Genomic DNA, 51,960 nt, shown 5'->3' on the forward strand with positions numbered 1-51,960 from the left:
AAGGGCAAGCTGCGCCTGCAGATCACCGATCCCGAAGGCGGCATCTACGAAGAGCTCGTGCCGAAGGAAAAGAACATCCTGGTGCACGAAGGCCAGGTGGTGAACAAGGGCGAGTCGGTGGTCGACGGTCCGGCGGACCCGCAGGACATCCTGCGCCTGCTGGGTTCGGAAGAACTGGCGCGCTACATCGTGGACGAAGTGCAGGACGTGTACCGCCTGCAGGGCGTGAAGATCAACGACAAGCACATCGAGGTGATCGTTCGCCAGATGCTGCGTCGCGTCGTGGTCGACAACATCGGCGACACCGGCTACATCTCCGGCGAACAGGTCGAACGCAGCGAAATGCTCAACACCAACGACGCCCTGCGCGCCGAAGGCAAGATCCCCGCGACGTTCACCAACCTGCTGCTGGGTATCACGAAGGCATCGCTGTCGACCGACTCGTTCATCTCCGCCGCATCGTTCCAGGAAACGACGCGCGTGCTGACCGAAGCGGCGATCATGGGCAAGCGCGACGAGCTGCGCGGCCTGAAGGAAAACGTGATCGTGGGTCGCCTGATCCCGGCCGGCACCGGCATGGCCTACCACCAGGCCCGCCGCGCCAAGGACCAGATGGACGAGGCCGAGCGCCGCGCCATCGCCGAGTCCGAAGCGGCTGAACTGGCCGGCAGCGGCACGGAAGAGGCGACGACCGCCACGGTCGACGCCAGCGAAGGCCCCGCCACCGAGTAAACGGCGGCTTCCTCCCCGGCCATGAACGGCCCCCTGCGCCCTCCTGCCCCTTTGCGGCCGGGGGGCGTTTTTTCATTCGAACGGCCTGGGTGCGGCATGCCGCCCGAGGTCCCTTCTTCTGGTGCGAGAACGTGCTGAGTCGTCTTCCGCCGCTGCTGCCCTACTGGATCGGCGCGGCCATCCTGCTGTTCTGGTTCGTCGGCGCCTACAACCGGCTGGTGCGCCTGCGCTCGGCCGCCCTGCAGGCCTATGCCACGCTCGACGCGGCCCTGCTGCGCCAGCTCGACTTCGTGCAGGCGCATGTCCAGGCGCAGGCGAAGGAGGGCGAGGGCGCTGTTTCGCCCGCCGTCGCGTCGCTGCGCGCGAGCACGCAGCAGCTGACGACCTTGCTGGCCGCCACCCGGCTGCGCCCGCTCGATCCGGCCGCCATGGCGGCGCTCGACACGGCGCTGTACGTGATGCTGACCGGCTGGCAGCGGCTCTATCCCGATGCGGTCAACAGCTTCGAGGTCGACGGCACGCTGTCCTCGCGGCGGCAGCCGCTGGCCGACACGCCACCCGCACCGGAGGCCGGTGCCGGCGTGATGGCGCAGGCCGTGGCCTGGCCCGAACCCTCGGCCACGGCCGAGATCGCGCGCCACCAGTTCAACCTCGCCGTGCAGCACTACAACAGCGCCGTCGGGCAGTTCCCGGCGCTGATCGTGGCCTGGGTCATGCAGCTGCGCCGGGCGGCCCCCATGAAGTAAGCCCCGTTGCCCGGGCCTTCCCGCCACACGCGTTGCCGCCCCGCGGCATTCCTTCTTCCGCCATTGTTACCATCCACCGCTTGTCAGACCTCTCCGAACCCTCCCTCTCGCCGCCGCTCTGGCGGCAACTCCAGCTCACCGCCCAGGCGCTGGCGGCCATTCGCGCCGGCACCTCGGGCTCGGTCGCCTTCGAGCTGGTCGAACCGGCGCTGCGGCCGGGCGTGCAGTCGCTGGGCTTCCAGGTGCTGCGCCGGCTGGGCCGCGCCGAGGCCCTGCGCCGCCACCTGGCCAAGCGCACGCCGCCGCCGCCGGCCGACGCGCTGCTGTGCACCGCGCTCGCGCTGGCCTGGGACCCGGCGTCCTCGCCCTACGAACCCTTCACCCTGGTCGACCAGGCGGTCGAGGCCGCCAAGCGCAACCCCACGACGCGCGCCCAGGCCAGCTTCATCAATGCCTGCCTGCGCCGCTTTCTGCGCGAGCGCGACGAACTGGTCGCCGCCACCGAACACGAGCCGGTGGCGCAGTGGAACCATCCGCGCTGGTGGATCGAGCGCCTCAAGCGCGACCATCCGCGCGACTGGCAACGCGTGCTCGCGGCCGACAACCAGCAGGCGCCGATGACGCTGCGGGTCAATCGCCAGAGGACCTCGGTGGCCTCGTACCTGCTCGCCCTGCGCCACGACGGCCAGCAGGGCTGGCCGGTCGGTGACGACGGCGTGCAGCTGGCCCAGCCGCGGCCGGTGCTGCAGCTGCCCGGCTTCGCCGCCGGCGAGGTCTCGGTGCAGGATGCCGCGGCCCAGCTGGCGGCCGCGTTGCTGCTCGACGGACTGCCCACGCCCCGGCCCGGCGCCGCCCCGCTGCGCGTGCTCGACGCCTGCGCGGCCCCGGGCGGCAAGACCGCGCACCTGCTCGAACGCGCGGGCCGGACCGCGATCGAGGTGACGGCGCTGGAGGTCGACGCCGTGCGCAGCCGCCGCATCGACGAGACCCTGGCCCGGCTGGCCCTGCAGGCCCGGGTGGTGGTCGCCGATGCGGGCCGCCCCGCCAGCTGGTGGGACGGCCAGCCCTACGATGCGATCCTGCTCGACGCGCCCTGCACGGCCTCGGGCATCGTGCGGCGCCATCCCGACGTGCGCTGGCTGCGCCGCGAGAGCGACACCCCCCAGCTCGCACAGCAGCAGGCGATGCTGCTGGCCGCGCTCTGGCCGCTGGTCCGCCCCGGCGGACGGCTGCTTTATTGCACCTGCTCGGTCTTCCGGGAAGAGGGCTCCTACCAGATCGAGGCGTTTCTTGCGCACAACACCGATGCCCGATTGCTGCCTTCCCCGGGCCATTTGCTGCCCCAAGCCGGCGGCAATGGGCGCGGCGTCCCGGACAATCCCCTGGGTGATCACGACGGTTTCTTCTACGCCCTGCTCGAAAAGCCCGCCCGCTGACCGGCGCGGCCTGGCCGCGGCCTGGGCGCGGAGGCGCGGGGCGATGCTGTTGCTGCTGGCCTGCCTGCTCTTCTGGCTGGTCAGCCTCTGGCCGGCCCCGGCGGCGGCCCAGCAGCACGGGGCCTCGGTCACCCAGCTGCGCCTCGAGCGTGGCGACGACGGCGTCTACCTGAGCGCCGCCGTGCAGTTCGAGCTGCCGACCCTGGTCGAGGACGTGCTCATGAAGGGCATCGCGGTGCACTTCGTGGCCGAGGCCGAGCTCTACCGCGAGCGCTGGTACTGGACCGACCGCAAGGTCGCGCAGGTCTCGCGCTACATGCGGCTGGCCTACCAGCCGCTGACCCGGCGCTGGCGGCTCAACGTGGCGCCGGTGCCGATCAGCGGCAACGCGGGCTTCGGCGTCTCGCTCAACCAGAACTTCGACACGCTCGACGAGGCGCTCGATGCCGTCAAGCGCATCGGCCGGCTGCGGCTGGGCGACGAGGCCGAGATCGGCGAGGACGTGGCCCATCCGGTGGTGTTCCGCTTCCGCCTCGACACCTCGCAATTGCCGCGGCCGTTCCAGATCGGCGTGGTCGGCCTGTCCGAATGGGACATCACGGCCGAACGCAGCGCGCGGCTGAGCATGGACAAGGCGCGATGACCGCCGCCGACCCGCGCGCCGCCGCGGCGGCCAAGGCGGCCGGCCGGGCGCGGGCGGTGCGCTGGGCGGTCGGCGTGATCGCCGCCCTGGTCACGGCCATGGGCCTGGTGCTGATGTTCCTGCTGGCCGTGGCCACCAACAACCGCGCGCTCTACGAGCAGAACTACGCGCGGCTCTTCGGCATCAACGTGGTGGTCGCGACGCTGCTGATGCTGGTGATCGGCTGGGTCGCGTTCCGGCTGGTGCGGCGGCTGCGCCAGGGCAAGTTCGGCAGCCGGCTGCTGATCAAGCTGGCGGCCATCTTCGCGCTGGTCGGCGTGGTGCCGGGCGTGCTGGTGTATTTCGTGTCCTACCAGTTCGTCTCGCGCTCGATCGAGAGCTGGTTCGACGTCAAGGTCGAAGGCGCGCTCGACGCCGGCCTGAACCTGGGGCGCGCCACGCTCGACTCGCTGGCCGCGGACCTCGCGACCAAGACCCGCGCCGCCAGCAGCCAGCTGGCCGACGTGCCCGACACCAGCGCCGGCCTGCAGCTCGAGCGCATGCGCGACCAGCTGGGCGCCAGCGACGTGGTGCTCTGGACCGGCTCCGGCCAGCTGATCGCCGGCGCGGGCGCCTCGCGCTTCCAGCTCAATCCCGAGCGGCCCACGCCGCAGCAGTTCCGCCAGGTGCGCGCCGACCGCGTGATCTCGCACATCGAGGGCCTGGACGAAGTGCAGTCCCAGACCACCGGCCCGCCCGTGGCGCCGGCCAGCGTGCGGGCGCTGGCGCTGGTGCAGCGCCCGGGCTTCGACTTCGACACCGACCCGCGCTTCCTGCAGGTCACCCAGCCCCTGCCGCCGGCGGTGGTCGCCAACGCGCTGGCTGTGCAGGAGGCCAACCGCGAGTACCAGGAGCGCTCGCTGGCGCGCGAGGGCCTGCGCCGCATGTACATCGGCACGCTCACGCTGTGCCTGTTCCTGGCCGTGTTCGGCGCGGTGCTGCTGGCGGTGCTGTTCGGCAACGGGCTCGCGCGGCCGCTGCTGGTGCTGGCCGACGGCGTGCGCCAGGTGGCGGGCGGCGACCTGCGGCCCACCACGGTGCTGCAGGGCAAGGACGAGCTGGGCGGCCTCACGCGCTCCTTCGCGGTCATGACCCAGCAGCTGGCCGATGCGCGCGCGGCCGTCGAGCAGACGGTGGGCGAGCTCGATGCCGCGCGCGGCAACCTGCAGACCATCCTCGACAACCTGACCTCGGGCGTGATCGTGCTCGACCAGGCGGGCACCGTGCTGTCGACCAACCCCGGCGCCACCCGCGTGCTGCGCGCGCCGCTGGCCGCCTACGAGGGCCAGCCGCTGCGCGACGTGCCCGGCTTGGCGGCCTTCGCGCACAACGTGCAGCAGCAGTTCGACGACTTCGAGGTCGAGCGCGCCCAGCATGGCCTCGACCACTGGCAGCATGCCTTCGAGCTGCATGCCAACAACTTCGGCATGGCCCAGCAGGACGCGATCAACATCGTCGCGCGTGGCGCGGAACTGCCGGGCGCCGCGCGGCTGCTGGTGTTCGACGACATCTCCGAGATCGTCTCGGCCCAGCGCGCGCAGGCCTGGGGCGAGGTCGCGCGCCGGCTGGCGCACGAGATCAAGAACCCGCTCACGCCGATCCAGCTGTCGGCCGAGCGGCTGGAGATGAAGCTGGCCGGCAAGGTCGCGCCGCCCGAGCAGGCCATCCTCACCAAGTCGGTCAAGACCATCGTCGACCAGGTCGATGCCATGAAGCGGCTGGTCAACGAATTCCGCGACTACGCACGCCTGCCGGCGGCCGACCTCAAGCCGGTCGACCTCAACGCGCTGGTGGCCGACGTGCTCCAGCTCTACGGCGCCGACAACGCCCCGATCGCGCTGCGCAGCGAATTGGACGAGCGCTGCCCGCCGATCCGCGGCGATGCCCAGCAGATCCGCCAGGTGATCCACAACCTGTTGCAAAACGCCCAGGACGCGGCCGAGACCGCGGCCGCGGGCACCGGGCGCGCGGGCGAGGTGGTGATCCGGACCCGGCTGGGCGATTCGGGCCAGCGGGTGCGGCTCACCGTGCAGGACAGCGGGCCCGGCTTCGCGGAGAACATCCTCAAGCGGGCTTTCGAGCCCTACGTCACGACCAAGGCCCGGGGCACCGGACTGGGCCTGGCCGTGGTCAAGAAGATCGCCGACGAGCACGGCGCGCGGATCGAGCTTTCCAACCGCACGGTCGACGGGGCTGTGGCCGGCGCGCAAGTCTCGTTATCATTCGCGTTGGCAGGCGAGCCGCGCGTAGCGGTCGCTCACACCGAAGAATCGAAACCATCCATCGTCTGAGGCCTGCAGCAGCGCGTGGATGGTCCGGCCGACGGACCCGTCTCATACGCGGACAACGCAGCAGCAGCAACAAAGACTCATGGCAAACATCCTCGTGGTCGACGACGAGCTGGGCATCCGGGACCTGCTCTTTGAAATTCTCAATGACGAGGGCCACCACGTGGAACTCGCCGAGAACGCCGCCGAGGCGCGTGCCGCCCGGCAGCGCGCGCGGCCCGACCTGGTGCTGCTCGACATCTGGATGCCCGACACCGACGGCGTGACACTGCTCAAGGAGTGGTCCACCGCGGGCCTGCTGAGCATGCCGGTGATCATGATGAGCGGCCACGCCACCATCGACACCGCGGTCGACGCCACGCGCATCGGCGCCTTCGCCTTCCTCGAGAAGCCGATCACCATGCAGAAGCTGCTCAAGGCCGTGGAGCAGGGCCTGGCGCGCGAGAGCGCGCGCCGCGCGGCCGCCAGCGTGGTGCCGGTGGCCAGCGGCTTCGCCGCCGCCGTCGTCACCACCACGGGCGAGGGCGCGCTCGTCGCCAGCCCCCACAACGTGGTGACGGCCGTGGTCGACCCCGGCCCGCAGTCGCGCCAGAGCTTCGACCTCGACCGCCCGCTGCGCGATGCGCGCGATGGCTTCGAGAAGGCCTACTTCGAGTTCCATCTCGCGATGGAGAACGGCTCGATGACCCGCGTGGCCGAGAAGACCGGCCTGGAGCGCACCCATCTTTATAGAAAACTCAAGCAGTTGGGCGTCGACTTGTCGAGAGGTCGAAAAAGCGCTGTATAATCGCAGGCTGCACACATGGCCCGGTAGCTCAGTTGGTAGAGCAGCGGATTGAAAATCCGCGTGTCGTTGGTTCGATTCCGACCCAGGCCACCATATTCCGCGAGGCGCTACAGCTATCAAAGTTGTAGCGCCTTCGTCGTTTTATTCCCATCGCGGGAATTGCTGGCATTTTGCGCACTTCAGGTGCGTCGTTGCCTGTGCTCTTGGCGTCAACACCTAGTGCGCTTGAGTTCCAGCCATTTACACTCGATTACATGGCCGAAAACGATAAGCGCTCCCTCATCTTCAAACCCTTCAACGATGCGAGTTTCGCGGCTACGAAGGCAGATTGGGAAAAGGGGGCGGAAGAGGGGAAGGCGTTTCCTGCCGATGTCGAGCAACTCTTGAAGTGGGCGTCGGAGCATCTGGCCGTCAACGGCAACGAACTCGCCTACGGCGTTTTCGAGGGAGGCTCCACCGTTGCCAGCGGGATCTGTGAGGTGATCATCAGTCATCCCGCGGGCAAAAAGTCCTGGGTAAAACTGCTGCGTTTGCGCTTGCACCCGAAGGTGGAAGATGAGCTGTTTCGGAATGATCCTGCGGGGATTAAGACGGCGTTAAATGCTTATGTGTCTGCTGTCATTGGCGCATACCATGTCAAGACGGTGCACAATGCGTCAACCATCAAAATTTACGGTAGAACGCAGGAACAAATGAAGTTCCTGACGCTCTTGGCGGCTGCCTTGGAAGACAAGGCAGTGGAGTTCAAGGCCTCTATTGAAGGCCGATGGCTGGTCCTCAGATGGACTAAATAAAGGAAAGAACCATGAACACCAACGATCCCATCATCGAAGACTCCGACGTGAGGATTCTTGAGGACGCCATCCGTCAAGCGGCTGAGCAGTTTGGCGTCCGCGAGTTCGCCCTGTCCTTGGTCGAGGCTCCTGCGGACATGCGGAAAGCTGCTTGATCTAGACGCATCCGCCTCTCTCAGAAGCCCGCTCCTGCGGGCTTTTTGCTGTCTATAGACCTTTGCGCGCCGAGACTCGTGAGCGGTCGTACACCCGCGCAGTTGTCTTTGCGTCAGCGTGCAGTTCCGGCAGTGTTCCGTACTGAACCTTGTGTTGGGTCGTGTAGTAAGCCCGCAGATCGTGAAAGGTAAAGCGCCGCGGGATCACCTTGTCCTTCAGCGCGCTGGCCATCGCGCGCTGCCACGTCGACGCGAAGCCGTCGTCGGTGTACGGGTTGCCGTCCCGGGTTGTGAACACGTGAAGGCATTCGTCTGGCCGCGGCAGCGCGCGAAGCCGGCGCACCAGGTCCTCCATCTTCTCCGTGATCGAAACGCTCTCGACGCGCACCGCGCCGCCGTGCTGCTTCGCGCGCATGAGCCGGATGGTCTGCGCTTGGCTGTCGATCTGCGGCAGCGTCAGATGCAAGAACTCGATACGGCGTGAGCCTGCAGCCGCGGCGAACTCGGCCATCATCGCGATGACCTTGCGCTGCGGACCCTGCGTGTTGAGCCAGGCGATGAACGCATCGAACGTGTCCGGATCCGGCGCCTCGGTGCGCGGCCGCTCGAGGTTGCGCTTCACCTGCTTGCAGGGGTTCACGTCGATGTCGCCGCGCTCGACTGCGACGGTCATCAGGTTGGAGAGCAGGGCGATCTCGCGATTGGCACGCACTGGCGCCGCGGCTCGCTCGACGCGCAGATAGCGGGCGATATCCGCCGGCCTGATCAAGCGCGCCGACACCTTGCCCATCACCTCGAGCAGCTTGACGCTGTACTCAGCGTAGTCGGTCTTCGTGCGCTCGCCGAGGCGCTTCCACTGCGGCATGGTCTGGTACGCGCGCCACAGCTCATCGATCGTCCCTGCGTCGTTGCTCGCACCGTTGAGGTCCAGCACCTTCTGGATCGCCGCGCGCTTGTCCTGGCCAAGGTTGATTGGCTTGCCGCCCAGCGGGTGGTAGCGGTACGTCACCTTGTCGCTGCCGGCGTGCGGGCGCGCCTCCATCCGGGGCAGCAGGCCGAAGCCGGATGCCCTCTCTCTTTTTCGTCCCATCACCTACTCCAGTTGAAGCCAGCAGGCGAAGCGTAGTCGCCTGTCGTGTTGAGCCGTTCTTCGATCAAGCGGCGGCCGACCAGCGGAAGCCCATCAGGCCGGCGCGGCAGGTCCTTGAGGCCGAGCAGGGCGCACAGATGCCTTGCCTGGGCGTGACGCTGCGTCAGGGGCGCGCAGAGCTCGTCAACCTCCGATGCCGACAGGAATGCCGAGGAGACGACTGTCGTCACTGCGCCCTCCGCAGCGCATTGACCTTGCGGAGCGCGCGTTTGGCAGCCAGAAGGCGCTCTTGCTCGACCGCGATCTGTTCGTGCGTGAACTGGCCCGGCTCCTCGCGGTTCATGTCGCGCATTGCGCGCACCGCGTAGCCCTGGGCGTCGATGGCGTGCCAGAGCGCGACCGTGTCGGCCTTGGTGAGCTTGATGGTGGTCGGCACGCTCATGAGGAAGCCCCCGTTGCTGCCGCGGCGCGCGCGATCTGCTCGGCCGTCTCGCTGGCCTCGATGACGCGGCCATCGAACAATCGAACGACGGAGCGGATGCCGTGCCATTGGCTTGACGCGCCGGCTTCTACGATCTCGGCGATCGCCGCGGGCGCGACGTAGTGCGTGGTGCCGGTGTGGCTGGTGATCCTGATCATGCGGGCGACCTCACTGCGGTCGGGTTGCGCTGGTACTCGTTGAAGTGCTGCTCGAGCGTCGCGTTGAACAGGTCGCGGAAGTCCGGATTGATGTGCGACGCGCTTGGGTGGAACTTCAGCGCGGCCAGCATCCCTGCGAGCGACGCCTCCTCTGGTGCTGGTGCTGGTGCTGGCGGTGACGTGTCGAGCAGGTCGGGCCTCTCGGCGCAGTGCTGCTCCCACTGGGCATCGGTGATCTGGCCGCTTGCGCGGCACTCGCGCAGAAGGTCGGCTTCGGTTGTCATGGTTGTCACCTCAGTAGGGGCACTCGAAACCGAGAGCCTTCATGCGTGTGCGGATTTCAGACATTGGGGCGGACTTCCCGTGGAGCAGGTCGAACTGCACTCGAGCCAAGCCGAGCATCTGCTGCTTGAGCAGTCGGCGCGCGCTGCGCGGTGGGCACCGATCGGGCGACATCGCCTCAGCCAGCACCATCAGCTCCACCGCGATGCGACGGCAGGTCATGACGCGATTCTTCGGAATGCCCGACAGCAGAGAATCTTCCCAGCGCTCGTTTCGCTCTTCGATCTCCTGTGCGGTGAGCTCACGAAAGGCGGTGATCAGCCATCCCCCGTTGCATCGGATGTACCAGGTGTGGCCGGCCTCATCCGTGGCTTCGGTGACGCTGTCCTCTGGTATTTCTTTCAGGTCCGGCACGTTGACGCGGTGGGAGTTGGCCAAGCCCAGCAGCGAGCCACCGAACGTGAGCGAATCGGGCCCCGCGAAAGGCGAGAACCGACCCTCGACGCCCTGGAAGTGGCGGACATCACTCACCAGGCTGAGCAGTGGTTTCGAAACCCCTTGTGCAGGGTTCATCTTGGTCGCCTGTGCCGCAGACGGGGCCGCGCGCGGCTTCGTTGCAACGGCGTTCATCACGCACCGCCTTTCTCAGCCAGCGCGCGGAGTTGAGCCTTGCGCGTCGCTTCGCTTGCGCTGAATTGCACACGCTCTTGCCCCTTGCGAGTCATGCGAGAAAAGCAGGGATGCGCCAGCAGCTCGCTCGTCGGTGCGTACGCGCAGCGGCCGGTCTCATCCTGCACGGTGTGAATGTCTTGCTGGTGCTGCTCGTCGGCGAAGAAGCAGCCCGCCCAGAACGTGCGGCCGATCAACGTGTCGAGCAGCGCGGGATCCACCGTGCCGCCGAACGTCGGGGACTGGCGGTGCACCAGCGTCACCTTCGCGTCCGGGTACTGCGCGAGCCATTCCGGCAGCGCGGCATCGGCGTCGGCGCGGAAGTCGTACTGCCCATCGAGGCGGTGGCCGCGGTCGGTCCAGAGCTCATACACGAGGCTAGTCGGGCCTTCGCCGGCAATGCGCAGGGCCTGGCCGGCGCGCTCCATGTGGGCCTTGTGTGCGTCGTGCGCCGCGTGCTGCGAGCGCCAGTCGCCGATCGCGTTGAGCACCCACTTCGGCACCGTGTCTTTGCGGCCCTCGCCGTACTTGGCTTGTTCGCTGATCATTTCCATGACGCTCCACCAGTGCACGGCGATCGCGTTGGCTTCGCGCAGCGCTTTCAGCCCGGTCAGCTCCATCGGCGGTTCAGATACGACGGGCAGCGCCTTGCGGATCTGCTGGAATGGTGCGGTTGCCCCGACTTGTGGGCGCGTGCTAACCTTTGACATGTGGAATCCTTCTCTTGACGGGGTGGGCCTTCACAGGCGGTCGAGTGGGCTCAATCACTCGTCCGCCACCTTTTTCGGGGTCACGCTGCTGCTGCATCGGGCTCCTTCCCCTTGGCGCGGTAGGCGCCTTGCATCTCCAGCATGGGGCGGATCAACTCGATGGCACGGGCGAACCACATGGGCCGGTAGCCGCTGTGTTCGGAGCCATCGCCTTGGTACGGCTGCATCGCGCCGTACTGCTCGCCGGCCGCGGTCAGAACCCATTTCTTCTTCGTCTTGCCGCCTCGGCCCGCGCTGGTGTGTTGCTCCTGCATGCCCAGATCGCGCAGCGCTGCATTGATGTGCGTCGCGACCGCGCCGCCGCCGATTCGCTCTGCCAGCTGCGACGGTGTCATTGGCACATCCAGCGTGACATTCGTCGCCAGCAACGGCGCGAAGTCCAAGCCAGTGGCGATCCGCACCTGCTTGGCGGTGACCGCCCTGGCCATACCGTCATCCACGCCGAGCAGCTTGCAGACCCGCAGGTGGTCGCGGGTGATGGCTGCTGCCTCCCGGTACGCGAGGGAGGCCGGGGCGGGCTTGCTGGTGATGGCCTTCGCCGTCTGCGGCGCGGCGAAGTACCGGGTGACCAGCTTGCGCTGCACGTCCCACGCGAGGTCGTCGTTGAACGGCTTGACCAGCATGGTGTAGCCCTGCTCGGTGACGAGGATCACGTCGGCGCGACGCAGCGCGTCGGGAATCGAGCCAGGGTTGTTCCGACGAATTTCGTCGGAACTGGCTGTGAAGAAGTCGACCCCCTCCACGAACCGTTCACGGTGCTCGCGGAAGTTTCGGCCAGCCGTGCCTTCGGGACGTTCATGCACGGCGTCGACCTGGGAGAGCGTGACGACACGAGCGCCGCGGTATTCGATCACCTGCAGGGCGGTGTTGTTGATCTTGACGATGTTGCTCACTTGGTTCCTTTCGGGGTGATGGGTTGAACGTCAGCGAGCTGCCGATCGCGGGATTCTTCGAGGCGCATGCGGACTTCGGCAGTGAGCGTGCGGTAAGAGGCCTTCGCTTGTTGTGTCAGAAAATCTTGGAGTTCAGCTGGCAGTCGTACCGCGAGAGGCGCTTTCTGCTTTGAAGTAGTAGTCATAGAATGTTGGCTTTCGTAGTTGACGATACTGAATGGTCATGAATAGTATTTTCATGGGCCGGTAAGCGTCATGTCAATACTCTTCAATCCTTTTGATGATTATTTATGACTGAATCAGAAGGCTTGAGCCAACGCTTGATAGCCGTCCGCTCTGTGAAGGGGCTCTCTCAACAGGCGCTCGCTGATGCATCGGGGGTAGCGGCAGCGCAAGTCAGTCGCTACGAAAGCGGTAGAAGCTCGCCGCGCCCAGAAGTCGTTGCAAAACTGAGCGCTGCTTTGGCGGTGGACTTTGATTGGCTGCTCACGGGGAATGGACCTGCGCCATTCGGTGTTGGCGGATTTCCCCCCCGACTTGTTGTTCACGGAGACCCGAACAGCGTTGTCGTTTCGTTGTCTGCCGACCTGCGGCAAAAGTTGTTGAAAGCGGCAGAACGAGAGGGGCGTGACTTGGCAGGCGAAGTTTTGCGCAGGCTTGCTGCTTCCTTCGACGGAGGCAATTCGGCAGAGCAAGGCACAGACTCGTCCGATGACTGGAGTCGGATGCGAGCGCTGCGCCAGCGATCGAGCGCGCTGACAGCCGAGCAGACCGAGCTGAAGCGTGCCAAGCGGGAAATGATCGAAGCGGCACCGCGAGACGAAAAGGGGGCCATCAGCGACGAGCACGCACGGATGCAGATCTGGAAGCTGACCTCTCGCCTCTATGACTTGCAGACTGAGATCCTCGACGTGGATCGAGAGATGGATCGGCTCTACGAACTCTTTGCTGGATCTGCGCCTGGAGCAGGACGCAGCGGCGTTGGCGGCAAGCCCAAACTCTGATCGCATCACGCTTGCCTCCAGACCCAGCGCAAGACCAAGCCGACCACGAAAAGAGCGAGCAGGCCTGCGGTTAGCAGCACGCCGATCGCGGCCCGGCGCAAGCGCTGCGAGGCCCGGTTCCGGGCTTCATGCAGCGTGCTCATGCCAAGGCCCCGGCGGTCTTTGCGATGTCGGCGCGCAGCTGCTGCGCCCGCGCCAGTGCGGCGGTGGCCAACGCTTCGCACGCGATCAGCTGGTCGCGCCGCGTGCAGGCCACGGCGAGCACCGTCATGGCGTCATCGATCGTCGCGGGCTGCAGGCACGCGCCTTCGCACTCGCCGCACTGCCGAGAGGGGGTGTGCTCCGCTGCGCTCATGCTGCAGACCTCGAGCGTGGCGCCAGCAGCATGTCGACGAGCGAGCCCCGCGGGTTGAGCCACTCGTGCGAGAGATCGGGCCGCGGCTTCTGGCTGTGCATGCGCTCGCGGTAGGCCTGGAACTGTGGCGTGCGGCACAAGCAGAGGTGCGCGTTTCGGCGCAGGCTGCGCTCCTCGGCGGTCACGTTCCCGTGCGGATCTGCAGGCAGCGCGTCAGCGGCTGCGGTGAAAGCCATAGCTGCGGCGCGCCAGTCGAGGCGGCTGCGTGCGGCCTGGGCGGCTGCGATGGGGGCGAGAAGGTCCAAGGTTCACTCCAGGCCGCTGCGGGGTGCAGGGCGTGAGTGAACTGTAGCAATGCTTTATTTGTTGGTCAATAGCATTGCTACATATTTCTGCGTGGCGCGAGACTAGTCCGCACGCGGCGGCTCACTAGATGCCTTCCGCATCAACCGAGTTTCCACCAAGCCAGAACGCGACCGAGCGCAAATAAGACGATGCCTAGGAGCGCAACGGCTGTGCCCCAGTACTCGCCTGTGCCCGCGCGCACGATCACACCGAGGAGGATGAGCAGGACCCCTGCGAGCTGCAGGGCTTTGAGTGGCTTTGGAGTCACGAGGCGTCCTTGAGTCCGCACGTGCGGTGGGCTGAGTGCTTCATATTTGCTCGCTCTGCTTGTGGATGACCTGCCCAACGATCAGGCACGCGCTGCTAGCGCACTCCTTCCGCGGGTAGCGTCGCTGGTCGGGGTTGTCGGATGAAAGCCACCAGGTCCCGCCATCGCGCACCAGGCGCTTGATGACCGCCTGACCCTCGTAGTTGACCGCGAACACCTTGCCATCCTTCGGCTCGCTGTCCGCCGTGTTGATGACGACCATATCGTCCGGGTAGAGCGTGGGTTCCATGCTGTGCCCCATCACCTTGATCGCGACCAGCTGGTAAGGCTTGTAGCCCCGCTGTCGCAGCCAGTCTGATCTGAAGAAGATCGGCATGCCGTCGTTCTCTTCCGATTGCACTGCAAAGCCATTCACGCCGGCCTCAAGACGCAACGTGACGCGCCGGATGCGCTCGAGATCGGGGTGGTTGTCGAGGTCGACTTCATGCGATCTGGACTGCCGCTGAAGGGCTTTGGTCGCCTCCACCTCGGCCGCGAGGCGCGGACTGATCTCCGCGAGTGAGACGCCGAACCCAGCCGCGTACGCGGTTGCGGCAGCAAGGTTCATGGGGCGGCGGCCCTTGATGTGCTGGCTCACCATTGACGCGCCACCTGGAACCTGATGGTCACGCGCGAACGCCGCTTGACTGATGCCTTCGAAGCGCGCAGCTAGGCGTGCCGCTTCCTCTTCCGTCGTCCACTGGTTCATAAAGCGATGCTACCGACCGATTTGTAAAGCATGGCTTGACGTCGATATGTAGCATTGCTACATTTTCAACATGACAAACCCCTCAAATCCCGTTCTTCGGGCCGCTGATCACGCGGGTTCACAAGCCGCTCTTGCTCGCCTGTTGTCGGTCACGCCCTCGATGGTGAATCAGTGGGCTCTCGGAAAAAGACCAGTTCCCAACGAGCAATGCGTCGCGATCGAGCGAGTCACGGCGGGCATGGTCACTGCCGATCAGGTTCTTCCCGGGGTCACCTGGGTGCGTGTGAAGGACAAGAACTGGCCGCACGCAGCGGGCCGGCCTCTGCTCGACGTTTCCGCCGCACCCCGCTGCGGCGCGCAGGCGGCTGCCAGTGCGGAGGCCTAGGCCGTGGGTCACCGCCGCATCCCGACGCGCCGCGAGCGCGCGGTAGGCAGCCTGTTCCCAGTGCTGCGGTTCGCAGTGAAGCGGACGCGCAGCGCGCCGCCAACCACGTCCATCGAAAGCCTCGAGGTCGAGATGTCGAGCGTGCTGCGGCCGCAGGCGTCGGTGTTCTTGCTCATGCCCGTACGGCTGCTCTCATGCAGCGCAGTGCCGTCGGCGAGTTCAAGGGCGGGGACTGGTTCGAAGCGTGGTGGTGTGTTCATGGCCGCAATGGTCGCGACTTCCATTCATTCCATCCACGTCCACGAAACGGAGAGCCGGACATGACCGCAATCCTTGATGCGCTGCGCCGCGGCGTTGATCACCTTCCCGGCGGCCGCCCGGTCGTTGCCCTTCGCCTGGGCAAGTCCGACGACGTGACCCGCAAGGAAATTTCCGGCACATCGCCGTCGCACAAGCTCGGCGCCGTGGATGCGCTGGCCATGGCCGTGATGTGCGTCGAAGCTGGCAGCCCGAACGCCTACGACTACGCGATCGCGGTGGCCACCGAATGCGGCGGTCGGTTCGAGCTGGCCAGCAGCAACTGTGACGGCGGTGGCACGCCGGTGCAGCGCGTGACCTCTCTGGTGCGTGAGACCTCGGACGTGACGACGACCGTCATCGATGCGATGGCCGACGGAGTGATCACCGACAACGAGCTGGCGCTGATCGAGCGAGAGATCGCCGAAGCCGAGGGCGTCCTGCAGAAGCTGCGCCAAAGCGCCCGCGCCGTGAACTTCCGCGGCAAGCCCGACGCGGTGCGTGCGCAAAGCGCGGAGCAGTGGCGGCACGCCCAGGTCGGGGCAGCGGCGTAAGGCCGAGCGGAACAAACGATGAGAACGCTTGACCTTTTCAACGACCCGGCGCCGCCGTACCAATGCCATTCCGCCACCAGCCGCGCGGCCGCGGAGCGCATCGCGCCCGCTGCCGGCACCAAGCGCGCCGACGTGCTGGCGTACATCAAGGGGTGCGGCGCCGAAGGCGCGACGGACGAGGAGATGCAGCGCGGCATGCCGATGCCGGCCAACACCCAGCGGCCTCGCCGGATCGAGCGCGTGCAGATGGGCTTTGTGACGTGGGGCGGCGCCACGCGCGCCGCTGTGTCGGGCGACCACGCGCTGGTCTGGGTGGTAGCACCGTGAAGGCGCCGAAGGACTGGTCTGCGCTGAGAGAACGCTACCGCGCACTCGGCGGCGAGCTTTGGCGCACCCATCCCGACGATGGGCCGCGGTATTACTGCGCTACTGCCGTCGGCTGCGATTGGTTGATGTCGAACCTCGGGCAAGTGCGGGGGTTGATCGACGGCCTTGAGCTCAGCGAGCGCACGCCAAGACCGTGGGAGAAGTGCGAATGAGTCGGCAAAGGCCGCCTGAGAAGGTAGAGAAGCATTACCGGACTCCCTTGGCCGTTGCGAACAGCCCCGCATGGCGGTGCCTGCACTACTCGGCCAAGGCCTTGTGGGGTGACATGCGCGCGACGCTCACCAGCTTCAACAACGGCGACATCAGCGCGGCTCTGTCGCAGCTGAAACATCGCGGCTGGACCAGCTCCACGACCCTGGCGAAGGCCCTGCGGCAGCTGGAGGCGGGCGGCTTTCTGCGCGTCACCCGGAAGACCGTCGGCGTCGAGAAGGGGTCGAAGGTCTGCAACCTGTACCGCTTCACCGACATCGAGGTCTTCGAACAGCCGAAGAAGCACATCCCTGCTGTCAAAGCGACCCGCGACTGGGAGGGCTTCGCCACGCTCACCGAAGCCGAACGCGCGATCGCTGAAGCCTCGGTGCCCGAGCCGATGTCGCCGGAAAAGCTGGCAGCAAGGAAAAAAAGGACGCTGCAGAAACTGCACCGTGACGATGCAGAAACTGCAGCGATGGCCCGTTTTGACGCTGCAGAAACTGCAGTTAGGGGGGGTGGGGTCACTGCAGAAACTGCACCGATCACCGGCCCCCCCAAGGGCCAGATCTCCAAGAGCGGCAACTACTTAGAGCACGTCTGACGAAAAGCGCGAGCACCCAAAAGCAACTGCAGTTTCTGCACACCAATGCAGTACTACCAACCCATAGAGCCCAAAAGGACAACCATGACGACGAGCCCAGCACCAACCCATGACGACGAGCCCAGCACGGCCGCCGCCTTTGGTCCCTTCAACGATCAAGCCCGCGAACTCGCCATCCAGACGGTGGCGCACTGCTCGAGCGTGATCACCGCTTACGGCAAGATCCTGAGCGGCGAGAAGCCCACCTCACGAGCGACCTTGGTCCTGGCCGAGTCGGAGCGACGGGACTATTTCGGCGAGATGCGGGAGAAGCGCAGGAAGCTCATTGAGCGCCGCCTCGTCGCTGCCGAGTACTTGCTCCGCAACGGGCAGCGCATGCGGAAGATCGCCGAGTACCGGGCAGCATTGGCCGAAAATTCAGCCGGCGGGGCAGCAGCTGGGCCGCTCTCCGCTTTCGCCCCGATCGAAGGGCAGGCGATGGCCTGCTTGGTCGGCGAGCCCGGCCAGATCGCCGATATCTACTTGGTCGAGCCCTCGGCCGAGCATCCGGGTTTCTTCTTCCTGAGCCACCTCAGTGACGCCGGCGCGTGCGTCGACTACCTGACGAAGCCCATGCGAGCGGACTACGCGGGCGCCTGGCTGCGCGCAGAAGGCCTGGCCAGCCCCGAGACTGCCCTCTGGCGCTCCGAAGCATGTCCCGGTGTATGGAAGGCCGGCCAGTCGCTTCACAGCGCCTTGGAGGCTGCATGAGCACCGCGGTCAGCGTCACGGACACCATGTACGGTCTCGAGATCGAAGTGCTCATCGATGGCAGCGTGGGCCTCGAAGCCGATGCGGGAAGCGGCGAGGTCGAGCGGATCATGTTGCACCCCGCTCAGCTGCGCTGGATAGCCGAAAGCGCCGGCCTGCTGCGCGCGCCGGCCACGCCGGATCTGCAAGCGCCCAGCATCCCGGAACTCGAGCGCACGATCACCCGGCTGCAGCGCGCTTTGCTGATGGCCAGGCTGCAGGCGGAGGAGCTGCGCAGCGACCTTCAGCTAGTCGCTGGCCAAGGCCACGAGATGCTCGACATCGAGATCGCCCACGCTCAGTCCATGGAAGACTTTCTGTGCTTCGTGTGCGGTGAGTTCGAAGACGAGTTCAGCGACCCGTCGCCGAGGACTACAAACCAGTCGCCCACGGCTACCAGTAGCCCAAGCGGACTAGTAGCCCAGGGCGACCAGTCGGCCGCATTGCCACGCGCCGGGAGCCGCACGGGTGCAGCACCAAAGGGCACACCGAAGGTTGCACCCAAGCCTGCACCAAAGCCCCCCATTGGTGATGCGCCGGGCCCGCTGTTCGCCCAAGACGGAGGGCCGCAACCGTGAAGTACCGTTGCACAGCCACTGCGCATCTGATGGCAAGCCGTTGCCCAACGGATGGCAAGCCAATGGCATTTGCCATGGGCATGGGCACGAACCGTGACCCGTCACGCCATGTCACGCGCGGTCACGCGGACAGACCTGTGACTGACGCCGAATTCCGTCGGCAGTCACGCGTGACTCACGCATTAGTTCCGCGTGACAGACGCGGGACAAACCTCCGGTGTCCCGCGGGACAACCAAGGGACAGCAACCGCCTGTCCGGCGGACAAGTTGCGGACAAGTTGCGGACAGGTCGCGGACAGGTCGCGGACATGCGCCATTCCAGCGACGCGGCGGCACCCGCTTTCCTGGCCGGAAAAGCTTTCACAAGGGAGGACCGATGACAGAGACCGCACTGAGGCCTGCGAAGCAGGATGCCCAGGATCGAGAAATGCGCAGAGCCCTGCGAGTCGCGCGGCAGCAGGACGCGAGCCGCGGGGCGCTCCCGCCGAAGCGCGTGGACGCAGGCGCTGCAGAGCGCGTGCAGCAGCTGGCGCTGGCCATCGCCACCGCGAGCGCGGCACGCGACCTCGAGGAGACCGCCGCCGTGGCCGCGCCAGCGCCGCGCGCACGCCTGCCACGAGGTCCGCAGATCGACTTCGACATCGTGCCGCCCCAGCAGTATGCAATCGACGCGCGCCTGCGGAACTGGGGCATCTGGTGCAACGGCACCCCAGTGGCCTCCTCGTCGCCCATGTTCAGGCTCTCGCAGTCGTCGGCCCGCGCACGCGAGGGAGCGTCCAGCGCTGCCACTGGGGTGGACCGGGCCGACGCAGTTCGGATCGCCCGCGCCGTCACGTCGCTGCCGCCGACGCACGCCCGGGCGTTGAACTGGTGCTATGTCAAGCCGGTGAACCCGCGCAGCGCCTGCGCGTCCTTCGGCACTACGATGGAAGGCCTGGCCACCTTGCTCGATGATGGCCGGCAGATGTTGATCAACCGAGGGTTTTAATGGAACGAGACAGCCACAAAGAGCAGCTTCCTCTACCCAGTGCGGAGGAAGCCATCGTGATTCGCCGCATCCTGGGGCAGTGCCTTCACGGCAACACGGCGAGGTCGACCGTGCGAAGGACGAGGATCTCGACCTGCGAGGACTGCGGCGAATACCAGGTGCTGGACGGCGACGCCGAGGTCCCTGTCAGCCCTGCGGAGGAAGCGCGCCTGTGGCGTGCAAGCCTCCCACGGCCGGCGACGCACCTCGTGGTGGCCGAACAGGCGCTGGCGCTGGTCGGTCGATCCGGTTGGGACATCCAGATCCGCCAGACGGGTACGGCCATCGTGTGCAAGCTTTCGCGTGGCGACCGTATCGTGCGCTCGATGCCTCAGGACACGCGCGCCGCAGCCATCGTCGATGCTCTGGCGCAAATGGCGAGCGAGTATCGATTGGTCGGTTGACAGATCCCTGCGCGGCGGCATAATCCGCGCCAACGACTGAGCACTGGCACAAGGGTCGCCCATCCATGACGGAGGCGAAGGTGTCGGTAAAGCTCGGAAAACGAGCCCTCTGCAATGGAGGGCTTTCCTTTTGGTGCCACCGGAAGATGGCCAGCCTCGGATCCCATGTGACGTTTCTCGAAGCCATCTCCTACCTTGAGTCGCTTGAAGAGGCTACTGCAAAAGTTGCATCCTTCCGAAGCGCCTTCCCCGAACGGCACATTGCGCTGAGCATCTATTCCCGCGCACTGTTGAAATTCAACTACCTTTCTCTCCACGAAGCGTATCGACGGCTTCGTTTGGAGATGGCAGCACCTGTCCTGACCGTCACCCAGGCCGTCACCGATGACCTGACTGCGATTCTTGGGGTGTCGCCTCAGTTGAAGTTGAAGCATCAAGCCGAGGCTATGTTTGGCAAGGTCTGGCCCTGAAAGAGGGGCACTCTTCGAGCCGGATTCGTTCGATGCGGCGGCTTTAGAGGGTTGCGTCACGACGGATCAGGATAAAACCACCAAACTGGCGGCGTTTGTGATGCGATTCACATCTGTCCACGGGGACGTGGAATTGTGCATACCGTCGTGCAGAGGACGCCACACACAATCGCGGCATGACCGCTCCAGGCGACCTTCCCGACCTCGAACTGATGACTCGAGCTCACCGCTGGCGACATCAGGCATTGATGGGCGTTTCGTGCGCGAGAGAGATTGCGCGATGGCACGAGATCGAAGTCTGGCGGCGCATTGATGGTCTCCGCCCCGTTGGGGACGAAGGAAAACCACCGCGTAGGAAGCCATGGTGGAAGTTCCGCTGAGGCGGTCCAACTCCCCACATGCCTGACGAGCCGCCCTAGATGGACGTGTTCGTCCTCAAGCCGCCCACCGAGGCGGCTTTTTCGTACACACGTATCGTCGAAATCCGACACGGGCGCTGACTCGCACACTTAATGTTCATGCTCATCGAAAGGAGCTGAGCATGGTCAAAGATGTCAGGCAGCAGGTTGGTGACCGAAAAGACAACAACCGTGTCTTCGGCTGGGGTATCGCCGCAGTGGTCGTCTTGGTGGTCGCCGCGCTGATTTTCAACGCGTTCTTCCGCCGTCCTGATTCGACGCCGCCTTCGTCGGGTGCAACGTCTCAGCAGCAGCCGACTCCTGAGCCTCTGGGCAATCAGGCGCCTAAGTAGCGCTGTGCCCTGGTGTTTCGTGCGGTCGACGGTTGGATCATGAGCCGCTTCGACGAGCTACTGGCTGGAGCTGCGGTAGGTGCGTCTTTCAGCGTGACGGCCGAAGTCCTCGGAATGGATCCCGTCGAATTCGATGGATTCGTGGACTCCATCCTCAATTCGAATCATGCGGGCTTTGTGGCCTCCAGGCCGCACAGAGACTCGACCAGTGTCGAGAACTACTACGTCGCAGTTCTGATCACGCGAACCTCTTCAGATCTGTAGTCCCACCACCCGCCAGGTTCACGCCTCGCCGGTTTTATCGTTTCTCCCGTCATTCCGCGCAGCTTGAGCGCGCCCGCTGCGGGTATTCAGCGGGGACTCATCGCGACTGCACCATCGTCATCAAGCGCGGTGCGAACGGCAGCCCCCAGCGCCCCGCAAGGGACGTAGCCCGATGGGTGGCAGAACACAAGGACGACCCCATGGACGCACGAGTGAAGATCACGGCGCCTCATGGCCACGCCCAAGGCGCCGAGGTGCTGGTCGATGGCGTGAAGGTCGAGCGCCTGGCCGGCCTCGAGGTGTCTATCGGCGTGGGTGAGCCCAACACCGTGCGCCTGCACCTGGTCGCCCGAGCGCAGGACATTGAGATCGGCGCGCAGATCCGCATCGGTGGCACCGTGATCCCCGAGGCCGTGGAGCGCGCGCTGCTGGTGTACCTGCAGGCCAAGTACCCCAAGCCTGAAGGCGAGCCCCAGTTCGTCGAGGTCACGACGATCGGCCAGGCTGCCCGCCAGTTCGTGCAGGCCTGATGCCCGCCTACCTCGCCCGCCCCTGCACCTCGCCCGGCTGTGGCGTGTTGGTGCGTGACGGCACCCGCCGCTGTGAGAAGCACGCGCTGAAGCCATGGACCCGGACAGGCCCACCACCCGAGCGCATCAGGGGCAGGAAGCTCCAAGCGCTCCGTGCCGCCCTGTTCCAACGTGAACCGCTCTGCCGCCCCTGCAGCGCCCGCGGCGTCGTCTCCTTGGCCACCATCCGCGACCACGTCCTATCCCTCGAGGAGGGCGGGCTCGACGAGGAGGACAACGTGCAGCCCATCTGCAAGGCCTGCCACGACGAGAAGACCCAGCAGGAAGCCCAGAGGGGCCGTGGTCGGCCAGTTCGGCCCGTTTGAAGGCGAAAAGGTCTCGCTTTGGCCGTCTAAATGCGACTTTCTCTCATTTATCCCGTCAAATGCGAAATATTCTCATTTGGACCGGGTAGGGGGTAAAAAAGTCGGTTTTCGGGGGTCTGGAAACCAGGCGGCAAGTCGTTTTTTCACATCCGCATAACGAAAAACTCGATATGGCCCGACCACGGAAACCGACCAACGTCCTGGAGATGAAGGGCGCCTTCAAGAAAGACCCCCAGCGCGCTGCTGCCCGTGTGGACGAGCCGGATCCAGAAGGCGACATCGGCGACCCGCCAGCGCACCTGACCGAAATCGAGCGCGGTTGCTGGGTCGAGCTCGTCGGCCTCTGTCACGAGGGCGTGCTCTGCGCCGCCGATCGGCCCTTCATGGAGTACGGCGCGCGGGTCTGGGCGCAGCTGCGAAGTGACCTGTTCATCGACCCGAAGCTGGGCATTCGCTTCGAGACCGTCTGTGCACGGCTCGGCATGACACCGGCGGACCGCTCGAAAGTGCAGGCCCGAAAGAAAGATGCCGAGAAAGACCCTTACAGCGAATTCGGCGCCGCCGGCTGATCACGTCGGGAAGGCCGAGTGGTACGCGCGCGCCGTCATTGATCGCATCATCCCGGCCAGCGCCTTCGTGCGCAAGGCGGCCGAGCGGCACTTCGCGGACCTGAAGAAGGAGAAGACGAAGGCCTGGCAGTACCGCTTCGACGCCGACAAAGGCGCGCGGGTCTGCCGGTTCATCGAACTGCTGCCGCACACGAAGGGCCGGTGGGCCGCGAAGCGCGAGACCATCAAGCTGCAGCCCTGGCAATGTTTCCTGCTGGTGGTGCTGTTCGGCTGGCTGCACAAGCAGACGGGCAAGCGCCGCTTTCGGCATGTCTACTGGGAGATCCCGCGGAAGAATGGCAAGAGCATCCTGGCGGCCGGCATCGGCCTGTACATGCTGACCTCCGATGGAGAGTTCGGCGCCGAGGTGTACGCCGGCGCGACGACCGAGAAGCAGGCCTGGGAAGTCTTCAAGCCGGCGAAGCTCATGATGGAGCGCAGCGAGAAATTCCGACAGAAGCTCGGCGTTGAGGTCAATGCGAAGGTGCTGGTGTCGACCAGCGATGCGGGCAAGTTCGAGCCGATCATCGGCAACCCTGGGGACGGCTCCTCGCCTTCGTGCGCGATCATCGACGAGTTCCACGAGCACGACACGCCCGACCAGCTCGACACGATGGAGACGGGCATCATGGCGCGCGAGCAGCCGCTGATCCTCATCATCACGACGGCAGGCCAGAACACCGCCAGCCCTTGCTATGACAAGCGCAACGAAGCCACCCAGATGCTGGATGGCGTGATCGAGAACGACAACCTTTTCGCGTGCATCTTCGGCATCGATCCCGGTGATGACTGGGCCGCCCCGGCGTCGCTGATCAAGGCGAACCCGAACTACGGCATCTCGGTCGACGCGGAGATCCTGCAGGCCCAGCAGCGCCAGGCGATGCAGAACCCGCTGCAGCAGAACAAGTTCAAGACGAAGCACTTGAACGTGTGGACCTCGGTCCTGGCCGGCGTGATGAACATGCAACAGTGGGGCCTGTGCAAGGACGACATGCTCGAGGAGGCCGAACTCGCCGGCGCTGACTGCTGGGTGGCCGCTGACCTTGCGTCGAAGATCGACTTGTGCGCCGAGCAGCGCCTCTATCGGAAGGTCTTCAACGACAAGCCGCACTACTACCTCTTCGGCACTTACTGGCTGCCGGAGGCTGCGATCGAGGAGCCGGGACCGAATCACGCCCACTATGTGAAGTGGGTCAAGGAAGGGCACCTGATCCAGACCGACGGCGCCACGGTGGACTTCGAGCTGATCACCGAAACGATCATTGCGGACTGCAAGCGCATCAACCCGCGTGAGGCTGTCTTCGACCCGTTCAACGCGATCCAGATGATGCAGGCCGTGCAGGCCAAGAACGTTGAGGCGGTCGAGTTCCAGCAGATCGCAGCGAACTTCGCCGTGCCGCTGGACGAGCTGCTGGCCGCCGTGAAGGATGGTCGCTTCCATCACGACGGCAACCCGATCACCACCTGGTGCATGTCGAACATGGTGGCGCGGCCCGCGAAAAAGGGGCTGGTGTCCCCCATCAAGCAGAAGCCGCACCAGAAGATCGACGGCGCTATCGCCGCAATCATGGCCATCGCACGCGCATGCGCGGATGAGCCCCGGGGCAGTTTCGACGACATGCTCGCTAACCCGATTTCATCCTGATGGCCAATCGCATTTCACAAGTCCTCGGCTGGTTTCGCTGGGGCGGCGGAGCCTTGGCCGAAACGCAAGGCCTGCAGAACCCCGTGCCGCTCACTCCCCTGGTGGAAAACCAGCCGAGCGTTGCGGTAGACGGCGCGCTGCAGATCAGCACGGTGTGGGCCTGCATCGATCGTCGGGCGAACATCGTTGCCGGCCTGCCGCTCTTCGTCTACGAGCAGGGGGCGAAGGGGCACAAGACGCTGGCCCGCCTGAACCGGCTGTACGCGCTGCTGCACGACTCCCCGAACACCCGAATGACGCCGTTCGAGTTCTGGCGAGCGATGATGATGAATCACGATCTGCGGGGCAATGCCTACGCCCGGATCGACCGGGACACCCCGGCGCCAGGGCAGAGCCTCGGCGAGCCGATCGCCTTGTGGCCGATGCCCGCTGACCAGGTCACGGCGACCGTCATGGACGACGGGTCCATGGTCTACGTCTACCGGCTGGGCAACGACGTTGCGGTCCTGAGCGAAGAGAACGTCCTGCATCTCAAGAATTTGGGGAACGGCACCGTCGGCCTGGCCAAGCTGGAGTTCATGCGCGCGTCGGTCAACGAGTCGGCGTCGGCCCAGGGCGCGGCCACGCGCTGGTTCGGCACCGGTGGCAAGCCGACGGGCGTGCTGATGGTCGACAAGATCCTGACCCCCGAGCAGCGCACCGCGCTGCGTGTGAACTTCAGCGAGATGGCGGTGGGCAACGTTGCGCGCCTGCATGTGCTCGAGGCAGACATGAAGTACCAGCAGCTCAGCCTCTCGCCTGAGCAGCAGCAGCTTCTGGAAACGCGGCGCTACGGCGTCGAAGAACTGTGCCGGTGGTTCGACGTGCCGCCGATCCTTGTGCATCACGCCCAGCAGGGTGTGTCGGCCTGGGGCAGCGGCATCGAGCAAATCGTCGACGGCTTCTACAAGCTCTCCGTCCGGCCGATGCTGGTGAACATCGAGCAGGCAGTGAAGAAGCGGGTGATGACTCCGCGTCAGCGCGCCTCGCTGTCGATTGAATTCAGCCTCGACGCGCTCCTCCGCGGCAACGCCAAGGACCGCGCCGAGATCGCCGCGAAGAAGGTACAGAACGGCCTGGCCACTCGCAACGAATGCCGCCAGCTCGAGAACGAACCCCCGCTGCAGGGTGGCGACGTTCTGACCGTGCAAGCGAACCTGGTGCCGATCGAGATGCTCGGCAAGATCAAACCCACCACCGGAGGCAACGATGCTTCTTCGCAAGACCCTCAAGCTCAGTGACGTGAACCTCAAGATGGAGGGTGACACCGGGAAGTTCTCCGGCTATGCCTCCGTGTTCGGTGGCGTCGACACCTACGGCGACTCCATCATCAAGGGTGCCTTCGAGTCGACGCTGCGCGCCCACGGCAAGCCCAAGATGTTCTTCGATCACGAGTGGCGCATGCCGATTGGCAAGTACATCGTCGCCAAGGAGGACGACCACGGCCTTTTCGTCGAAGGCGAGCTCACCCCCGGCCTGGCACTGAGCACCGACGTGCGCGCGGCGATGCTGCACGGCACGCTGGATGGCCTCAGCGTCGGCGGATATGTGAAGGCCGGCGACTACGAGGAGACCGAGACTGGCCGGGTCATCCGCAAGTGGACGAAGCTCATGGAGGTCTCGCCCACGGTGTTCCCCGCAGACAACGCGGCGCGCATCGACACGTCGACCGTCAAGGGCGGTGACTTCGCCGAAGTGATCGAGGGGATCGAATCCACCCGAGATCTGGAGTGCTTTCTGCGGGATGCAGGCGGCCTCAGCAAAGGGGCCGCCGTAGCGCTGGTGGCCCGCGTCAAGAAGGTGCTCAACGTCGTGGGGGATCCCGACGCCGGCACCGCCGAGATGAAGGCCGCCGCCGAACTGAACGACCGGATCGCCCGGCTCGCAACGTTCGGCGCGTAGGCAGCGCGCATTCCGCAATCACCGCCGCCTTCGGGCGGCTTTTTCATTTCAGAAAGACCATCATGAAAATTTCCCGCAAGTTCCTCGGCCTGGCTGTGTGCGCCCTGGCCTTCGTCGCCATGGGCGCCCAGGCGGCCGGCATCGACGTTTCCGGCTTCGTTGCCGCTCATGGCGAAGTGTTCGCCGGCCTGGGCATGCTCGCCATGGCCGGCGAGATCGACCTCAAGGCCGTGAATCTCGGTCTCGAGAAGATCGAGGCAAATCTCAAGGCGATGTCGGAGAAGGCCGAGGGCGAGTTTCGCACCCTGGGCAAGGTGAGCGAAGACACCAAGAGCGCCCTCGAAAAGATGGGAACCGACCAGCGCGAGTTCGCCGACCGTTTGGTGAAGCTCGAACAGCAAAAGTCCGCGCAGAACGATCTGCCGAAGCAGGACGACGGGTACGGCGAGCAGTTCGTCAAGAGCGCTGAACTCGCGGCCTTCGTGAAGGCTGATGCGCGTGGCCGCGTGCGGATGGACCTGAAGAACACGGTGACCAACACCATTGGCAACACGTTCAGCGAGCGCCGCCCCGGCATCGTCGAAGGCGCGTTCCGCCTCTTCACCATCGAAGACCTGCTCACCAAGATCCCGACCTCGCAGCCGTCGATCGAGTGGGTGCGCGAAAACGTCTTCACGAACGCCGCGGCAGATACGGCCGAGGGCGCGCAGAAGCCCCAATCGAGCATCACCTTCACGCCCGGCACCATGCCGGTGTCGACGGTCGCCCACTGGATCAAGATCAGCCGGCAGCTCGCGATGGACAACGCCGCACTGGCCGCGTACATCAACCGCCGCATGGTCTACGGCGTGAACCTGCGCGTCGAGAACCAGCTGCTGGTGGGCAATGGCGTCGCGCCGAACATCAACGGCCTGCTCAACGCTGGCAACTTCACGGCGCACGGCTACACCGCGGCTACGCTCACGGCCGCGGGCCTGGCGAACAACCGGTTCGACCTGATCGGCGTGGCCATGGGCGACGCGGCGCTGGCGGACTACCCCGCCGACACCGTGATCCTGAACACGGGCGACTGGTGGAAGCTGCGCCTGGCGAAGGACTCGCAAGGCCGCTACCTGCTGGGTGACCCGGGTTCGGCCGCGGTGCCCCAGCTCTTCGGCGCCAGCGTCGTCGCTTCCAACGCGATGACCGCCGGCCAGGTCTGGATCGGCAACCTCGCCCAGGCGGCGACGCTGTGGATCCGCGAAGGCGTGACCGTTGAGATGTCGGACTCGGACGAGAACAACTTCCAGCTGAACCTGATCACGATCCGCGCCGAGCGTCGTGTGGCGCTGACCGTCGAGAAGCCCGCGGCCGCGCGCTACGGCGCCCTGGTCCCGGCTTAACCCCAAGGGGCCGGCCTCGGTCGGCCCTACCTTCTTCCCTAAGGAGAGATCATGGAAATCGTCGAAGTCGAGATTCTCACGACCGCCATCACTGCCCAGTACGGCACGCTTTCGCAGGGCACGATCCTGCGCACCTCGCCGGCCTTCGCAAAGCACCTCGTCGACGAGGCTGGTGCCGCGAAGTACGTCAAGAAGGACGCCAAGCCCGCGGCCGATGCTGGTGCTGGCGGCGCGAGTGCCGGTGGCGGCGCTGCGGCCAAGCCGTCCGACGGTCTGAAGGTCGAAGAGCTCAAGGCTGCGCTCGAAGCCAAGGGCATCGCCATCCCCGAAGGCGTGACCAAGAAGGCCGGCTTGGCGGCGCTGCTGGACGGCACGGGGGCCGGCGAGTGAGCGTCACGTCGCTGGAAGACCTGAAGGCGGCGCTGCGGTGCACCCACAGCGAGGATGACTTCATGTTGCAGAAGAACCTCAACGCAAGCGAGGCGGAGATCTGTCGATTCCTGAACCGCAAGCAGTTGCCGACGCTGCCGCAAGACTATCCGCCCTTCAAGGACTCTCTCGGCAACGTCCTGCCCGAAGTGGTGGCCACACCGGCCAACGTGGCGCCCGAGGTCTTCCCCGCCGTCTGCCTGCTCGTGCAGGCCAAGGCGGATGCGGCATCGCCGGCCGACATCAGCGCGCTGCGTAAGGCCGCCGAGGTCATGGTGATGCCCTACCGCGTCGAGATGGGGGCCTGAGATGCTCGCGCCCCGCCTGCGCCACCGTATCGACTTCGAGCGGATGGTAAAGACCCGCAACACGTCGACCGGCGCGATGACCGAATCGTGGGTGCCGCTCGCGTCGAAGGAGCCGGCGGAGATCACGCCCCTGTCCGGCAGCGAGCTGCTCGCCGCCGCGGCAGGTCAGTCGAAGGCCACAGACCGGATCGTCGTGCGCAAGGGCGTCGCCTTCACCACCAAGGACCGTATCGTGCATGACGGCACGCCATACAACATCGTGGCCGCGATCCCTGACCCGACGCTTCGGCGTCACGTCACGGTCCTGGCCGAGCGAGGAGTGCGCAATGGCTGACATCCTGTTTCCGCATGAAGGGCAGGGCGCGGAGATCCGCGAGATGCTCGAGCAGGTGCTGAGCATCCCGAAGAATGCCGCGTCCTTCGAGGTGCGCTTTGCCCACCGCGAGCCGGTGTTAGTGCGCTGCGAGTACCACCCCGCCGCTCTGGCCGAGCCTGAGCTCGAGCCGGATGCCGACCCGACGCCGCCGGACTATAGGGGGCTGAATGGCTGACACCCGTACCCTCCATGGCTTGGATGACATCCTTTCCAAGCTGAAGAGCCTGCCGCCAGAGATCGCAAGCAAGAACGGCGGCCCCGTCAAGTCGGCGTTGCGAAAGGGCGGCGTTGTTGTCCAGAAGGCCGCCCAGGCCGCCGTTCGCCGCGTCGTGCGCAACACTGTCCAGGAGGGCTACCTGAGCACCCAGGTGCTGGAGAAAGCCATCGTGCTTCGTCGGGATCCGAACCCACAGCGCAGCGGCGCCAATGAGCGTTATCGGGTTCTGATTGCGCGCGGCAGAAAGTACGGCGATCGGACGAACAAGGGCAAGCCGTTGACTGCCGTCATGACCGGTCGCTGGCTCGAGGTCGGCACCGAGGATCAGCCCGCCGAGCCCTGGATGACACCAGCCTACTTCGAGTCACGAGAGCGTGCCTTGAGCACCGTCGTGACCGAGCTGAGCAAGGGCGTGAACCGCGCGATCGCCAAATATTCGAGGGGTCGCTGATGCTGCCCCGAGTATTCGCCTTGATGGCGGCATCGCCGGCCGTCTTGGCGCTCGCTGGAGGCACCGCAGCTGACCTGCGCGTCTTCCGCCATGGCGAAGCGCCCCAGGGCGTCGAGCGGCCCTATGTCACATGGAGCATGCCGGGCGGTACGCCGGAGAACGCCTTCGATGGCGCGTGCTCCGACTTCTTTCGCGTGCACGTCGACTGCTGGTCTGACGACGACACCGAGATCGAAACGCTGGCTGAGGCCGTCCGCGCCGCGCTCGAGCCAGCTGCTCACTGCGTCGGCTACCTCGCCGACGAACGCAACTTCGAGACGCAACGGTTCCGATTTGGCATGGCGTTTGACTTCATCACGCCGCGATAGGCGGTTCCTCTTTTTCCACCAACCGGCCGCCTTAGAGCGGCCTTTTTTTCGTTCTAAAGAAAGGCCTCAATCATGGGCAGCGTAATCAAAAGCCAGGGCACCGATCTCTACTGGGCATCGGCCCCCACTGCCGCCACGCGCGCGGTCTGCATCACGGGTGTCTCCGGCCTCGGCGGCGCGCGCGACCAGATCGAATCGACGTGCCTGGACAACACCGTCGACAAGACCTTCGTTGCCGGCCTGGGCAACCCGGGCGCGGTGACGGTAAATTTCAACGTGCACAAGGACGAGCTCAGCCACGCTGCGCTGCTCGCGCTGAAGGACTCGGGCGCAGAAGTGTCGTGGGGCATCTACAGCTCGGATTCGGCCTTGGCGCCCACCGTCCTCGCATCGGTGATGCAGGTCGTCACCACGCGGGTCTCGGCCATCTTCAAGGGCTACGTCTCCGACATCAACATCGACATCAGCGGCAACGACATCTGGAAGGGCACCATCACCATCCAGCGCAGCGGCGCGGTGGCTTTCAAGATGACCACGGTATGAGCAAGTACGACGACTTCATGGTGTCGGAGACCGTGCACGAGAAGACGGTCGAGCTGCCCGACGGGAAGAAGCATGTGCTCTTCTTCAAGGAGATGCCCGTGGTGGAGTACCGCAAGTTCCAGATCGCCGAGCAGTCGGCCGACGAGGACGTGCGCTCGGGCAGCATCGCGAAGCTCATCTCGGCCAGCCTGTGTGAGGCCGACGGCTCGCCGGCCATGACCTACGAGCAGGCGCTGCGGCTCAAGTCGGCGCCGGCGAACGCGCTGTTCAACGCGGTGCTCTCGCTGAACGGGATCGGCGACAAGGAAAAAAAAGCATCGCCGCCAGGGGAGACGCATGGTTCTGGCGCGTCCTCGCCCTCGCCCTCGGCGGCCGAACAGTAGCGGAGTTGCAGGCGCGCATGACGCCTGCTGAGTTCGAGGGCTGGATCGAGTTCTATCGGCTCTATCCCTTCGACGACTTTCACCGTTTTTACCGGCCGGCGGCCATGGTCGCAGGCGCCTTCGGCGGTGGAGACATGCAGGGGCGGCTGGACTGGCTGCAGCCGCCCCCCAGCACCGGCCACACCGGTGCAGACCTCGACCTGTTCAAGGCCGCCGGATTCACCCCCCCGAGAAAAACAACATGACCATTGGAAGCATCACCGTCGATCTTCTTGCGCGCACGGGCAGTTTCGAGACGGACATGAACCGTTCCGCGAAGACAGCGGAGAAGCGCGCGAAAGAGATCGATGCAGCCGTAACCAAGGCCGGCGCCGCCGTTGGTATTGCGCTCGGTCTTGTGTCCGCTGCCACCGTGATGGTCGTGAATCGGAACATCGAGGCAATGGCCAGCTACAAGGATCTCTCGGACAAGATCGGTGATTCTGCGGAGCTGATCGCTACGCTGCAGACCGCATTGACCCTTTCCGGCACCAGCGCCGACACCTTCGCAGCAGCGTCGATCAAGCTCACGTCCTCGCTGGCCAAGACCGATGACGAATCGAAGGCGGTAGGCGCAGCGTTGAAGGACATCGGCCTGGAGTTTGAATCGTTCAAGCGGCTCTCCCCCGTCGCACAGATGGACGCGTTAGCCAAGGCGCTTGACGGCTTTGAAGACGGCGCCGGAAAGACGGCCATCGCAGTGGCGCTCCTGGGCAAGTCGGGGGCGGAACTGCTCCCCTTCCTGCACGACCTGGCCGAGGGCGGTGAGCGCCAGGTGACGCTGACAGGCGAGCAGATCGCTGCGGCCGACGACTACACCAAAGCAGCGGCACGCCTGCGAGGCGAGTTCGACCTGTTCCTCCAACAGCAGACAGCTGGAATCATTCCTGCGTTGACGCAAGTGCAGGGGCTGTTCGCCGATCTGGCAAGGAATCAGGCGACTGTTGAGGCCGTGTCTGCGGTGCTCAACACCACCATGCAGGCCGCGACGGTGGTGTTCCAGACCCTGGCCGTAGTGGGCTCCGATGTTGGCTTCGTCTTCCTCGGCGTAGGCCGGGAAATCGGCGCCATCATCGCGCAGCTGGGCGCATTGGCGCGCTTGGACTTCAGCGGTTTCACCGCGATCAGCGACGCCGTAAAAGAGGATGGGAGGCGCGCGCGCATTGAGCTGGACCAATTTCAGGCGCGTGTGATGGCCGTGGGGCGGCCCGCCGACCTGAGTGGCAACTACGACGATTCAGCAGCGCGCGCTAATGGGAAGCCGGCCTTGGTTGTAACGCCTGTGAAGACCGGCGCTGCGAAGAAGGACAACTCTGCCGCGCAGGAAGCGAAGGCGCAGCTGGCGCTGGACCTCGACGACATCAAGAAGTCCACGGGCCTGCTCACCGATGCCTTCGACAACCGCGAGAAGATCATGTCGGCCCAGCGCTCGGCCAGCCTGATCAGCGAGGCCGATTTCTTCGCCGGCAAGCGGGCGCTGCAGGTCGAAAGCGACCAGCTCGAGCAGGCGGGGATCGAGAAGCAGATCGCACGCCTGCAGCAGGAGAAGCTGACCGGCAAGGACAGGATCGAGAACGACCGAAAGATTGCCGACGCGCGTGCGGCATTGGAGAAGGCACGCGCTACGTCGGCCACGAACCTGACTGTTCTCGACACCCAGGCCGAGGCCAGCGCCAAGGCCATCGCCAGGGCATTCACCGATGCGCGCGATGCCGCGCAATCGTTCCTCGACGTGACCAACCGAGCGCGCGCGCTCGAGGTGACGGGCATGGGCCGCGGCGATAAGTCGCGTGGCGTTGATGCGGCTATCAGCCAGATCGAAGAGAAGTATGAGCAGCAGCGGCAGGACCTGCAGCGCGACAACCGCAACGGAAAGTTCGCCGGCCGGCAAGAGGACTATGCGCGCGAGCTGGCGCTGATCAGCGAGTTTCAGAAGAAGTCGATCGACAGCTACCGCGACTACTACGAGCAGATCGAGCTGCGGCAGAAGTCGTTCAGCCTGGGTGCGTCGGAGGCCGCGAGGAACTACTTCGACGAATCGCAGAACGCCTTCAAGCAGACCCAGGACGCGGTGTCGAGCGCCTTCAAGGGGATGGAAGACGCGCTCGTGGATTTCGTGAAGACCGGAAAGCTCGACTTCAAGAGCCTGGTCGATTCGATCATCACGGACATCGCTCGCATCGCCATCAAGCAGTCGATCACGGGCCCGCTTGCCGGCATGCTCAGCGGGGCCTTCAACTTCGGCGGGGCGAGCGGGCCCACCACTGACCAGATGAACGCATTCGACCTGGTCATCGGAGGCATCGCGGGCGCACGCGCCGGTGGCGGTCCAGTCGGCAGCGGCAAGACCTACCTCGTCGGCGAGAAGGGCCCCGAGTTGTTCACTCCGAATACGGCCGGCGCGATCATCCCCAATGACGCGCTGGGCGGCGGCGGCTCCCCGGTGAGCATCACCAACCACTGGAGCGTCGGCGACATCGCGACGCAGTCCCAACTGCGCGATGCAGTGCAGGGATCCGAGCGTCGCATCGCCGGCCAGATCGGTCGCAGCCGAAGCTACGGGGGCGCTCTCGCATGACGGTCATCGCTTTGCCCGCGGGCTTCTGCCCGAACCAGTTCTCAATGCGCTTGGCGCCCGTACAGCGTGTGCACTCGTCGCCTTTCGGCGGCAGCGAGCAAGTCGTCGACCTGCTGAATGATCGTTGGACGGCGTCGATGTCGTTGCCGAACCGGACACACTCCGACGCCGCGAAGTACGAGGCATTTATCGGGGCGCTCAGGGGGATGGCCAACACCGCGAACCTGTATCACTTCGCCCGTCAAATTCCGAGGGGGACGATGCGCGGCGCGCCCTTCGTCAACGGCGCAGACAAGGGGGCGGCCTCGATCATGATCGTCGCCCCAGCTTTCAGCACCTTGCTCGCCGGCGACATGATCGGCCTCGGTGGGCTGCTCCTGCAGGTGAGCGAAGACTGCATTGCTGATGGCGTCGTCGACAGTGGCATGCGGCGTTGCGTTGTCCCCCTCGTCAACCGCGTGCGCCGGAACGTTGTCGCTGGCACGGCGGTGATCTGGGACAAGCCCACGGCACCTTTTCGCCTGATGTCACCCAGCTCGGTGCAGTACGTTCCTGGCTATGCAGAGGGCATCTCGCTCGACTTTGCCGAGGCGATCGTATGAGAGTCCTATCCGCTGCCACGGTTGCCGCGCTGGGTGCGCCAGTCGTCCCTCTGGTGCAGCTTGTCCTGTTGGCGTTTCCGACGCCGATCGCGCTCAATTCGTCGAACTGGGATCTGGATTTCAACGGCATCACGTACCGCGGTGCCTACGGCCTTGGGAGTGTGAGCGAGATCGACGACTCGCCCGGTGAAATCAAGGGCCTGCAGTTCCAGCTTTCCGGCGTCGACTCGGCCTACATCTCCCTCGCCCTGGACGATGCCGCAGTGGTGCAAGGCACGCCCGTGATCATCCGCACCGCGGTTCTCGACGCCGGCACGTACCAGATCGTTGACGCGCCCGTTGAGTGGTCGGGCAAGTTGGACACGATGAGCATTGTCGAGGATGGCGAGACCTGCACCATCCAAGTCACCGCGGAGAGCTCTGCTGTCGACCTGCTGCGTGGCGCAGCGCTGACATACAGCCACGCAGATCAGCAAATGTTCGCGCCTGGGGATCGCGCCTTCGAGTACGTGCTACCGCAGGCCAATCAACCGGTTGTCTGGCCTTCCAAGGAATGGAGACCGGGCAAATGAGGCGCGCCGACTGGCAATTGCGCCTAGCGGAGTTCGCGAAGAAGCGCGTGTCGATGCCGTTCGAGTGGGGTCGGAATGACTGCTGCCTCTTTACTGTCGACGCGGTGCTGGCGATGACCGGCGTCGACTATGCCGCTCGGTTCCGCGGCTACTCGACAGCTCTTGCCGCCGCGCGCGTGGTCGAGCAGCAGGGCGGCATCCGCCAGCTTGCGGTCGATGCCTGGGGCGCGCCGGTCTCGCCCCTGCTCGCAGGCGTCGGCGACGTTGTCCTGGTGATCAACGAGAGCCGAGAGCTGCTCGCCGTCTGCAACGGAACCACCGCAATTGGGCCAGGGCCGGACGGCCTCGCCGTAATGGATATGAGCGCCGCGATCGCGGCCTGGAAGATCTGATGCCTCAGGTAATTGCATACGGTCTCGCTGCGATCTTCACGGCGGGCACAGTCACGGCGGCCATCACGTTCGCAGCCTATGCCATCACGGTCGTTGGGATGCTCGCCCTGTCGAGCTACCAGAAGAACAAGGCCGAGCGCGCCGCGCGCGCCGCCTTCGATGCGGCACAAGTCGACCGCCTTGCCAACGTTCCGGCTACTGTGGCTTCGCGCGAACTGGTGCTCGGCCGCATGCGCAAGGGCGGCACCGTGTTCTTCCGCTCGAGCGTTGGCCAGTACAAAGAGAAGTTCGTGATGTGCCTGGCGCTGGCGGCGCACGAGATCGACGCTGTCGAGCGAATCTACTTCAATGACCAACCTATCGACCTGAACAGCAGCGGGGAAGTTCTCACGGGCCCGTGGGGGCGGACGAAGACGGTGCTCGCCGGTGCACCCATGACCGGCACGAGTGTGACTCTGCCCCATACACCGCTTCCCGGGTCAGTGGTCGGACAGCGTGTCATCGGCAGTGGGATTGATGTGCTGACAGAGCAGCTCAACCCGATGGTTAACGGCAACGTCGTCACGATCGCAAGCTACGACCCGACCTCGAACTACTCCATCCTTTATCAGCACGAAGAGTTCACCACGGCGGCGCGGGTCCGGTGGTATCTGGGCGCGCCGGGGCAGAGCGCGGATCCTCGTCTGATGTCGCTGCTGCCTGGTGTCTGGACACCAGCGCACCGGGTCGACGGCGTGGCCTACCTCATCTGCGAGTTCGACTACGACGAGACCGCCTATCCAAGCGGCCTTCCGAACGTGACCGCTCTGGTTCGCGGCGCGAAGATCTACGACCCCCGCGATGGGCTGACGCGATGGACCGAGTCGCCGGCCATGATGATGCGCTACGTGCACTTGCATCCGCAGTTTGGCAAGCGCAATGCAGTCACCGCAGCGGAGGACGCCCGCTTCATGGCTGCCGCCAATGCATGCGACACGCGCATCAGCTACACCGGCTCCGACTGGGTTCCCATGTTCCGCGCTGCCATGGTGGTGCCCTTCGGTGCACCCACGCGCGATGTCTTCGACGACCTGTCGCAGGCGATGGGCGGACAGTGGGCCTACGCCGCGGGCGAGATCTTCGTGCGAGCTGGTGTCTACCAGGCGCCCACGATCTCGCTCAACGACGCTGATCTGGCCGTGGTCCAGCGGACAGAAGGTGGCGGGTCGACTCAGAACCCGGTGACGATCAGCACGCACCGCGCCCGCAACGACAAGATCAACACGGTCTTGCCACGGATCTGGGACGAGGCTGCCGCCTACGTTGAGACGCCCATCACGCCATTCCGAGCCGACTCCCTTGTCGCCGCGGATGGTGCCGAGCTCGTGCAAGAAGTGACCATGCCGGCGGTCTTCTACGCCGGCCAGGCATTCCATATCGCCGGGATCATGCTGCGCGACGGTCGCGACCCGCTGACCGTGACAGCCCCGTTCAAGCTGCGCGCCTACCCCGTGCAGCTCTTCGATTGCATCGAGTTCACCTCGAGCCGCTATGGCTGGGTGAACAAGGAGTTTCAGGTGCTCGGCCGCACGTTCCTGCCGGACGGCTTTGTGCAGCTCACCCTCAAGGAGAACACCGCCTACATCTACCAGTTCGGCGCACCGTTCGTCCCTCAGGGCCTGGTGAGCAATTCGGGCCTGCCGAGGCCTTGGGACATTTCCCCGCCGACGATCACCTCGGTAAGCAGCGGCGAAGACGAACTGATCGTGCAGGGCGACGGGACTATCGTCAACGGCGTGCGCGTGACCTGGGCGCCGGTGTTCGACGTTTCCATCCGCGAGTCGGGCAGCATCGAGGTTCAGTTCAGGACGATGGCGACCGGGGAAGTGCGTACCGTCACCGTGCCAGGCGATGCGACCGAGGCCGTCGCGACGGGCTTCGAGGATGGCGAGTTGATCACCATCGTCGCGCGCAGCCGGAACACCCTGGCGATCAGCAACTGGAGCCTTCTGGTTTCGCACGTCGTCGTCGGCAAGACCGAGCCGCCACCGAACGTCGAGAACCTGTCGATCAGCGGCGGCATTCTCTCGTGGAGCCTGCCGCGGCGCGTGCCCGACCTGGCCGGCTTCGTGTTCCGCTTCCACTACGGCAGCAATCTGGACTGGAACAGCGCGACCCCGCTGCACGAGGGCATCATCACAGAGAGCCCGTGGGAGCCGATCACCAGGCCCGGCGGCCCGGTCTCGATCATGGTGAAGGCGATCGACACGAGCGGCAATGTGTCGCTGGCCAGCGGAAACATCATCATGGACCTGGGCGATCCGCCGATCGCCAACGTCGTCGAAGAGTGGGACTTCGGCGCCATGGGCTGGCCCTTCGCGGAGGGCGAGCAAAGCGGCTGGACGCTGGTCGGCGGCAACCCTTCCGCCAACGCGCTGGACTCGTTCTATGGCACCGACGACCAAAGCTTCTACGGCGCCGACACCGAACCCTTCTACGACATCGAGGCCTATGGGCAGATGGTGTTCGTGACTGCCGACGTGCCGATCAGCTCCGCGCTGGCTGGCTCGATCATGACGCTCGAGGCGCATACCCAGGGCACCGACCTGCGGATCGAGTACCGCCTTGCAGGCCCGGGAACGTTCTTCGGCGGCGACAACGATTCGTTCTATGGACCGGACGCGGAGCCTTTCTACGGCCCGCCCGGCGGCTGGATGCCATGGCCTGGCCAGGTCGTCGCGGCGAACGAGGCCTACCAGTTCCGCGTGACCATCGGCGCTGGCACGACGCGCAGCGTTCTGGAGTCGCTCGTGCTCACCGTCGACGCGCCCGACCTCGAGGAGCACCTCGCCGATGTGCCGATCGCCGCCGGCGGGACCGCGGTCCCCTACGCGAAGCCCTTCACTTCCATCAAGACCGTACAGGCGACGCTGCAGGCCAATGCCAGCGGCGCGATCACCGTCGAGACGGTCAAGACCGACCCGCTCGCCCCTGTCATCCGCGCGTTCAACGCGGCCCACGTTTCTGTCTCCGGCGCTACTGCCGATATCACCCTGAAAGGCTACTGACCATGGCAGCACCTCCCGACAAGGCCGAGATCTCGGCGCCATTTCCCAATCCATCCAACGCGACCGCGCGCGCCGGCTTCGGCAAGCTGTGGGAGACGCTGTTCGGTGTGGGCGGGCTGCTGGGATCCAGCGGCAATGCGGTCGACGCGCGCGCCGCGCTCGGCATCGGCTCGACCATCAGCGGCCGGCAGCGCCTGGCCAATGGGAACTTCGCCGTCAATCAGCTGGGAATGACCAGCCCCGTGACGCTGGCGGCCGGTGCCTACGGCCATGACCAGTGGAAGGCCGGCCCTACCGGGTGCACGTACAGCTTTGCGACGGTCGGCGGTGTGACCACCATCACCATCACTGCGGGCTCGCTGGTTCAGCCCATCGAGGGCCTGAACATCGAGGGTGGGACCTACACCGTATCGCGCACCGGCACCGCCCAGGGCCGCGTTCTCGGTGGCGTGTATGCGGCCGCGCCGTTCCAGATCACCGGCGTTGCCGGCGGCTCGACGCTCTCTGTGGAGTTCGGGACCGGCACCCTGAGTTCGGTGCAGGTGGAGCCGGGCACGGTGGCCACTCCGATCGAGCGCCGGCCCTACGGCGTCGAGCTCGCCCTCTGCAAACGCTACTACCAGGTACTCCAGTGCGGCTTTCAGGGGCAGGTCATCGCAGGGACCGGCTACGGCGGCACGGTGAACTTCCCGGTGGAAATGAGGGCCTCGCCCACTGTTGCGTTCTCTGGCGACATCCAGATCAGTAACTTCCAGACCGGCACGCTCGCACTCACCAACTGGAGGTCCACCGCCGTCGACTACGGAAAGATCGCCAATAGCAACGGGGCCGGCATCTTCTCGGCCCTGTTCACCGCCACCTCCAGGATCCCATGATGTACATCGACCACGGCACCCATATCGAGCGTCGCGAGGACGGCGCCATCATCCCGCTCGACCCGCTCAACGTGGACTATGCGGACTACCTGGCCTGGCTGGGGGAGGGCAACACGCCCGGCGCGCCACTGCCGGTCATCGAAGCCGTGCCTGCCATCGTGACGATGCGCCAGGCCCGCTTGGAGCTGCTCGCTGCCGGCAAACTGAACGCGGTGGGCGCAGCCATTGCTTCGCTGCCCGCAGACCAGAAGGAGGTCGCGCAGATCGAGTGGGACTACTCGGCCACCGTTGAGCGCGGCTCGGAGCTGGTCGCGCTGCTCGGCGCGGCGCTGGGCTTCGATGCCGTCGAACTCGACGCGCTCTTCACGGCCGCGACGAAACGCTGACCATGCACCGCCCCACCACCCAACCCGCTTCGGCGGGTTTTTTGTTGCCCGATCGGAGCGCGCGATGAAGACCCACTTCTCTGCGGCCTTGAGGTTCTACGTCAGCGCATCGGTGGCGGTTACCGCTGCGATCGCAGGCTGGGATCCGTACAGCCAGCACCGCTTCGCCATGGCCGAGGACGGCTACGGCGGCCTGATCGCGATGAGCCTCCTGGGCTTGATCGCGCTGGCTGGCATCGTCGACGTGCTCATCAACGACGTGCTGCCCGATCGGTACTCGATGCGCTGCACCCACCGCCACCGGCACGTCGTCTTCATGCTGCTCGCCATCGGCCAGGTCGCCCTGGTGCTCGCGCTGGTGAAGTCCGGCGACCTGAAGCCCTCGGCCAGCCGGTACGTGCTCGACGCCTTGATGGCCGCCTGGATCGCAGTCATCGGCGTGCTCGACCACGCGCGCGCCGAGCGCGAGTCGCGGCTCGAGCGCATCTCGCAAAGGGCTGACCTGTGATCAGAGTGCGAACGGTTGCCGGCCTCAAGGCCTGCGCGGTGGCCATCTGGCCGCCATCGGTCATCGCGGCGCAGCTCACCTTCGGCCAAGCGGTGGAGACCATCACCGGCCTGGAGTGGCTGCTCGTCCTGGTGCTGACGACGCTGAGCGGCGGCACCGCGCTGCTCATCCGCATCAGCGCGCAGATCAACGACGCGCCGCCCGACGCCATCGTGCCACCCATCCGCAACCTGCCGCTGCTCATCGCGGCGCACATGGGCGGCTCGTGGCTGGCCGGCCTGATGGCCTTCTTCAGCGCAGCGCACTTCGGCATGCCGGGCTTGCTGGTCGGGTTCTTCGTGCCCGCCATCAGCTTCGGCGGGGCCAAGGCCTGCGAGTACATCTACAACCGCACCATAGGCAGCAGCTTCGGCCGCTTGCCTGGTGCCAAGGAGTGAGCACCATGACGCTCGATCAGATCCTTCGTACAGCCGTCGAGCCCGCGCTTGCCTGGCTGCCGCCCAAGATGAGCAGCATCGAAGCCAAGGTGGAGCTGCTGACCATCGGCCTGCACGAGTCGCTCTTCGAGCACCGGCGCCAGATGGGCAACGGCCCCGCCCGCGGCTTCTGGCAGTTCGAGCGAGGCGGCAGCGTGAAGGGCGTGATGACGCACCCGGCGACTCGTGACCACGCGCGCGCCGCGTGCGCCGCGCACGGCGTGCCCTTCGATGGCATGGCCGTGTGGAACGCGCTCGAGCACAACGACGTGCTGGCCGCGATCTTCGCGCGCCTGAATCTCTGGTGGGCGCCTGGTCCTCTGCCGGGCGTCACCGAGACCGACAAGGCCTATGCGCTGTACCTGTTCACCTGGCGCCCGGGGAAGGTGCACCCCGAGCTCTGGCCGGCCCGCCACCGTGCCGCGCGCGCCGCGCTGCAGCTGCCCTGACCCCGCGGCGCGCCGCGCTCTGCTGACGGCCGCCTCACACATCACCTCACCCTGAAAGACCGCCATGGCACAGACCATCATCCTCGCGTCCGGCATCGCCGCCGCTCAAAGCTCCGACATCGTGCTCACGGACGGCCAGTCCCGCACCGTGGCTGTCTTTTCTGCTGGCCAGATTCCGGCTGGCGGCTTCGCTGTCATGCTGCGCTCGCCGGGCGCCGACCTGCTCATCTTCACATTGACGGCGGCTCAGCCGGCCATCGTCCTGACGGGCCCGGGCACGTTCTTCGTCGTGCGTCCTGCGCAGACGATCGCGGTCGGCGCCTTCACGGAGAGCTGAATGTACAAGCCTCTTGTAAGGCCCATCGCGCGCGCAACAGCGCAGACCTCGATTGCGAATAGAGGTCGGCGGTTCGTTGACCTGACACCGCAGATCGCGGCCCTGTTCGCTGCGGGCGAGGTGGGTGGTGAGCTCGCGCCCTACGACTTCTCGACCATGTGGCAGGACGTGGCGCGCACCACACCGGTGACGGCGCCGGGTCAGGCCGTTGCCTCGGCCCTCCTGAAGTACAGCGGTGGCATCTATCTTGAGCAGGCCACGATGACCTCGCGGTGGGTGTTGCAGGTGGATGGCACTGGTCGCTACTACCTTGCTCTCGATGGTGTTGACGATCGGATCGTGTTCGGCACAACGATCAACTTGAATGCGGGATTGGTCGGCGTAGCTTTGGAAAGCTCGGCGCCGCCCGGAAGAGTGCTCCTGTCCTCGGGGGCGTCCGGATACCTCCGAAGGGGCGGTTCAGGTGGCTTCTGGGCTCGCAACAACTCTGCCACCACGCCAGAATCACCGCTGCCAATTAAGGCACGTCAATCTTTGAGCATTGGCACTGACAACACAGCAAACACGGAGTTTGTGGACAGTACTTCGCCGGGCGGCATGGCGGTTGGCGCAGTAACTGGACTCAGTGGAAACCTGGTAATCGGCGGCTTCGATGCTGCAGGTGGAGCGCTGCCTCTCGCGGCCGGCATCTACAGCATGATTTTTCGCGTCGGTGCATACACCGCCGCCCAGGCGGATCTGGTCCGCAGGTACGGCGTACAGCGCATTGGAGTCGTTTCGCCATGAGCCAACTTCACCGTACCCTGATCGTCCCTGCTGCGACCGCACGCCGCTGCGCCGACCTCTGCGCCGCGCTGGCCGGGCCGCCCGGTGCTGGCATGTTCACCACCGCCCTGAGCCCCACCGGTGCTGCGCCTGCGACGCACTTCATTTCGGCCGGGATGATCGAAGACACCTTCGCAGCCGTCCTCGCAGACCCTGCCGTCATGCACGGTGCCTGCCAGGCTGCCGGTATCTCGATCACCCTTGCAGAGTGCACTGCGCTTCTCGCTGCTGCAGACATCAGCGAAGAGCCTCCTTTCGATGCTCTGGCTCGGGTGGGGTTGAAGCTGATTGCCGAGGTGGGCGTGTGATCGCGTTCGGCCGGATGCTGCTGGCCAACTGGCGGCTGTGGCTGATCGTCGCACTGGTGGCCACCGTCGGGCTGCAGCAGGTCCGCCTGGCCAACCGCGGCGCCGAGCTGGCCACCGAGCGCCAGGCCCGCGCCACCGAGACCAGCGACCGCAACCGCGCCGCGCTGCGCGAGTCCGAGCGCGTGGCCACCCTGCAACTCACCCACGCTGCCCAGCAGCAGGAGACCGTCCATGCCTTCGAGCAAACCATCCGCACCGTGGAAGCTGGCCGCGCTGGCGATGCTGCTCGCACTGAGCGCGTGCGCCTCCAGTTCGCCGCCACCGCCGCCCGTGATCGCGTCGCGGCCCGTAGCGACCCCGCTGCCTGTGAGCGTGTCGCAGATCGATCCGAAGTCATCGCAGCCGCTGCTGCTGAGGGTGGAGAGCTACTTGCAGAAGCTCGACGTGCTCTCGCGCGGCGAGACGCCGAAGTGAGCCTGCTGCTGGGCATCGTGCGAAACGACCGCGCGCTGCTCGCGCCAGACTAAGCCGTACTGCTTACACGCCCTGGGATGCCACAATGCGCGCCATGAAAACAAGCGTAGCGTTGCGGTATGAAGGGCCGGCCCTGGACTCCGGCCGAATGAACGTCTACGAAGCGTCAGCCAACATGATCGCCTTCTCGGAGTTCATGGTAGCGGCCGTCAAGAGTACCTATGGCGACGCCGCCGAAGCTCATGCCGAAGTGGCAGGTTTCGAGCACGGATCGTTCGTCACGGATCTTGTCTTCACGGTGGGCGGATCGGCTGCGACCGTTTTCACGGCTTTGACCCCCGCGCAGCTATGGGATGTTGTCAAAGGCGCATTCGATCTATGGAAGCACTTGAAGGGCAGTCCACCGGCCGCCATCAAGCATGATGGACAGAGTGTCACCGTGACGAACAACTCGGGCCACATCATTCAGGTCCGAACGGATTCGCTGACTTTGGTGCTTAATGAAAAGGCTTCGGAGGCGGTCGAGCAGTTCGTCAAGGTTGGCCTTTCGCATGAGGGCTACGAGGCACTTCGCATAGGTGGGGCAACTGAAGTTCCTGCAATCACCGTCGACCGCAGGGAGGCTGAGTCGTTCGTGCCCGTGGCTGCAAAGTCGCAACTATCGGATAACACGGTTGAGGTGGCGCTCACGATCGTGGCGGCTGTCTTTCAAGACGGCAACAAGTGGCGATTCAATGATGGGGCATCCACCTTCAACGCTGCGCTCACCGACGGCGACTTCCTCATTCGCGTCGAGAAGGGCGAGCGGTTTGGGAAGGGTGACGTTCTTCGCGTGCGCATGCAGGTGGTCCAGAGCCGCACCGGGGCAAAGGTTTCAGTCGAGCGGACGGTGCTCAAGGTGTTGGACCATTTGACGCCGCACGAGCAGGCTGTCTTGCTGCCTGGCTAGCGGCCCGAGGAACTGAGCGCGAACCACCACTAGCCCCTGGCGCTTCGGCGCTGGGGGCTCTTTTGCGTTTCAGCCGCCGGTCGTCGTGGGTGAGAATGGCGCCATGGTCACCCGCCCGCAGAAGGTCTGGCGCTACAAGGCGCACCGCATCGTCACTTGGACGGAGCCAGACGGCGCGGGCTGGTGCCGATGGTCGTTCACGATCGACGGCGGGGAGACGGTCAAGGCGCTGGCCGGCGGCTACTACAGCGACATGGAAGCTTTGACGTGCGCATTTGAGGAAGCTTGCCGCACGATCGACTCGAAGGCTGCCAGCGCTTAAAGAGTGCGTCGCAGTTCAAGCAGCGCACTCTCTGCCGCATCCAACATCTCGATGACCTCTTCATGAGTTAGATCGGGATAACCAGGCGTCGCGCGGAGAAAGTGGTCAACCTTCTCGCACGCCGACTGCCATGCGAGGGCGGCGAGCTTCTGGTCTGGTGTCAGGCGAGGGTTGTTCTGTGGCATCCGCATATCGTATGCCCGCATCGTCGGAATTCCTCCGACGATGCATGCGTCTTTCTGCTGGCAAGCGATGAGCCCCGGTCGTTGCATCCTGCGGGCCTTTCACGGAGAACACCATGGCAGACGACAAGAGCATTCGCGGCCCGGCGGACGCCGCCCGCATCAATCTCAACGAGGAACACGAACTGCGCTACTGGACCAAGGCGCTGGGAGTAACAGAGCAGAAGCTTCGCGCGGCTGTCGCAGCTGCCGGCGTGATGGCCAAGGATGTGCGCGCCTACCTGGGCCTGCCAGAGCGCTAAGTCGGAGGCGCGTCCTGCCAGCGATTCAAGCGAGCCGCACCTCGAAATAGGCCTCGTCGGCGTCGCCCAGGCCGCGGAAGCCCGCTTCCTTCGCCTTGGCGTAAGCGGTCGCCCAGTCGCTCGCCAGCTTCACTTCGTCCTTGGTGAGCTCATTGGCGCTCGACTCGCTGGCGCTCTGGAAGGCCCTGAGCGTCGGCGCGACCTGGTCGGCCAGCGCCTTGTCCAAGGCCGCCCGGAATCGGGCCTCAGCCGCATGGATCACATCCGGCGGCGCAGCTGGGAAGTCCACGAGGGTGACGGTGTAGGTCATAGCTGCTCGTGGCTGTACCGCGCGCACTTGCTGGCCAGCTCGTCGACAGTGTTGGCGAACTGGTGTCGCTCGTGGTCGGTGAACGACTCAGCCTTCACGGCATGCAGACCACGGCCGTCAGGATCGACCATACCAGTCGTGTCCATGAAGGAGATCAAGCGACTGAGGTAGGGCTCGAGCCTCTCAGGGCGTTGGTCCTTGACGCCGCCCAGCGCCTCCGCGCATTCGTGCATCGCGGCCGTGACACTGGCAACTTCGCCGTGCGGGTGCGGCAGCATCAACGACGAACGAGCCAACGAGAACTTCTGCGACAGGTAGCCGTAATCCATCTGTGATCTCCTGGTGGTGCGCGCCTACGATACCCCATGAGCTTCGACCAAATCGCTATCCCCATCCTCGGCGCGCTCGCCGCCTGGTGCTCGCAGGAGCGCCGCGAGTCCTGGCGCCGCTGGGCCTGCATCTTCGGGATCGTCGGGCAGCCGTTCTGGTTCTATGCCAGCTGGAAGGCCGAGCAGTGGGGGATCTTCGCCGTCAGCGTGCTCTACGGCGCGGCCTGGATCCGCGGCCTGTGGGTCCATTGGATCAAGCCCGCAAAGCGCGGGAACGAGGACTCCGAGACCCAGTAAGCAAGCGGTTCGAAACGCAGCGGATATTCCCGCGACGCCGCTACAGCCCGCATGGATGCTGGCTTGGGGAGTGGATTGAAAATCCGCGTGTCGTTGGTTCGATTCCGACCCAGGCCACCAAAATTCAAACGCCCGACTGATTTCAGTCGGGCGTTTTCGTTTGCGCTCGGTGCTTGCTTGCAGTGTCCGGGGTCGGGGCTTCAGGTCGCGCGTTCACGCCGGTCGGCGTGGCGTGCGCCGGTCAGACGGAGAAGCCCGCCACGCCTTGCAGCGTGCGGGCCTCGAACTTGTCGTGCGTGCGAAAGGCACTGGGTCAGGACGTTCCGCTCCCGGCCGGACCTCCCGTCCTTCCCTCAGACCAGGCTCTCCTCCGCCGCCAGCACCCCCGCGGCGCGCAGCGCGGCCGGCAGCCACTTGGCGGCGGTGTCGCCGCGCTGGATCGCCGCTATGCGCGCGGCTTCGTCGGCCACCTTGCGCACCGCCAGTTCCATCATCGCGGGCGCCTTGGCGCGCTCCAGCACCACCACGCCGTCGGCATCGGCCACCACCAGATCGCCCGGGTTCACCGTGACGCCGCCGGCCGAGATCGGGTGGTTGATGCGGCCGGGCACGTACTTGGTCGGGCCGGCCGGGTTGAAGCCAGCGCTGAACACCGGGAAGTCCAGTTCGAGCACCTCGAGTCGGTCGCGGATGGCGCCGTCGACCACCACGCCGCCGAGCCGGCGCTGCTTGCAGGCGCTGAGCATCAGCGTGCCCATCAAGGCCGCGGTCTGGTCGCCCTTGCCGTCGACCACGAGGATGTCGCCCGGCTGCGCGAGCGCAATGGCCGCGTGGATCATCAGGTTGTCGCCGGGGCGCACCTCGACGGTGAAGGCCGGGCCGGCGAGCTTCATGCGTTCGTGCACCGGCGTGACGCGGCTGTGCATGCTGCCGCGGCGGCCCGCCACGTCGGCCAGGATGGCGGCCTGGAAGGTGGCGGCCCGGGCCACCACATCGGCGCCGACGCGCTCGATCTGGCGGATGACTTCGGGGAGGGGGTTCATGGTGTGTGCCTTGGAAGAAGGGAAAGGGACGCTCGACTCAGTCCGCCTTGACGCCGGCATCCTTGATGACCGTGCCCCATTTGGTCTTGTCGGCGGCGAGGAAGGCGCGGAACTGCTCGGGCGTGCTGCCGACCGGCTCCAGCCCCGCGGCGATGAACTTCTGCGAGATCTCGGGCGTGGCCAGCACCTTGGCCACTTCCTGCTGGACGCGCTGGATGGCGGCCGCCGGCGTGCCCTTGGACGCGCACAGCCCGGTCCAGGTGACCGGATCGAAATGGGGCACGCCCGACTCCGAGACCGTCGGGACCTCCGGCAGACCCTTGAGCCGCTGCAGGCTCGCCACGCCCAGGATCCGCAGCTTGCCGGACTTGGCGTACGGCATGGAGCTCACGGCCTGGTCGAAGATGATCGAGACCTGGCCGGCGAGCAGGTCGGTCATCGCCTGCCCGGTGCCCTTGTAGGGCACGTGGACGATGTCCACGCCGGCCTTGGACTTGAACATCTCGCCCGCCAGATGCCCGCCGGTGGCGTTGCCCGAGGAGGCGAAGTTGAGCTGGCCCGGATGGCCCTTCGCGTACGCGATCAGTTCCTTGACGTTGGTCGCGGGCACCGAGGCGTTCACCAGCAGCAGGTAGGGCGCATTGGCGATCAGCGTCACCGGCAGCAGGTCGGTCTCGGGGTTGAACGGCGCCTTGGTCAGGTGCGGCTGGATCGACACCGTGCCGGTCGTGCACATCATCAGCGTGTGGCCGTCGGGCGGGGCGCTGAGCAGCGTCTGCGCGGCGATGTTGCCGCCCGCGCCGGGCTTGTTCTCCACCAGCACCTGCTGGCCCAGGCCTTCGGCCAGCTTCGGCGCCAGCAGGCGCGCCACGATGTCGTTCGAGCCGCCGGGCGAGAAGCCGACCACGATGCGCACCGGCTTGGAGGGGAAGGGGTCGTTGGCCAGCGCCGCGGAGGCGGCGGCGAGCGTGGCGGCCACGGGAATCAGCGTGCGGAGCAGGGTGCGAATTTGCATGGTGGTTCTCAGAGGGTGGGAGGTGCAGGACACGTGGCGGATCAGTCGCTGAGCTCGGCGCGCGCCGCGGCGATGCGGCGGCAGGCCTCTTCCAGGTGGTCGGTGCCGGCCGCGAACGAGATGCGGAAGTGCGTGTCGATGCCATAGGCGCTGCCCTGCAGGGCGGCCAGGTTCTGCGCCTCGAGCAGATGCAGGATCCAGTCGTTGCTGTTGCGGATCGTCTGGCCCGCCGGCGTGCGGGCGCCGAACAGGGCTTCGCAGGACGCGAAGACGTAGAACGCGCCATCGGGCCGGTGGCAGCGGATGCCCGGGATGTCGTTCAGGGCGGCGACCACCACGTCGCGGCGCTGCTGGAAGACCTGCCGGCTGGTGGTGACGAAATCCTGCGGACCGGTCAGCGCCGCATGCGCCGCCGCCTGGCTGATGGAGCAGGTGCCGGAGGTGCTCTGCGACTGCAGCTTGACCATGGCCTTGATCAGTTCCGCGGGGCCCGCGCCGAATCCCACGCGCCAGCCGGTCATCGCATAGGCCTTGGAGACGCCGTTGATGGTGAGGGTCCGCTCCTTGAGCGCGGGCACCACCTGCGCCAGGGTGGCAAAGGCCTTGCCGTCATAGAGCAGGTGTTCGTAGATGTCGTCGGTGAGCACCCAGACGTGCGGATGCCGCACCAGCACCTCGCCCAGCGCGGCCAGTTCCTCGCGGGTGTAGGCCGCGCCGCTGGGGTTGTTGGGCGAGTTGAGCACCAGCCAGCGGGTGCGCGGCGAGATCGCCTGCTCGAGCTTCCCGGGCGTCAGCTTGAAGCCCTCGGCGGCCGCGCACTCGGCGAACACCGGCGTGCCGCCGGCGAGCCGCACGATGTCGGGATAGGAGACCCAGTAGGGCGCGGGCACGATGACCTCGTCGCCCGCTTCCACCGTGCACAGCACCGCGTTGAAGATGACCTGCTTGGCGCCGGTGCCGACGATGATCTCGTTCGGCGCATAGGCCAGCCCGTTCTCGGTCTTGAACTTGTGCGCGACCGCCTCCTTCAAGGCCGGCGTCCCGCCCACGTCGGTGTAGCGGGTCTGGCCTTCGGCCATCGCGCGCCGGGCCGCTTCCTTGATGTGTTCGGGGGTGTCGAAGTCCGGCTCTCCAGCCGTCAGCCCTACGATGTCGCGTCCCTGGGCGCGCAGTTCGCGGGCGCGTTGCCCGGCCATGGAGCTGGGGGAGGGCTGGATGCGGTGGAGTCGGGTGGCGATTCGGAGCATGGTTTGGAGGGGCTGCAATGACGGTTTCTGTAGTATCCGGAGCCCCTCCTCAAGCGCAAAACGAATAATGGGATTGGTAGTTCATTCCTTTTTTTCCTGCGCAGTCTGTCGCCATGAACCTCACCTTCAAGCAACTGGAAGCCTTTCTGTCGAGCGTGAAGCTGCACAGCTTCAGCGCCGCGGCGGAGAAGCTGCACACCACGCAATCGGCGATCTCCAAACGGGTGGCCGAACTCGAGAGCGTGGTGGGCACGCCGCTGTTGCACCGGACCGCGAAGGGCCTGGAGATGACGCAGGGCGGTCGACGGCTGCTGCCGCTGGCCGAGGAGGCGCAAAGGCTCACCGGGCGCATCGCGGCGGAGATGAGCGCGGACCACACCCTCAAGGGCAATTTCCGCCTCGGCGCCACCGAGCTGATCGCCATGACCTGGCTCACCGATTTCGTTCGCAAGATCCAGGTCCAGCATCCGGCCCTGGTGATCGAGCCGGTGGTCGACGCGGGGCTCAGCCTGTTCCAGGGTCTGGAGACCAACAGGATCGACCTGGTGGTCATTCCGGGCACCTACTGGGGCCAGGACTATGCGACGGTCAAGGTGGGGCAGGTCGACGACTACTGGATGGCGAGCCCGTCCATCCCGCTGCCCGACCGGCCCTTGCAGCCGGCGGAGTTCGCGAACTACCCGATCCTCGAGCAGTCCACGGGCGCCGCCAAGAACCGCTACTACGAAGGCTGGCTGGCCGAACACGGCTTCAAGTTCAACAAGGTGCTGGCGACCAACAGCACCACGGTGCTGCGCCAGCTGGCCATCGGGGGCTTCGGCATCGCGCAGATGGCGCTGGACTACGTGCGGCCCGACATCGAGGCCGGGCGGCTGCGCATCGTCCGCTGCGACCCCATGCCGCCCCCCATGGTGTACAGCGCCGTCTACCGCAAGGACGACGCCAGCGCGGCGCTGGACGGCATCATCGACATGGCGGTGGAGTGCTGCAACTTCGGGTTGAGGCCTTGAGGCGGCGGCGTGGATGCCTCGCGTTCCGCGCTCGGCGGCGCGCCACGAAAAAGGCCGGACACCTTGGAAAATGTCCGGCCTTGAAAGATGGTCCCGCCGCCAGGAATCGAACCTGGATCTCAGCCTTCGGAGGGCCGAATTCTATCCGTTGAAATACAGCGAGAGAGCCTGCGGCGATGCACCGCAAGCCCGCCATTATCGCCCATCAGGCGACCATCGAAAGCTTCTCGGGCAGGATTTCGATCGCATCGGGCCGATGACCGAAGCCCAGGCCGTTCACATACACCTCGAAAGTGCGTTTGCCGACCTGGACCAGGTCGAAGGCCGAAGGGTCGAGCAGCCAGTTCTGGATCAGGCCGCTGACCAGCGCATGCAGTCCCTGCGCCGCGGCCGCCGCGGGGATGGCGAGGCGGATGTGCTGGCGCCGCGCCGCATGGCGCAGGGCCTGCTCGAAATCGGTGACGCAGGCGTCGCGCGCGCCCAGGTGGCGCTGCTGCACCGACTGCATGTCGTGGGTGTACTCGACCTTGTGCGTCGCCACCTCGAACACGCGCCGCACCTGCGGGTCGGTGGTCATGAGCTTGAGCGCCACCAGCAGTCCGCGCTCGATCTCTTCCAGCGGATCGTCGCGCACCGGGCCGGTGCTCCGCGCCGCGGCCTCCAGCGGCAAGGTGACGCGCTCCATCATCGCGTTGAAGAGGTCGGCCTTGTCCTTGAAGTGCCAGTAGATCGCGCCACGCGTCGCCCCCGCTTGCTGCGCGATCTGCTGCAGCGAGGTCTGCGAAACGCCCTGCGCCTGGAACAACAACTCCGCTGCATCGAGCAGGCGGTTGCGTGTGGCGAGGGCCTCTTCCTTCGTGTGGCGGGCCAATTTGTCTCCTGATAAGGATTTGAATGTCTCGCCGGACTATACATCCATGAATGTATGTAAACTAGCCGCCTCCCGATGACCCACCTGGCCGACAGGCCTTGACGGCGATCAAGGTCGCTTCGCGTCGTCTCCTCTTTGCTTCAAAGGAATCACATGCCGCAATCGCATGTCTCTTCGCGTCGTTCGTTCTCCCCTCGGCGCATGGCCCTGTCCGGCGTCGCCGTGCTGGTCTTCGCCCTGCTTGCGGCTTGCGGCAAGGGCAAGGACCCCGCCGCTGCGGCAGCGCCGGCCGGTGCCGCGCCGCCGCCGCCCGAAGTCGGGGTGGTGGTCGCGACGCCGTCCGACGTCGGCCTGGTGACCGAGCTGCCGGGCCGCCTGGAAGCCTCGCGCGTGGCGCAGGTGCGCGCCCGCGCCGCCGGCATCCTGCAGGAGCGGCTGTTCCGCGAAGGCAGCGACGTGAAGGCCGGCCAGCCGTTGTTCCGCATCGATGCGGCCCCCTACACCGCCGCGGCGCAGAGCGCGCAGGCCAGCCTGGCGCGTGCCGAGGCCAATGCGGTGCAGGCCAAGGCGCTGGCCGATCGCTACAAGCCGCTGGTGGAAGCCAATGCGGTGAGCAAGCAGGAGTACGCGAGCGCGGTGGCTTCGCAGAAGACCGCCGAGGCCGACGTGGCCGTGGGCCGGGCTTCGGTGGCCACGGCCAAGATCAACCTGGGCTATGCCGCCGTGACCGCGCCCATCTCGGGCCGCATCGGCCGCGCGCTGGTGACCGAAGGCGCGCTGGTGGGCCAGGGCGACGTGACGCAGCTCGCCGTGATCCAGCAGATCAACCCGCTGTACGTCAACTTCACGCAGTCGGCCAACGACGTGCTCAAGCTGCGCCGCGCCATGGCCGACGGCAAGTTCAAGCGCGCCGACGGCGCCGACGCGGCCAGCATCCGCGTGGTGCTCGAAGGCGGCGGCGAATACCCGCTGGCGGGCAAGCTGCTGTTCTCCGACCTCACGGTCGACCCGACCACCGGCCAGGTCACGCTGCGCGCCGAACTGCCCAATCCCAAGGGCGAGCTGCTGCCCGGCCTGTACGTGCGCGTGAAGATCGAGCAGGCCCAGGTCAGCAACGCGATCGCGCTGCCGCAGCAGGCCGTGACCCGCACCGAGCAGGGCGACACGGTCACCGTGGTGGGAGCCGACGGCAAGCTCAGCAAGCGCCCGGTGAAGATCAGCGCCGCGCAGGACAACCAGTGGCTGGTGCTCGACGGCCTCAAGGCCGGCGAGCAGGTGATGGTCGAC

The 51,960-nt window shown here is 65.8% G+C and carries 75 protein-coding genes and 2 tRNA genes (2 of these 77 running past the window's edge); 57 read left to right on the forward strand and 20 right to left on the reverse strand.

The window, feature by feature from the left end; genetic code table 11:
* The 9 genes from rpoC to A9977_RS07980 form a co-directional block, all read left to right on the forward strand.
* Positions 1–732 carry the 3' end of a DNA-directed RNA polymerase subunit beta' gene (gene rpoC / locus A9977_RS07940; protein WP_183024337.1) on the forward strand. The gene continues 3,504 nt to the left of window position 1, outside the view, so 732 of the gene's 4,236 nt are visible here — the last part of the coding sequence; its start codon lies beyond the left edge, outside the window; its stop codon occupies positions 730–732.
* 131 nt (positions 733–863) lie between these two features.
* On the forward strand, positions 864–1,478 hold the full coding sequence (locus A9977_RS07945) for a lema family protein (RefSeq protein ID WP_310936104.1): 615 nt from the start codon (positions 864–866) through the stop codon (positions 1,476–1,478).
* Positions 1,479–1,558: 80 nt separating this feature from the next.
* The gene (gene rsmB / locus A9977_RS07950; protein WP_183024338.1) at positions 1,559–2,914 is read left to right on the forward strand and encodes a 16S rRNA (cytosine(967)-C(5))-methyltransferase RsmB; all 1,356 of its coding nucleotides are present in this window, start codon (positions 1,559–1,561) and stop codon (positions 2,912–2,914) included.
* 43 nt (positions 2,915–2,957) lie between these two features.
* The gene (locus tag A9977_RS07955; RefSeq protein ID WP_259651861.1) at positions 2,958–3,557 is read left to right on the forward strand and encodes a DUF4390 domain-containing protein; all 600 of its coding nucleotides are present in this window, start codon (positions 2,958–2,960) and stop codon (positions 3,555–3,557) included.
* On the forward strand, positions 3,554–5,887 hold the full coding sequence (locus tag A9977_RS07960; protein ID WP_183024340.1) for an ATP-binding protein: 2,334 nt from the start codon (positions 3,554–3,556) through the stop codon (positions 5,885–5,887). The genes A9977_RS07955 and A9977_RS07960 overlap by 4 nt, the downstream gene beginning before the upstream one ends.
* 79 nt (positions 5,888–5,966) lie before the next feature.
* Positions 5,967–6,671, forward strand: coding sequence for a response regulator (locus tag A9977_RS07965; RefSeq protein ID WP_183024341.1), 705 nt, complete (start codon positions 5,967–5,969; stop codon positions 6,669–6,671).
* 17 nt (positions 6,672–6,688) lie between these two features.
* Positions 6,689–6,764: transfer RNA gene (locus tag A9977_RS07970), tRNA-Phe, on the forward strand.
* A gap of 161 nt (positions 6,765–6,925) precedes the next feature.
* Entirely contained in the window at positions 6,926–7,465 is a 540-nt protein-coding gene (locus A9977_RS07975; protein WP_183024342.1) for a hypothetical protein, read from the forward strand.
* An 11-nt stretch (positions 7,466–7,476) separates the two neighbouring features.
* Entirely contained in the window at positions 7,477–7,620 is a 144-nt protein-coding gene (locus tag A9977_RS07980) for a hypothetical protein (protein ID WP_183024343.1), read from the forward strand.
* 52 nt (positions 7,621–7,672) lie between these two features.
* On the opposite strand, the gene A9977_RS07985 is transcribed toward A9977_RS07980, so the two are convergent.
* From A9977_RS07985 to A9977_RS34740, 9 genes are all read right to left on the reverse strand, one after another.
* Complete coding sequence (locus A9977_RS07985; protein WP_183024344.1) at positions 7,673–8,710, reverse strand: tyrosine-type recombinase/integrase; 1,038 nt, start codon at positions 8,708–8,710, stop codon at positions 7,673–7,675.
* On the reverse strand, positions 8,710–8,940 hold the full coding sequence (locus A9977_RS07990; RefSeq protein WP_183024345.1) for a hypothetical protein: 231 nt from the start codon (positions 8,938–8,940) through the stop codon (positions 8,710–8,712). The genes A9977_RS07985 and A9977_RS07990 overlap by 1 nt, the downstream gene beginning before the upstream one ends.
* On the reverse strand, positions 8,937–9,152 hold the full coding sequence (locus tag A9977_RS07995; RefSeq protein WP_183024346.1) for a hypothetical protein: 216 nt from the start codon (positions 9,150–9,152) through the stop codon (positions 8,937–8,939). The genes A9977_RS07990 and A9977_RS07995 overlap by 4 nt, the downstream gene beginning before the upstream one ends.
* A complete protein-coding gene (locus A9977_RS08000; RefSeq protein ID WP_183024347.1) occupies positions 9,149–9,349 on the reverse strand; it encodes a hypothetical protein in 201 nt (66 codons plus the stop codon). Before A9977_RS08000 ends, A9977_RS07995 begins: the two co-directional genes overlap by 4 nt.
* Positions 9,346–9,633 (reverse strand): hypothetical protein, encoded by a 288-nt coding sequence (locus A9977_RS08005; protein ID WP_183024348.1) that lies wholly within the window; start codon positions 9,631–9,633, stop codon positions 9,346–9,348. The genes A9977_RS08000 and A9977_RS08005 overlap by 4 nt, the downstream gene beginning before the upstream one ends.
* Positions 9,634–9,643: 10 nt before the next feature.
* A complete protein-coding gene (locus tag A9977_RS08010) occupies positions 9,644–10,261 on the reverse strand; it encodes a hypothetical protein (RefSeq protein WP_183024349.1) in 618 nt (205 codons plus the stop codon).
* Complete coding sequence (locus A9977_RS08015; RefSeq protein WP_220811594.1) at positions 10,261–10,920, reverse strand: hypothetical protein; 660 nt, start codon at positions 10,918–10,920, stop codon at positions 10,261–10,263. Before A9977_RS08015 ends, A9977_RS08010 begins: the two co-directional genes overlap by 1 nt.
* A 170-nt stretch (positions 10,921–11,090) precedes the next feature.
* A complete protein-coding gene (locus A9977_RS08020) occupies positions 11,091–11,963 on the reverse strand; it encodes an ORF6N domain-containing protein (RefSeq protein WP_220811596.1) in 873 nt (290 codons plus the stop codon).
* Positions 11,960–12,148, reverse strand: coding sequence for a TraY domain-containing protein (locus A9977_RS34740; RefSeq protein ID WP_220811598.1), 189 nt, complete (start codon positions 12,146–12,148; stop codon positions 11,960–11,962). Before A9977_RS34740 ends, A9977_RS08020 begins: the two co-directional genes overlap by 4 nt.
* Before the next feature lie 123 nt (positions 12,149–12,271).
* Here A9977_RS34740 and A9977_RS08025 point away from each other — a divergent pair, with 123 nt between their 5' ends.
* Entirely contained in the window at positions 12,272–12,967 is a 696-nt protein-coding gene (locus tag A9977_RS08025) for a helix-turn-helix domain-containing protein (protein ID WP_183024351.1), read from the forward strand.
* 139 nt (positions 12,968–13,106) lie between these two features.
* Here A9977_RS08025 and A9977_RS08030 read toward each other — a convergent pair whose 3' ends face one another.
* The 3 genes from A9977_RS08030 to A9977_RS08040 form a co-directional block, all read right to left on the reverse strand.
* Positions 13,107–13,322 (reverse strand): hypothetical protein, encoded by a 216-nt coding sequence (locus A9977_RS08030; protein WP_183024352.1) that lies wholly within the window; start codon positions 13,320–13,322, stop codon positions 13,107–13,109.
* Entirely contained in the window at positions 13,319–13,627 is a 309-nt protein-coding gene (locus A9977_RS08035; protein WP_183024353.1) for a hypothetical protein, read from the reverse strand. Before A9977_RS08035 ends, A9977_RS08030 begins: the two co-directional genes overlap by 4 nt.
* 348 nt (positions 13,628–13,975) lie before the next feature.
* Complete coding sequence (locus A9977_RS08040) at positions 13,976–14,683, reverse strand: LexA family transcriptional regulator (protein ID WP_183024354.1); 708 nt, start codon at positions 14,681–14,683, stop codon at positions 13,976–13,978.
* A 70-nt stretch (positions 14,684–14,753) separates the two neighbouring features.
* Here A9977_RS08040 and A9977_RS08045 point away from each other — a divergent pair, with 70 nt between their 5' ends.
* Positions 14,754–15,068, forward strand: a complete 315-nt coding sequence (locus tag A9977_RS08045) for a Cro/CI family transcriptional regulator (protein WP_183024355.1) — start codon at positions 14,754–14,756, stop codon at positions 15,066–15,068.
* Positions 15,069–15,076: 8 nt separating this feature from the next.
* Here the strand turns inward: A9977_RS08045 and A9977_RS08050 are convergent, their stop codons facing one another.
* On the reverse strand, positions 15,077–15,352 hold the full coding sequence (locus A9977_RS08050) for a hypothetical protein (RefSeq protein ID WP_183024356.1): 276 nt from the start codon (positions 15,350–15,352) through the stop codon (positions 15,077–15,079).
* Positions 15,353–15,388: 36 nt separating this feature from the next.
* Between A9977_RS08050 and A9977_RS08055 the strand changes: the two genes are divergently transcribed.
* From A9977_RS08055 to A9977_RS08270, 43 genes are all read left to right on the forward strand, one after another.
* On the forward strand, positions 15,389–15,919 hold the full coding sequence (locus tag A9977_RS08055; RefSeq protein ID WP_183024357.1) for a phage regulatory CII family protein: 531 nt from the start codon (positions 15,389–15,391) through the stop codon (positions 15,917–15,919).
* An 18-nt stretch (positions 15,920–15,937) separates the two neighbouring features.
* Positions 15,938–16,246, forward strand: a complete 309-nt coding sequence (locus A9977_RS08060; protein WP_183024358.1) for a hypothetical protein — start codon at positions 15,938–15,940, stop codon at positions 16,244–16,246.
* Between the two features lie 259 nt (positions 16,247–16,505).
* Positions 16,506–17,099 carry a hypothetical protein gene (locus A9977_RS08065; protein ID WP_183024359.1) on the forward strand — a complete coding sequence of 198 codons (594 nt, stop codon included), beginning with the start codon at positions 16,506–16,508 and terminating at the stop codon, positions 17,097–17,099.
* Between the two features lie 84 nt (positions 17,100–17,183).
* Positions 17,184–17,849, forward strand: coding sequence for a hypothetical protein (locus A9977_RS08070; protein ID WP_183024360.1), 666 nt, complete (start codon positions 17,184–17,186; stop codon positions 17,847–17,849).
* Positions 17,846–18,466: a hypothetical protein gene (locus A9977_RS08075; protein WP_183024361.1), complete on the forward strand. Its 621-nt coding sequence runs from the start codon at positions 17,846–17,848 to the stop codon at positions 18,464–18,466. Before A9977_RS08070 ends, A9977_RS08075 begins: the two co-directional genes overlap by 4 nt.
* Positions 18,467–18,842: 376 nt before the next feature.
* The gene (locus A9977_RS08080) at positions 18,843–19,454 is read left to right on the forward strand and encodes a hypothetical protein (protein ID WP_183024362.1); all 612 of its coding nucleotides are present in this window, start codon (positions 18,843–18,845) and stop codon (positions 19,452–19,454) included.
* Positions 19,454–19,897 (forward strand): hypothetical protein, encoded by a 444-nt coding sequence (locus A9977_RS08085; protein WP_183024363.1) that lies wholly within the window; start codon positions 19,454–19,456, stop codon positions 19,895–19,897. Before A9977_RS08080 ends, A9977_RS08085 begins: the two co-directional genes overlap by 1 nt.
* A gap of 65 nt (positions 19,898–19,962) precedes the next feature.
* Positions 19,963–20,367, forward strand: a complete 405-nt coding sequence (locus A9977_RS08090; protein WP_183024364.1) for a hypothetical protein — start codon at positions 19,963–19,965, stop codon at positions 20,365–20,367.
* 541 nt (positions 20,368–20,908) lie between these two features.
* Positions 20,909–21,118, forward strand: a complete 210-nt coding sequence (locus A9977_RS08095) for a hypothetical protein (RefSeq protein WP_183024365.1) — start codon at positions 20,909–20,911, stop codon at positions 21,116–21,118.
* Positions 21,119–21,157: 39 nt separating this feature from the next.
* On the forward strand, positions 21,158–21,382 hold the full coding sequence (locus A9977_RS08100) for a hypothetical protein (RefSeq protein WP_183024366.1): 225 nt from the start codon (positions 21,158–21,160) through the stop codon (positions 21,380–21,382).
* A 200-nt stretch (positions 21,383–21,582) separates the two neighbouring features.
* The gene (locus A9977_RS08105; protein WP_183024367.1) at positions 21,583–21,912 is read left to right on the forward strand and encodes a hypothetical protein; all 330 of its coding nucleotides are present in this window, start codon (positions 21,583–21,585) and stop codon (positions 21,910–21,912) included.
* Positions 21,912–22,277 carry an HNH endonuclease gene (locus A9977_RS08110; RefSeq protein WP_183024368.1) on the forward strand — a complete coding sequence of 122 codons (366 nt, stop codon included), beginning with the start codon at positions 21,912–21,914 and terminating at the stop codon, positions 22,275–22,277. Before A9977_RS08105 ends, A9977_RS08110 begins: the two co-directional genes overlap by 1 nt.
* Positions 22,278–22,483: 206 nt before the next feature.
* Positions 22,484–22,846 carry a hypothetical protein gene (locus A9977_RS08115; protein ID WP_183024369.1) on the forward strand — a complete coding sequence of 121 codons (363 nt, stop codon included), beginning with the start codon at positions 22,484–22,486 and terminating at the stop codon, positions 22,844–22,846.
* 67 nt (positions 22,847–22,913) lie between these two features.
* Complete coding sequence (locus A9977_RS08120; RefSeq protein ID WP_310936105.1) at positions 22,914–24,530, forward strand: terminase TerL endonuclease subunit; 1,617 nt, start codon at positions 22,914–22,916, stop codon at positions 24,528–24,530.
* Positions 24,530–25,810 (forward strand): phage portal protein, encoded by a 1,281-nt coding sequence (locus tag A9977_RS08125; protein WP_183024371.1) that lies wholly within the window; start codon positions 24,530–24,532, stop codon positions 25,808–25,810. Before A9977_RS08120 ends, A9977_RS08125 begins: the two co-directional genes overlap by 1 nt.
* Positions 25,779–26,471 (forward strand): HK97 family phage prohead protease, encoded by a 693-nt coding sequence (locus tag A9977_RS08130; RefSeq protein ID WP_183024372.1) that lies wholly within the window; start codon positions 25,779–25,781, stop codon positions 26,469–26,471. The genes A9977_RS08125 and A9977_RS08130 overlap by 32 nt, the downstream gene beginning before the upstream one ends.
* A gap of 62 nt (positions 26,472–26,533) precedes the next feature.
* On the forward strand, positions 26,534–27,853 hold the full coding sequence (locus tag A9977_RS08135; RefSeq protein WP_183024373.1) for a phage major capsid protein: 1,320 nt from the start codon (positions 26,534–26,536) through the stop codon (positions 27,851–27,853).
* Between the two features lie 51 nt (positions 27,854–27,904).
* Positions 27,905–28,243 (forward strand): hypothetical protein, encoded by a 339-nt coding sequence (locus A9977_RS08140; protein WP_183024374.1) that lies wholly within the window; start codon positions 27,905–27,907, stop codon positions 28,241–28,243.
* Positions 28,240–28,590 carry a head-tail connector protein gene (locus A9977_RS08145; protein WP_183024375.1) on the forward strand — a complete coding sequence of 117 codons (351 nt, stop codon included), beginning with the start codon at positions 28,240–28,242 and terminating at the stop codon, positions 28,588–28,590. The genes A9977_RS08140 and A9977_RS08145 overlap by 4 nt, the downstream gene beginning before the upstream one ends.
* 1 nt (position 28,591) lies before the next feature.
* Positions 28,592–28,924, forward strand: a complete 333-nt coding sequence (locus tag A9977_RS08150; RefSeq protein WP_183024376.1) for a phage head closure protein — start codon at positions 28,592–28,594, stop codon at positions 28,922–28,924.
* Positions 28,917–29,141 carry a hypothetical protein gene (locus A9977_RS08155; RefSeq protein WP_183024377.1) on the forward strand — a complete coding sequence of 75 codons (225 nt, stop codon included), beginning with the start codon at positions 28,917–28,919 and terminating at the stop codon, positions 29,139–29,141. The genes A9977_RS08150 and A9977_RS08155 overlap by 8 nt, the downstream gene beginning before the upstream one ends.
* Positions 29,134–29,634 carry an HK97-gp10 family putative phage morphogenesis protein gene (locus tag A9977_RS08160; RefSeq protein ID WP_183024378.1) on the forward strand — a complete coding sequence of 167 codons (501 nt, stop codon included), beginning with the start codon at positions 29,134–29,136 and terminating at the stop codon, positions 29,632–29,634. The genes A9977_RS08155 and A9977_RS08160 overlap by 8 nt, the downstream gene beginning before the upstream one ends.
* Positions 29,634–30,002, forward strand: coding sequence for a DUF3168 domain-containing protein (locus A9977_RS08165; protein WP_183024379.1), 369 nt, complete (start codon positions 29,634–29,636; stop codon positions 30,000–30,002). The genes A9977_RS08160 and A9977_RS08165 overlap by 1 nt, the downstream gene beginning before the upstream one ends.
* A gap of 72 nt (positions 30,003–30,074) precedes the next feature.
* Positions 30,075–30,545, forward strand: a complete 471-nt coding sequence (locus A9977_RS08170) for a phage tail tube protein (protein ID WP_183024380.1) — start codon at positions 30,075–30,077, stop codon at positions 30,543–30,545.
* Positions 30,542–30,928, forward strand: coding sequence for a hypothetical protein (locus tag A9977_RS08175; protein ID WP_183024381.1), 387 nt, complete (start codon positions 30,542–30,544; stop codon positions 30,926–30,928). Before A9977_RS08170 ends, A9977_RS08175 begins: the two co-directional genes overlap by 4 nt.
* A gap of 17 nt (positions 30,929–30,945) precedes the next feature.
* A complete protein-coding gene (locus A9977_RS08180) occupies positions 30,946–31,173 on the forward strand; it encodes a hypothetical protein (RefSeq protein WP_183024382.1) in 228 nt (75 codons plus the stop codon).
* A complete protein-coding gene (locus tag A9977_RS08185; RefSeq protein ID WP_183024383.1) occupies positions 31,170–33,545 on the forward strand; it encodes a phage tail tape measure protein in 2,376 nt (791 codons plus the stop codon). Before A9977_RS08180 ends, A9977_RS08185 begins: the two co-directional genes overlap by 4 nt.
* Positions 33,542–34,147, forward strand: a complete 606-nt coding sequence (locus A9977_RS08190) for a hypothetical protein (RefSeq protein ID WP_183024384.1) — start codon at positions 33,542–33,544, stop codon at positions 34,145–34,147. The genes A9977_RS08185 and A9977_RS08190 overlap by 4 nt, the downstream gene beginning before the upstream one ends.
* Before the next feature lie 53 nt (positions 34,148–34,200).
* A complete protein-coding gene (locus tag A9977_RS08195; protein ID WP_220811600.1) occupies positions 34,201–34,719 on the forward strand; it encodes a hypothetical protein in 519 nt (172 codons plus the stop codon).
* Complete coding sequence (locus tag A9977_RS08200) at positions 34,716–35,111, forward strand: DUF6950 family protein (protein ID WP_183024386.1); 396 nt, start codon at positions 34,716–34,718, stop codon at positions 35,109–35,111. Before A9977_RS08195 ends, A9977_RS08200 begins: the two co-directional genes overlap by 4 nt.
* Entirely contained in the window at positions 35,111–38,158 is a 3,048-nt protein-coding gene (locus A9977_RS08205; protein ID WP_183024387.1) for a phage tail protein, read from the forward strand. Before A9977_RS08200 ends, A9977_RS08205 begins: the two co-directional genes overlap by 1 nt.
* Before the next feature lie 2 nt (positions 38,159–38,160).
* Positions 38,161–39,033 carry a hypothetical protein gene (locus tag A9977_RS08210; RefSeq protein WP_183024388.1) on the forward strand — a complete coding sequence of 291 codons (873 nt, stop codon included), beginning with the start codon at positions 38,161–38,163 and terminating at the stop codon, positions 39,031–39,033.
* A complete protein-coding gene (locus tag A9977_RS08215) occupies positions 39,030–39,419 on the forward strand; it encodes a hypothetical protein (protein ID WP_183024389.1) in 390 nt (129 codons plus the stop codon). Before A9977_RS08210 ends, A9977_RS08215 begins: the two co-directional genes overlap by 4 nt.
* Positions 39,420–39,483: 64 nt before the next feature.
* Positions 39,484–39,927, forward strand: coding sequence for a hypothetical protein (locus A9977_RS08220; RefSeq protein ID WP_183024390.1), 444 nt, complete (start codon positions 39,484–39,486; stop codon positions 39,925–39,927).
* Positions 39,924–40,364, forward strand: a complete 441-nt coding sequence (locus tag A9977_RS08225) for a hypothetical protein (protein WP_183024391.1) — start codon at positions 39,924–39,926, stop codon at positions 40,362–40,364. Before A9977_RS08220 ends, A9977_RS08225 begins: the two co-directional genes overlap by 4 nt.
* 5 nt (positions 40,365–40,369) lie before the next feature.
* Complete coding sequence (locus tag A9977_RS08230; protein ID WP_183024392.1) at positions 40,370–40,852, forward strand: hypothetical protein; 483 nt, start codon at positions 40,370–40,372, stop codon at positions 40,850–40,852.
* A gap of 64 nt (positions 40,853–40,916) precedes the next feature.
* Positions 40,917–41,189 carry a hypothetical protein gene (locus tag A9977_RS08235; protein WP_183024393.1) on the forward strand — a complete coding sequence of 91 codons (273 nt, stop codon included), beginning with the start codon at positions 40,917–40,919 and terminating at the stop codon, positions 41,187–41,189.
* Positions 41,190–41,975 carry a hypothetical protein gene (locus A9977_RS08240; protein ID WP_183024394.1) on the forward strand — a complete coding sequence of 262 codons (786 nt, stop codon included), beginning with the start codon at positions 41,190–41,192 and terminating at the stop codon, positions 41,973–41,975.
* Complete coding sequence (locus A9977_RS08245; protein ID WP_183024395.1) at positions 41,972–42,322, forward strand: hypothetical protein; 351 nt, start codon at positions 41,972–41,974, stop codon at positions 42,320–42,322. Before A9977_RS08240 ends, A9977_RS08245 begins: the two co-directional genes overlap by 4 nt.
* On the forward strand, positions 42,319–42,849 hold the full coding sequence (locus A9977_RS08250; RefSeq protein ID WP_183024396.1) for a hypothetical protein: 531 nt from the start codon (positions 42,319–42,321) through the stop codon (positions 42,847–42,849). The genes A9977_RS08245 and A9977_RS08250 overlap by 4 nt, the downstream gene beginning before the upstream one ends.
* A 95-nt stretch (positions 42,850–42,944) precedes the next feature.
* The gene (locus A9977_RS08255; protein ID WP_183024397.1) at positions 42,945–43,745 is read left to right on the forward strand and encodes a hypothetical protein; all 801 of its coding nucleotides are present in this window, start codon (positions 42,945–42,947) and stop codon (positions 43,743–43,745) included.
* A gap of 103 nt (positions 43,746–43,848) precedes the next feature.
* Positions 43,849–44,067, forward strand: coding sequence for a hypothetical protein (locus A9977_RS08260; protein ID WP_183024398.1), 219 nt, complete (start codon positions 43,849–43,851; stop codon positions 44,065–44,067).
* Positions 44,068–44,365: 298 nt separating this feature from the next.
* A complete protein-coding gene (locus A9977_RS08270) occupies positions 44,366–44,551 on the forward strand; it encodes a DUF3606 domain-containing protein (RefSeq protein WP_183024400.1) in 186 nt (61 codons plus the stop codon).
* Between the two features lie 25 nt (positions 44,552–44,576).
* On the opposite strand, the gene A9977_RS08275 is transcribed toward A9977_RS08270, so the two are convergent.
* Complete coding sequence (locus A9977_RS08275) at positions 44,577–44,861, reverse strand: hypothetical protein (protein WP_183024401.1); 285 nt, start codon at positions 44,859–44,861, stop codon at positions 44,577–44,579.
* On the reverse strand, positions 44,858–45,190 hold the full coding sequence (locus A9977_RS08280) for a hypothetical protein (protein WP_183024402.1): 333 nt from the start codon (positions 45,188–45,190) through the stop codon (positions 44,858–44,860). The genes A9977_RS08275 and A9977_RS08280 overlap by 4 nt, the downstream gene beginning before the upstream one ends.
* A gap of 36 nt (positions 45,191–45,226) precedes the next feature.
* On the opposite strand from A9977_RS08280, the gene A9977_RS08285 reads away from it, so the two are divergent.
* Complete coding sequence (locus A9977_RS08285) at positions 45,227–45,487, forward strand: hypothetical protein (protein ID WP_183024403.1); 261 nt, start codon at positions 45,227–45,229, stop codon at positions 45,485–45,487.
* A gap of 353 nt (positions 45,488–45,840) precedes the next feature.
* Here the strand turns inward: A9977_RS08285 and A9977_RS08290 are convergent, their stop codons facing one another.
* From A9977_RS08290 to A9977_RS08300, 3 genes are read right to left on the reverse strand one after another with little or no spacing between them, the layout of a single operon-like run.
* Positions 45,841–46,530, reverse strand: coding sequence for an RraA family protein (locus A9977_RS08290; RefSeq protein ID WP_183024404.1), 690 nt, complete (start codon positions 46,528–46,530; stop codon positions 45,841–45,843).
* A gap of 37 nt (positions 46,531–46,567) precedes the next feature.
* A complete protein-coding gene (locus tag A9977_RS08295) occupies positions 46,568–47,545 on the reverse strand; it encodes a tripartite tricarboxylate transporter substrate binding protein (protein WP_183024405.1) in 978 nt (325 codons plus the stop codon).
* A 41-nt stretch (positions 47,546–47,586) separates the two neighbouring features.
* Entirely contained in the window at positions 47,587–48,792 is a 1,206-nt protein-coding gene (locus A9977_RS08300) for a pyridoxal phosphate-dependent aminotransferase (protein WP_183024406.1), read from the reverse strand.
* A 113-nt stretch (positions 48,793–48,905) separates the two neighbouring features.
* Between A9977_RS08300 and A9977_RS08305 the strand changes: the two genes are divergently transcribed.
* Positions 48,906–49,802 carry a LysR family transcriptional regulator gene (locus tag A9977_RS08305; protein ID WP_183024407.1) on the forward strand — a complete coding sequence of 299 codons (897 nt, stop codon included), beginning with the start codon at positions 48,906–48,908 and terminating at the stop codon, positions 49,800–49,802.
* Positions 49,803–49,890: 88 nt separating this feature from the next.
* On the opposite strand, the gene A9977_RS08310 is transcribed toward A9977_RS08305, so the two are convergent.
* Together A9977_RS08310 and A9977_RS08315 are read right to left on the reverse strand one after the other, a co-directional pair.
* A tRNA-Arg gene (locus A9977_RS08310) sits at positions 49,891–49,965 on the reverse strand.
* Between the two features lie 42 nt (positions 49,966–50,007).
* The gene (locus A9977_RS08315) at positions 50,008–50,673 is read right to left on the reverse strand and encodes a TetR family transcriptional regulator (RefSeq protein WP_183024408.1); all 666 of its coding nucleotides are present in this window, start codon (positions 50,671–50,673) and stop codon (positions 50,008–50,010) included.
* A 153-nt stretch (positions 50,674–50,826) separates the two neighbouring features.
* Here A9977_RS08315 and A9977_RS08320 point away from each other — a divergent pair, with 153 nt between their 5' ends.
* A protein-coding gene (locus A9977_RS08320) for an efflux RND transporter periplasmic adaptor subunit (RefSeq protein WP_183024409.1) crosses the window boundary here: on the forward strand, positions 50,827–51,960 show its 5' portion. 150 nt of this gene lie beyond the right edge of the window; only the first 1,134 of its 1,284 coding nucleotides appear in the window; it begins with the start codon at positions 50,827–50,829; the stop codon falls past the right edge of the window.

This window comes from Variovorax sp. UMC13 (assembly GCF_014170375.1).
GTDB lineage: Bacteria > Pseudomonadota > Gammaproteobacteria > Burkholderiales > Burkholderiaceae_C > Variovorax.

Bases quoted from the DNA above. Each gene is read 5' to 3' on its own strand.
- A9977_RS07955 (WP_259651861.1), top strand. From the start codon at position 2,958: ATGCTGTTGCTGCTGGCCTGCCTGCTCTTCTGGCTGGTCAGCCTCTGG.
- A9977_RS07960 (WP_183024340.1), top strand. From the start codon at position 3,554: ATGACCGCCGCCGACCCGCGCGCCGCCGCGGCGGCCAAGGCGGCCGGC.
- A9977_RS07965 (WP_183024341.1), top strand. From the start codon at position 5,967: ATGGCAAACATCCTCGTGGTCGACGACGAGCTGGGCATCCGGGACCTG.
- A9977_RS07975 (WP_183024342.1), top strand. From the start codon at position 6,926: ATGGCCGAAAACGATAAGCGCTCCCTCATCTTCAAACCCTTCAACGAT.
- A9977_RS07980 (WP_183024343.1), top strand. From the start codon at position 7,477: ATGAACACCAACGATCCCATCATCGAAGACTCCGACGTGAGGATTCTT.
- A9977_RS07985 (WP_183024344.1), bottom strand. From the start codon at position 8,710: ATGGGACGAAAAAGAGAGAGGGCATCCGGCTTCGGCCTGCTGCCCCGG.
- A9977_RS07995 (WP_183024346.1), bottom strand. From the start codon at position 9,152: ATGAGCGTGCCGACCACCATCAAGCTCACCAAGGCCGACACGGTCGCG.
- A9977_RS08000 (WP_183024347.1), bottom strand. From the start codon at position 9,349: ATGATCAGGATCACCAGCCACACCGGCACCACGCACTACGTCGCGCCC.
- A9977_RS08005 (WP_183024348.1), bottom strand. From the start codon at position 9,633: ATGACAACCGAAGCCGACCTTCTGCGCGAGTGCCGCGCAAGCGGCCAG.
- A9977_RS08010 (WP_183024349.1), bottom strand. From the start codon at position 10,261: ATGAACGCCGTTGCAACGAAGCCGCGCGCGGCCCCGTCTGCGGCACAG.
- A9977_RS08015 (WP_220811594.1), bottom strand. From the start codon at position 10,920: ATGGAGCTGACCGGGCTGAAAGCGCTGCGCGAAGCCAACGCGATCGCC.
- A9977_RS34740 (WP_220811598.1), bottom strand. From the start codon at position 12,148: ATGACTACTACTTCAAAGCAGAAAGCGCCTCTCGCGGTACGACTGCCA.
- A9977_RS08030 (WP_183024352.1), bottom strand. From the start codon at position 13,322: ATGAGCGCAGCGGAGCACACCCCCTCTCGGCAGTGCGGCGAGTGCGAA.
- A9977_RS08040 (WP_183024354.1), bottom strand. From the start codon at position 14,683: ATGAACCAGTGGACGACGGAAGAGGAAGCGGCACGCCTAGCTGCGCGC.
- A9977_RS08045 (WP_183024355.1), top strand. From the start codon at position 14,754: ATGACAAACCCCTCAAATCCCGTTCTTCGGGCCGCTGATCACGCGGGT.
- A9977_RS08050 (WP_183024356.1), bottom strand. From the start codon at position 15,352: ATGGAAGTCGCGACCATTGCGGCCATGAACACACCACCACGCTTCGAA.
- A9977_RS08055 (WP_183024357.1), top strand. From the start codon at position 15,389: ATGACCGCAATCCTTGATGCGCTGCGCCGCGGCGTTGATCACCTTCCC.
- A9977_RS08060 (WP_183024358.1), top strand. From the start codon at position 15,938: ATGAGAACGCTTGACCTTTTCAACGACCCGGCGCCGCCGTACCAATGC.
- A9977_RS08070 (WP_183024360.1), top strand. From the start codon at position 17,184: ATGACGACGAGCCCAGCACCAACCCATGACGACGAGCCCAGCACGGCC.
- A9977_RS08075 (WP_183024361.1), top strand. From the start codon at position 17,846: ATGAGCACCGCGGTCAGCGTCACGGACACCATGTACGGTCTCGAGATC.
- A9977_RS08080 (WP_183024362.1), top strand. From the start codon at position 18,843: ATGACAGAGACCGCACTGAGGCCTGCGAAGCAGGATGCCCAGGATCGA.
- A9977_RS08085 (WP_183024363.1), top strand. From the start codon at position 19,454: ATGGAACGAGACAGCCACAAAGAGCAGCTTCCTCTACCCAGTGCGGAG.
- A9977_RS08090 (WP_183024364.1), top strand. From the start codon at position 19,963: ATGACGGAGGCGAAGGTGTCGGTAAAGCTCGGAAAACGAGCCCTCTGC.
- A9977_RS08095 (WP_183024365.1), top strand. From the start codon at position 20,909: ATGGTCAAAGATGTCAGGCAGCAGGTTGGTGACCGAAAAGACAACAAC.
- A9977_RS08100 (WP_183024366.1), top strand. From the start codon at position 21,158: ATGAGCCGCTTCGACGAGCTACTGGCTGGAGCTGCGGTAGGTGCGTCT.
- A9977_RS08105 (WP_183024367.1), top strand. From the start codon at position 21,583: ATGGACGCACGAGTGAAGATCACGGCGCCTCATGGCCACGCCCAAGGC.
- A9977_RS08110 (WP_183024368.1), top strand. From the start codon at position 21,912: ATGCCCGCCTACCTCGCCCGCCCCTGCACCTCGCCCGGCTGTGGCGTG.
- A9977_RS08115 (WP_183024369.1), top strand. From the start codon at position 22,484: ATGAAGGGCGCCTTCAAGAAAGACCCCCAGCGCGCTGCTGCCCGTGTG.
- A9977_RS08125 (WP_183024371.1), top strand. From the start codon at position 24,530: ATGGCCAATCGCATTTCACAAGTCCTCGGCTGGTTTCGCTGGGGCGGC.
- A9977_RS08130 (WP_183024372.1), top strand. From the start codon at position 25,779: ATGCTTCTTCGCAAGACCCTCAAGCTCAGTGACGTGAACCTCAAGATG.
- A9977_RS08135 (WP_183024373.1), top strand. From the start codon at position 26,534: ATGAAAATTTCCCGCAAGTTCCTCGGCCTGGCTGTGTGCGCCCTGGCC.
- A9977_RS08140 (WP_183024374.1), top strand. From the start codon at position 27,905: ATGGAAATCGTCGAAGTCGAGATTCTCACGACCGCCATCACTGCCCAG.
- A9977_RS08150 (WP_183024376.1), top strand. From the start codon at position 28,592: ATGCTCGCGCCCCGCCTGCGCCACCGTATCGACTTCGAGCGGATGGTA.
- A9977_RS08155 (WP_183024377.1), top strand. From the start codon at position 28,917: ATGGCTGACATCCTGTTTCCGCATGAAGGGCAGGGCGCGGAGATCCGC.
- A9977_RS08160 (WP_183024378.1), top strand. From the start codon at position 29,134: ATGGCTGACACCCGTACCCTCCATGGCTTGGATGACATCCTTTCCAAG.
- A9977_RS08165 (WP_183024379.1), top strand. From the start codon at position 29,634: ATGCTGCCCCGAGTATTCGCCTTGATGGCGGCATCGCCGGCCGTCTTG.
- A9977_RS08170 (WP_183024380.1), top strand. From the start codon at position 30,075: ATGGGCAGCGTAATCAAAAGCCAGGGCACCGATCTCTACTGGGCATCG.
- A9977_RS08175 (WP_183024381.1), top strand. From the start codon at position 30,542: ATGAGCAAGTACGACGACTTCATGGTGTCGGAGACCGTGCACGAGAAG.
- A9977_RS08180 (WP_183024382.1), top strand. From the start codon at position 30,946: ATGACGCCTGCTGAGTTCGAGGGCTGGATCGAGTTCTATCGGCTCTAT.
- A9977_RS08185 (WP_183024383.1), top strand. From the start codon at position 31,170: ATGACCATTGGAAGCATCACCGTCGATCTTCTTGCGCGCACGGGCAGT.
- A9977_RS08190 (WP_183024384.1), top strand. From the start codon at position 33,542: ATGACGGTCATCGCTTTGCCCGCGGGCTTCTGCCCGAACCAGTTCTCA.
- A9977_RS08200 (WP_183024386.1), top strand. From the start codon at position 34,716: ATGAGGCGCGCCGACTGGCAATTGCGCCTAGCGGAGTTCGCGAAGAAG.
- A9977_RS08205 (WP_183024387.1), top strand. From the start codon at position 35,111: ATGCCTCAGGTAATTGCATACGGTCTCGCTGCGATCTTCACGGCGGGC.
- A9977_RS08210 (WP_183024388.1), top strand. From the start codon at position 38,161: ATGGCAGCACCTCCCGACAAGGCCGAGATCTCGGCGCCATTTCCCAAT.
- A9977_RS08215 (WP_183024389.1), top strand. From the start codon at position 39,030: ATGATGTACATCGACCACGGCACCCATATCGAGCGTCGCGAGGACGGC.
- A9977_RS08220 (WP_183024390.1), top strand. From the start codon at position 39,484: ATGAAGACCCACTTCTCTGCGGCCTTGAGGTTCTACGTCAGCGCATCG.
- A9977_RS08230 (WP_183024392.1), top strand. From the start codon at position 40,370: ATGACGCTCGATCAGATCCTTCGTACAGCCGTCGAGCCCGCGCTTGCC.
- A9977_RS08235 (WP_183024393.1), top strand. From the start codon at position 40,917: ATGGCACAGACCATCATCCTCGCGTCCGGCATCGCCGCCGCTCAAAGC.
- A9977_RS08240 (WP_183024394.1), top strand. From the start codon at position 41,190: ATGTACAAGCCTCTTGTAAGGCCCATCGCGCGCGCAACAGCGCAGACC.
- A9977_RS08245 (WP_183024395.1), top strand. From the start codon at position 41,972: ATGAGCCAACTTCACCGTACCCTGATCGTCCCTGCTGCGACCGCACGC.
- A9977_RS08255 (WP_183024397.1), top strand. From the start codon at position 42,945: ATGAACGTCTACGAAGCGTCAGCCAACATGATCGCCTTCTCGGAGTTC.
- A9977_RS08260 (WP_183024398.1), top strand. From the start codon at position 43,849: ATGGTCACCCGCCCGCAGAAGGTCTGGCGCTACAAGGCGCACCGCATC.
- A9977_RS08270 (WP_183024400.1), top strand. From the start codon at position 44,366: ATGGCAGACGACAAGAGCATTCGCGGCCCGGCGGACGCCGCCCGCATC.
- A9977_RS08275 (WP_183024401.1), bottom strand. From the start codon at position 44,861: ATGACCTACACCGTCACCCTCGTGGACTTCCCAGCTGCGCCGCCGGAT.
- A9977_RS08280 (WP_183024402.1), bottom strand. From the start codon at position 45,190: ATGGATTACGGCTACCTGTCGCAGAAGTTCTCGTTGGCTCGTTCGTCG.
- A9977_RS08285 (WP_183024403.1), top strand. From the start codon at position 45,227: ATGAGCTTCGACCAAATCGCTATCCCCATCCTCGGCGCGCTCGCCGCC.
- A9977_RS08290 (WP_183024404.1), bottom strand. From the start codon at position 46,530: ATGAACCCCCTCCCCGAAGTCATCCGCCAGATCGAGCGCGTCGGCGCC.
- A9977_RS08295 (WP_183024405.1), bottom strand. From the start codon at position 47,545: ATGCAAATTCGCACCCTGCTCCGCACGCTGATTCCCGTGGCCGCCACG.
- A9977_RS08300 (WP_183024406.1), bottom strand. From the start codon at position 48,792: ATGCTCCGAATCGCCACCCGACTCCACCGCATCCAGCCCTCCCCCAGC.
- A9977_RS08305 (WP_183024407.1), top strand. From the start codon at position 48,906: ATGAACCTCACCTTCAAGCAACTGGAAGCCTTTCTGTCGAGCGTGAAG.